The 57,671-nt window shown below is 38.9% G+C and carries 51 protein-coding genes and 1 pseudogene (1 of these 52 running past the window's edge); 37 read left to right on the plus strand and 15 right to left on the minus strand.

Annotation, left to right across the window (positions count from 1 at the left end; all coding sequences use genetic code 11):
- The 16 genes from O3633_RS09235 to dtd form a co-directional block, all read left to right on the plus strand.
- A partial coding sequence (locus O3633_RS09235) for a restriction endonuclease subunit S (protein ID WP_371621091.1) occupies window positions 1-637 on the plus strand: 637 nt, incomplete at its 5' end.
- Window positions 638-650: 13 nt separating this feature from the next.
- Entirely contained in the window at window positions 651-1,883 is a 1,233-nt protein-coding gene (locus tag O3633_RS09240; protein WP_371621092.1) for an ATP-binding protein, read from the plus strand.
- Window positions 1,876-4,920, plus strand: coding sequence for a type I restriction endonuclease subunit R (locus O3633_RS09245; protein WP_371621093.1), 3,045 nt, complete (start codon window positions 1,876-1,878; stop codon window positions 4,918-4,920). The genes O3633_RS09240 and O3633_RS09245 overlap by 8 nt, the downstream gene beginning before the upstream one ends.
- Window positions 4,921-5,020: 100 nt before the next feature.
- The gene (locus O3633_RS09250) at window positions 5,021-5,425 is read left to right on the plus strand and encodes a YbgA family protein (RefSeq protein WP_371621094.1); all 405 of its coding nucleotides are present in this window, start codon (window positions 5,021-5,023) and stop codon (window positions 5,423-5,425) included.
- Window positions 5,409-5,771 (plus strand): TIGR02328 family protein, encoded by a 363-nt coding sequence (locus O3633_RS09255; RefSeq protein WP_371621095.1) that lies wholly within the window; start codon window positions 5,409-5,411, stop codon window positions 5,769-5,771. Before O3633_RS09250 ends, O3633_RS09255 begins: the two co-directional genes overlap by 17 nt.
- Before the next feature lie 243 nt (window positions 5,772-6,014).
- Complete coding sequence (metE, locus tag O3633_RS09260) at window positions 6,015-8,264, plus strand: 5-methyltetrahydropteroyltriglutamate--homocysteine S-methyltransferase (RefSeq protein WP_371621096.1); 2,250 nt, start codon at window positions 6,015-6,017, stop codon at window positions 8,262-8,264.
- Between the two features lie 63 nt (window positions 8,265-8,327).
- Window positions 8,328-9,188 carry a methylenetetrahydrofolate reductase [NAD(P)H] gene (metF, locus tag O3633_RS09265; protein WP_371621097.1) on the plus strand — a complete coding sequence of 287 codons (861 nt, stop codon included), beginning with the start codon at window positions 8,328-8,330 and terminating at the stop codon, window positions 9,186-9,188.
- A gap of 339 nt (window positions 9,189-9,527) precedes the next feature.
- Window positions 9,528-11,750 (plus strand): polyribonucleotide nucleotidyltransferase, encoded by a 2,223-nt coding sequence (gene pnp / locus O3633_RS09270; RefSeq protein ID WP_371621098.1) that lies wholly within the window; start codon window positions 9,528-9,530, stop codon window positions 11,748-11,750.
- Window positions 11,751-11,764: 14 nt separating this feature from the next.
- Window positions 11,765-12,382 carry a serine O-acetyltransferase gene (cysE, locus tag O3633_RS09275; RefSeq protein WP_371621099.1) on the plus strand — a complete coding sequence of 206 codons (618 nt, stop codon included), beginning with the start codon at window positions 11,765-11,767 and terminating at the stop codon, window positions 12,380-12,382.
- Between the two features lie 12 nt (window positions 12,383-12,394).
- Window positions 12,395-13,261 (plus strand): GNAT family N-acetyltransferase, encoded by an 867-nt coding sequence (locus O3633_RS09280; protein WP_371621100.1) that lies wholly within the window; start codon window positions 12,395-12,397, stop codon window positions 13,259-13,261.
- Between the two features lie 20 nt (window positions 13,262-13,281).
- A complete protein-coding gene (gene cysS / locus O3633_RS09285; RefSeq protein WP_371621101.1) occupies window positions 13,282-14,625 on the plus strand; it encodes a cysteine--tRNA ligase in 1,344 nt (447 codons plus the stop codon).
- A complete protein-coding gene (locus O3633_RS09290) occupies window positions 14,618-15,004 on the plus strand; it encodes a Mini-ribonuclease 3 (protein WP_049530972.1) in 387 nt (128 codons plus the stop codon). The genes cysS and O3633_RS09290 overlap by 8 nt, the downstream gene beginning before the upstream one ends.
- A 2-nt stretch (window positions 15,005-15,006) precedes the next feature.
- On the plus strand, window positions 15,007-15,876 hold the full coding sequence (locus tag O3633_RS09295) for a PucR family transcriptional regulator (protein ID WP_371621102.1): 870 nt from the start codon (window positions 15,007-15,009) through the stop codon (window positions 15,874-15,876).
- Between the two features lie 113 nt (window positions 15,877-15,989).
- Entirely contained in the window at window positions 15,990-17,120 is a 1,131-nt protein-coding gene (locus O3633_RS09300) for an ABC transporter ATP-binding protein (protein ID WP_371621103.1), read from the plus strand.
- Between the two features lie 144 nt (window positions 17,121-17,264).
- Window positions 17,265-19,481 (plus strand): RelA/SpoT family protein, encoded by a 2,217-nt coding sequence (locus O3633_RS09305; protein WP_371621104.1) that lies wholly within the window; start codon window positions 17,265-17,267, stop codon window positions 19,479-19,481.
- Between the two features lie 30 nt (window positions 19,482-19,511).
- On the plus strand, window positions 19,512-19,955 hold the full coding sequence (gene dtd / locus O3633_RS09310) for a D-aminoacyl-tRNA deacylase (RefSeq protein ID WP_049530966.1): 444 nt from the start codon (window positions 19,512-19,514) through the stop codon (window positions 19,953-19,955).
- A gap of 43 nt (window positions 19,956-19,998) precedes the next feature.
- Here the strand turns inward: dtd and O3633_RS09315 are convergent, their stop codons facing one another.
- From O3633_RS09315 to O3633_RS09335, 5 genes are all read right to left on the minus strand, one after another.
- Window positions 19,999-20,649 (minus strand): metal-dependent transcriptional regulator, encoded by a 651-nt coding sequence (locus O3633_RS09315; protein WP_049530965.1) that lies wholly within the window; start codon window positions 20,647-20,649, stop codon window positions 19,999-20,001.
- Between the two features lie 89 nt (window positions 20,650-20,738).
- Window positions 20,739-21,233, minus strand: a complete 495-nt coding sequence (gene tpx / locus O3633_RS09320; RefSeq protein WP_371621105.1) for a thiol peroxidase — start codon at window positions 21,231-21,233, stop codon at window positions 20,739-20,741.
- A gap of 120 nt (window positions 21,234-21,353) precedes the next feature.
- The gene (locus tag O3633_RS09325) at window positions 21,354-22,283 is read right to left on the minus strand and encodes a metal ABC transporter substrate-binding lipoprotein (RefSeq protein ID WP_371621106.1); all 930 of its coding nucleotides are present in this window, start codon (window positions 22,281-22,283) and stop codon (window positions 21,354-21,356) included.
- A 27-nt stretch (window positions 22,284-22,310) separates the two neighbouring features.
- Entirely contained in the window at window positions 22,311-23,159 is an 849-nt protein-coding gene (locus O3633_RS09330; RefSeq protein ID WP_371621107.1) for a metal ABC transporter permease subunit, read from the minus strand.
- Entirely contained in the window at window positions 23,156-23,878 is a 723-nt protein-coding gene (locus O3633_RS09335; protein ID WP_371621108.1) for a metal ABC transporter ATP-binding protein, read from the minus strand. The genes O3633_RS09330 and O3633_RS09335 overlap by 4 nt, the downstream gene beginning before the upstream one ends.
- A 178-nt stretch (window positions 23,879-24,056) precedes the next feature.
- On the opposite strand from O3633_RS09335, the gene O3633_RS09340 reads away from it, so the two are divergent.
- A complete protein-coding gene (locus O3633_RS09340; RefSeq protein ID WP_371621109.1) occupies window positions 24,057-25,949 on the plus strand; it encodes a M13 family metallopeptidase in 1,893 nt (630 codons plus the stop codon).
- 40 nt (window positions 25,950-25,989) lie between these two features.
- Here the strand turns inward: O3633_RS09340 and O3633_RS09345 are convergent, their stop codons facing one another.
- Both O3633_RS09345 and O3633_RS09350 read right to left on the minus strand, forming a co-directional pair.
- On the minus strand, window positions 25,990-26,619 hold the full coding sequence (locus tag O3633_RS09345; protein ID WP_371621110.1) for an MBL fold metallo-hydrolase: 630 nt from the start codon (window positions 26,617-26,619) through the stop codon (window positions 25,990-25,992).
- A gap of 103 nt (window positions 26,620-26,722) precedes the next feature.
- Window positions 26,723-27,799, minus strand: a complete 1,077-nt coding sequence (locus O3633_RS09350) for a DUF2974 domain-containing protein (protein WP_371621127.1) — start codon at window positions 27,797-27,799, stop codon at window positions 26,723-26,725.
- A 95-nt stretch (window positions 27,800-27,894) separates the two neighbouring features.
- Between O3633_RS09350 and O3633_RS09355 the strand changes: the two genes are divergently transcribed.
- The 5 genes from O3633_RS09355 to O3633_RS09375 all read left to right on the plus strand — a co-directional run bounded on the left by O3633_RS09355 (window position 27,895) and on the right by O3633_RS09375 (window position 34,244).
- Window positions 27,895-28,572: a response regulator transcription factor gene (locus tag O3633_RS09355; RefSeq protein ID WP_049530959.1), complete on the plus strand. Its 678-nt coding sequence runs from the start codon at window positions 27,895-27,897 to the stop codon at window positions 28,570-28,572.
- A complete protein-coding gene (locus tag O3633_RS09360; RefSeq protein WP_049530957.1) occupies window positions 28,565-29,539 on the plus strand; it encodes a sensor histidine kinase in 975 nt (324 codons plus the stop codon). The genes O3633_RS09355 and O3633_RS09360 overlap by 8 nt, the downstream gene beginning before the upstream one ends.
- Before the next feature lie 326 nt (window positions 29,540-29,865).
- Window positions 29,866-30,624 (plus strand): ABC transporter ATP-binding protein, encoded by a 759-nt coding sequence (locus tag O3633_RS09365; RefSeq protein ID WP_371621111.1) that lies wholly within the window; start codon window positions 29,866-29,868, stop codon window positions 30,622-30,624.
- Window position 30,625: 1 nt separating this feature from the next.
- The gene (locus tag O3633_RS09370; RefSeq protein WP_371621112.1) at window positions 30,626-32,617 is read left to right on the plus strand and encodes an ABC transporter permease; all 1,992 of its coding nucleotides are present in this window, start codon (window positions 30,626-30,628) and stop codon (window positions 32,615-32,617) included.
- 577 nt (window positions 32,618-33,194) lie between these two features.
- Window positions 33,195-34,244, plus strand: a complete 1,050-nt coding sequence (locus tag O3633_RS09375) for a TIGR00341 family protein (RefSeq protein WP_049530954.1) — start codon at window positions 33,195-33,197, stop codon at window positions 34,242-34,244.
- Between the two features lie 260 nt (window positions 34,245-34,504).
- Here the strand turns inward: O3633_RS09375 and thrS are convergent, their stop codons facing one another.
- Together thrS and O3633_RS09385 are read right to left on the minus strand one after the other, a co-directional pair.
- Window positions 34,505-36,466 carry a threonine--tRNA ligase gene (thrS, locus tag O3633_RS09380; protein WP_049530953.1) on the minus strand — a complete coding sequence of 654 codons (1,962 nt, stop codon included), beginning with the start codon at window positions 36,464-36,466 and terminating at the stop codon, window positions 34,505-34,507.
- Window positions 36,467-36,784: 318 nt separating this feature from the next.
- The gene (locus O3633_RS09385) at window positions 36,785-37,159 is read right to left on the minus strand and encodes a hypothetical protein (RefSeq protein WP_371621113.1); all 375 of its coding nucleotides are present in this window, start codon (window positions 37,157-37,159) and stop codon (window positions 36,785-36,787) included.
- Between the two features lie 205 nt (window positions 37,160-37,364).
- Between O3633_RS09385 and rpsO the strand changes: the two genes are divergently transcribed.
- The 7 genes and pseudogenes from rpsO to O3633_RS09420 form a co-directional block, all read left to right on the plus strand.
- The gene (gene rpsO, locus O3633_RS09390) at window positions 37,365-37,634 is read left to right on the plus strand and encodes a 30S ribosomal protein S15 (RefSeq protein WP_001018251.1); all 270 of its coding nucleotides are present in this window, start codon (window positions 37,365-37,367) and stop codon (window positions 37,632-37,634) included.
- 669 nt (window positions 37,635-38,303) lie between these two features.
- Entirely contained in the window at window positions 38,304-39,350 is a 1,047-nt protein-coding gene (locus tag O3633_RS09395) for a FecCD family ABC transporter permease (protein ID WP_371621114.1), read from the plus strand.
- Window position 39,351: 1 nt separating this feature from the next.
- Window positions 39,352-40,107 carry an ABC transporter ATP-binding protein gene (locus tag O3633_RS09400; RefSeq protein ID WP_371621115.1) on the plus strand — a complete coding sequence of 252 codons (756 nt, stop codon included), beginning with the start codon at window positions 39,352-39,354 and terminating at the stop codon, window positions 40,105-40,107.
- Between the two features lie 23 nt (window positions 40,108-40,130).
- Complete coding sequence (locus tag O3633_RS09405) at window positions 40,131-41,141, plus strand: ABC transporter substrate-binding protein (protein WP_371621116.1); 1,011 nt, start codon at window positions 40,131-40,133, stop codon at window positions 41,139-41,141.
- Window positions 41,122-41,817, plus strand: coding sequence for an alpha/beta hydrolase-fold protein (locus O3633_RS09410; protein ID WP_371621117.1), 696 nt, complete (start codon window positions 41,122-41,124; stop codon window positions 41,815-41,817). Before O3633_RS09405 ends, O3633_RS09410 begins: the two co-directional genes overlap by 20 nt.
- 156 nt (window positions 41,818-41,973) lie before the next feature.
- On the plus strand, window positions 41,974-43,317 hold the full coding sequence (locus tag O3633_RS09415; protein ID WP_049530947.1) for a DEAD/DEAH box helicase: 1,344 nt from the start codon (window positions 41,974-41,976) through the stop codon (window positions 43,315-43,317).
- A gap of 299 nt (window positions 43,318-43,616) precedes the next feature.
- Window positions 43,617-43,712, plus strand: a pseudogene (locus O3633_RS09420) (IS3 family transposase); the annotation flags it as partial.
- A gap of 92 nt (window positions 43,713-43,804) precedes the next feature.
- Here O3633_RS09420 and O3633_RS09425 read toward each other — a convergent pair.
- The 4 genes from O3633_RS09425 to O3633_RS09440 are packed head-to-tail and all read right to left on the minus strand — an operon-like array spanning window position 43,805 to window position 48,329.
- Window positions 43,805-44,806, minus strand: coding sequence for a sensor histidine kinase (locus O3633_RS09425; RefSeq protein WP_049530946.1), 1,002 nt, complete (start codon window positions 44,804-44,806; stop codon window positions 43,805-43,807).
- Window positions 44,796-45,479, minus strand: coding sequence for a response regulator transcription factor (locus tag O3633_RS09430; RefSeq protein ID WP_049530945.1), 684 nt, complete (start codon window positions 45,477-45,479; stop codon window positions 44,796-44,798). The genes O3633_RS09425 and O3633_RS09430 overlap by 11 nt, the downstream gene beginning before the upstream one ends.
- Before the next feature lie 32 nt (window positions 45,480-45,511).
- Complete coding sequence (locus O3633_RS09435) at window positions 45,512-47,566, minus strand: FtsX-like permease family protein (RefSeq protein ID WP_371621118.1); 2,055 nt, start codon at window positions 47,564-47,566, stop codon at window positions 45,512-45,514.
- Window positions 47,556-48,329: an ABC transporter ATP-binding protein gene (locus tag O3633_RS09440; protein WP_049530943.1), complete on the minus strand. Its 774-nt coding sequence runs from the start codon at window positions 48,327-48,329 to the stop codon at window positions 47,556-47,558. Before O3633_RS09440 ends, O3633_RS09435 begins: the two co-directional genes overlap by 11 nt.
- Before the next feature lie 425 nt (window positions 48,330-48,754).
- Here O3633_RS09440 and O3633_RS09445 point away from each other — a divergent pair, with 425 nt between their 5' ends.
- Both O3633_RS09445 and O3633_RS09450 read left to right on the plus strand, forming a co-directional pair.
- On the plus strand, window positions 48,755-50,320 hold the full coding sequence (locus O3633_RS09445) for a DUF4062 domain-containing protein (RefSeq protein WP_371621119.1): 1,566 nt from the start codon (window positions 48,755-48,757) through the stop codon (window positions 50,318-50,320).
- Between the two features lie 66 nt (window positions 50,321-50,386).
- The gene (locus tag O3633_RS09450) at window positions 50,387-50,566 is read left to right on the plus strand and encodes a hypothetical protein (RefSeq protein WP_369087607.1); all 180 of its coding nucleotides are present in this window, start codon (window positions 50,387-50,389) and stop codon (window positions 50,564-50,566) included.
- Between the two features lie 202 nt (window positions 50,567-50,768).
- Here the strand turns inward: O3633_RS09450 and O3633_RS09455 are convergent, their stop codons facing one another.
- Complete coding sequence (locus tag O3633_RS09455; protein WP_371621120.1) at window positions 50,769-51,269, minus strand: helix-turn-helix domain-containing protein; 501 nt, start codon at window positions 51,267-51,269, stop codon at window positions 50,769-50,771.
- A gap of 270 nt (window positions 51,270-51,539) precedes the next feature.
- Between O3633_RS09455 and O3633_RS09460 the strand changes: the two genes are divergently transcribed.
- From O3633_RS09460 to O3633_RS09485, 6 genes are all read left to right on the plus strand, one after another.
- Window positions 51,540-51,887 carry a hypothetical protein gene (locus O3633_RS09460; RefSeq protein WP_371621121.1) on the plus strand — a complete coding sequence of 116 codons (348 nt, stop codon included), beginning with the start codon at window positions 51,540-51,542 and terminating at the stop codon, window positions 51,885-51,887.
- A 537-nt stretch (window positions 51,888-52,424) separates the two neighbouring features.
- Window positions 52,425-53,741: a Rep family protein gene (locus O3633_RS09465; RefSeq protein ID WP_371621128.1), complete on the plus strand. Its 1,317-nt coding sequence runs from the start codon at window positions 52,425-52,427 to the stop codon at window positions 53,739-53,741.
- 126 nt (window positions 53,742-53,867) lie between these two features.
- Window positions 53,868-54,086 (plus strand): DUF3173 family protein, encoded by a 219-nt coding sequence (locus O3633_RS09470; protein WP_371621122.1) that lies wholly within the window; start codon window positions 53,868-53,870, stop codon window positions 54,084-54,086.
- On the plus strand, window positions 54,079-55,269 hold the full coding sequence (locus tag O3633_RS09475) for a site-specific integrase (protein ID WP_371621123.1): 1,191 nt from the start codon (window positions 54,079-54,081) through the stop codon (window positions 55,267-55,269). Before O3633_RS09470 ends, O3633_RS09475 begins: the two co-directional genes overlap by 8 nt.
- A 359-nt stretch (window positions 55,270-55,628) precedes the next feature.
- Entirely contained in the window at window positions 55,629-56,168 is a 540-nt protein-coding gene (locus O3633_RS09480) for a DUF6609 family protein (protein WP_371621124.1), read from the plus strand.
- A 54-nt stretch (window positions 56,169-56,222) separates the two neighbouring features.
- On the plus strand, window positions 56,223-56,432 hold the full coding sequence (locus tag O3633_RS09485) for a hypothetical protein (protein WP_371621125.1): 210 nt from the start codon (window positions 56,223-56,225) through the stop codon (window positions 56,430-56,432).
- Between the two features lie 88 nt (window positions 56,433-56,520).
- Here O3633_RS09485 and guaA read toward each other — a convergent pair whose 3' ends face one another.
- A protein-coding gene (gene guaA, locus O3633_RS09490; protein WP_004253965.1) for a glutamine-hydrolyzing GMP synthase crosses the window boundary here: on the minus strand, window positions 56,521-57,671 show its 3' portion. The gene runs 412 nt beyond the window's last position; only the last 1,151 of its 1,563 coding nucleotides appear in the window; its start codon lies beyond the right edge, outside the window; the stop codon is at window positions 56,521-56,523.

A 57,671-nucleotide genomic window follows, 5' to 3' on the forward strand; every position in this document is an offset into this window, starting at 1 on the left:
GTGGGACAACTCCGCTATTATCAAACTTTTACAGTGGGTATTTGGTCCAATTCGAGTGGAGTTTGGAGCGATGGCTAAAATTGTACGTGGTTCCTCTCCAAGACCAATTTCAAAATTTATTACTGAATCTGAGCAAGGTGTACCTTGGATAAAGATTGGTGATGTTGAAAAAAACTCAAAATATTTATCAAAAACAAAAGAGAGAATTACTCAAGCTGGAAGTGAGAAGTCTCGGTTGGTAAATAAAGGTGATTTTATAATGTCAAATTCTATGAGTTTTGGTCGGCCTTATATTTTAAATATTGATGGTTGTATTCATGATGGTTGGCTAGCAATAAATGGATTTGAGGATGTATGTTTACCTGATTTTCTGTATTACTATCTATTAACCGATACTATGCAATATATGATGAGGAAGAATGCATCTAATGGAACAGTTCAAAATTTAAACGTAGATATTGTTAGACAGTTAATTATTATTTTACCGCCTTTGTCTACACAGTCACAGATAGTGTCTGTCTTGGATAAGTTTGATACCTTAACCAACTCTCTTTCTGAAGGCCTTCCAAAGGAAATCGAACTAAGACAGAAACAGTATGAATACTGGAGGAATCAATTGATCAATTTTAATGAATAAGGAAAAGTAAATCATGGCATATGAAAAAAATTTTAATACATTAGAAGATGTTGCAGACGAACTAATTTCAAGTACTAAGAAGTTGCATTTAATTTATGCTTTTAATGCCACAGGGAAAACACGTCTTTCTATGATTTTAAAGGATAAATTAAATGTATTAGGAAATGATGAAGAGGTGGAGAAAAAGAAAATACTCTATTTCAATGCTTTCACAGAAGATCTTTTTACTTGGGAAAATGATTTAGAAAATGATGAAAATAGATATCTTAAATATGATAAACGTACCTATTTTGGTAAATTTTTGGAGAATCAGCAACAATTTGATCAGGTTATTGTAAATTTTCAGAAATATGTTAGTGATTTAATAGTTCCTATTTTTGAGGATATTGAAGAACAAGTTGTTGATAACTTTGGTAATCCAGTTATTGATATTATTGGGGGACAACGTTTACCAAGATTAAAAAGTAATTTCAAAAGCATTCATTTTACTGTAGATGGTGAAACGGTCAAAATTTCTAGGGGAGAGGAGAGGATATTTGTTTGGTCTATATTCATAACTCTTTTAGAACTTATCATTGAAGAATTGAGCGACCCAGAGATCAACTCTGATTTTCAAAATTTTGAATATGTTTATATTGATGATCCAATTTCTTCATTAGATGATAACAATATCATTAATTCCGCAATCTTTTTAAAAGAGGTCATTGCAAAATCTGAAAATACAGATTTAAAATTTATACTTTCTACTCACCAACCACTTTTCTACAATGTCTTATACAATGAAATTAGATTTGAAAAGAGAATAAAGAAGATCAGTTTCTATGTAATGAAAAAAGAGATTGATAATAATGGTGAGGTAAAATATATTTTGACTGATGTTGAGAAAGATTCTCCGTTTGGTTATCATCTAAAGGTAAGAGAAGAATTACGTAGGGCTGTAGACAGTGGACGAGTAGAAAAATTTCATTATGCCTTGTTTAGAAATCTGTTAGAAAAAACAGCTACATTTTTAGGTTATGGTAGATGGGAGGAGGTTTTATTAGGATTAGAGGTAGTTGGTGAGGAGATTACCAAAGAAAATATAGAACCATATACTCAAAGGATTGATTTATTCACCCATAATCGTCAATCGGACTTGGAGTTTAGAGAATTGCAAGAACGAGAAAAAAATACCTTAATAGAATTATTCAATAGTTTTGAGATAAAATATAAATTTAACCAAAAAGAGGAAAATGAAAATGGTTGATTATTCAAAAATACATGAAGTAATTGCGGAAACAAATGAAGGGATTCTCTTGGCTGAGTATCAACCAGAGTACCGCACGGATAGAGAATATCAGTCAGAGGCTGATTTAGAAAATCAGCTGATTTCTGATTTGGTGAATCATCTCAACTATGAACGCTTAAATATTCATACTCCCGCAGAAATTTTAGCAAATACCAAGGTTCAGATTGAAAAGCTAAATAAGGTGACTTTTACAGATGATGAGTGGAATCGCTTTGTAGTGGAATATCTGGATTGTCCCAATGAAGGGTTAGTTGAAAAAACACGAAAAATCCAAGAGAATCATATCTATGACTTTGTCTTTGATGATGGACGGATTAAAAATATTTTCATCATTGATAAGAAAAACATTCACAACAACAGTATGCAGGTCATCAACCAAGTGACCCAGGTGGGTAGTCATACTAATCGTTACGATGTCACTATCTTAGTAAATGGTCTACCTCTAGTTCAGATTGAATTAAAGAAGCGAGGGGGAAGTCTTAAAGAAGCTTTTGAACAAATCCATAGATATAGTAAGGAGAGTTTCAATAGCGAAAACTCTTTATACAAGTATATTCAAATATTTGTGATTTCTAATGGGACTTTTACACGCTATTTTGCAAATACAACAGCTCAGAATAAAAATCATTATGAGTTCACCTGTGAATGGGCAGACCGTAAAAATAAAACAATTCATGACCTTGAGGACTTTACCGTTACTTTCCTAAGTAAACGAGTTCTCTTGGAAGTATTGACTAAGTATTGTGTTTTTGATACTAATAATACCTTGCTCATCATGCGCCCTTATCAGATAGCGGCTACTGAGAGTATCATACGCAAGATTCATTCATCTAATGAGATGAGGAACTTTGGCACTATCAATGCCTGTGGCTATGTCTGGCATACAACGGGTTCAGGGAAAACTTTGACCAGCTTTAAGACAGCTCGTTTGGCGACAGAGTTGGACTATATTGATAAAGTGATTTTTGTGGTGGATAGAAAAGATTTAGATCACCAAACTATGAATGAATATCGAAAATTTCAACCAAATTCAGTCAATGGTAGTAACAATACAAAAGAACTCCAACGTAGTATTGAAGAAAATGATGATCGAATTGTTGTCACAACTATTCAGAAGTTAAATAAATTTATAACAGCAAATCCAAACCATGAAATATACAGTAAGAAATGTGTCTTGATTTTTGACGAGTGTCACCGCTCTCAGTTTGGGAAGGCTCAAAAGCGTATTAAAAAATCCTTTAAACAGTATGCTTTATTTGGATTTACAGGGACACCGATTTTCCCAGAAAATAGCTTGACGGGAGAGACTACACAAGAGGTTTTTGGAGAGCAACTTCATAACTACGTTATAACGGATGCTATTCGAGATAAAAAGGTGTTGAAGTTCAAGGTTGATTACAACTATATCAAGCCTGAAATCAATAAGTATAGAGAAGCAGAAAAGGCAGTTGGCCGAGAGCTCGATGAGAAGAAACTCAAAAAGATAGAGAAGGAACTTCTTCTCCATCCTGAACGGATTGCAACCATTACAGAGTATCTGTTAAGAGTTTATGATGATAAGACGCATCGAAATCAACACTATACTCATAAACAAAAACAATTGTTTGGATTTAATGCCATGCTGGCAGTACAAAGCATTGATGCTGCGAAATTATACTATGAAGAACTTCAGCGACAACAAGCAGCTTTACCAGAAGCTAAACGCTTAAAAGTTGCAACCATCTTTAGCTTTGCGCCTAACGAAGAACAGTCAGCTTATGGAGAAATTCAAGATGAAGAGTTAGAGCCTAAAGATACAGCCATGCCTCTTTCATCTAAAGAGTTCCTTTCTAAGGCAATCTTCGATTATAATCAAATGTTCAAGACCAACTTTTCTACTGATGGGAAAGAGTTTCAAAATTACTATCGTGACCTTTCCAAACGTGTCAAGTCCAAGGAAGTGGATTTGCTGATTGTAGTTGGTATGTTCTTGACTGGATTTGATGCTCCAACCATGAATACTCTCTTTGTCGATAAAAATTTGCGTTATCATGGCTTGATTCAGGCATTCTCGAGAACCAATCGAATTTTTAACAAGGTTAAACCTTTTGGTAATATTGTTTGTTTCCGTGATTTAGAGAAGGCTACGCAAGAAGCTATTAAGACTTTTGGGGACACCAATAAGCTTGATATTATCTTAGAAAAAAGCTTTAGTGAATACATGGATGGTTTCGTGGATCAGATAACTGGTATCAAAGTTAAAGGTTATAAAGAAGTCTGTCAGGAAATTCTGGAAAGATTCCCTAATCCACAAGAAATAGAAACAGAACATGATAAAAAAGAGTTTGTTAAGTTATTTGGTGAGTTTCTGAAACTTGATAACGTTCTTCGAAATTATGATGAGTTTCAGGAAATCGACAAGCCTATCTCGGAAGGTTATCTCCAAGATTTAAGAAGTTCTTATGTAGAAATTCGAGATGAATTCTTAAACCTTAAAAATTATGAAAGAACAAAAGACTTAGGTGTTGACCTTTCAGATATTGAATTTGAGATTGAGCTCTTAAAAACTGACGAGATTAATCTAGATTATATTCTTGCTTTGATTGTCGAAAAATCGAAGAACTCTGAGTCTAAAGAAGCAATGAAAGCAGAAGTTAGCCGTGTGATTCGTTCTAGTATTGATATTCGTGCTAAGGAAGAGCTGGTGATTGGCTTTATCAATGATACTGATTTAGCGAGTCTGAAAGACCATGATGAAATTATCAATGCATTCTATGCTTATGGTAAAGAACGTAAAGCAGTCGCTATTCGTGAGTTAGCAGAGTCTGAAAATCTTGTAAAAGATTATCAATTATTCATTGATCGTTCTATTCAACGTGGTTATGCTGAGAATAGTGGAGCTGATCTGGATTCGATTATTCCACCGACTTCTCGTAGACAAGGAGCTCGTGAACGTAAGAAACAAGAAGTTTTACATCAGATTCAATCATTAGTTGAAATTTACTCAGGAATTTAGCGAAGTGGACATTAGATTCATCTAAAAATCGATTCGCTCATTTTAAAAATACAACTTTGTTTCCGTATTTCCTGGGAACTAGTAGAAAGTTAGGAGAAATATGGAAAATAACAACCAACGTGCCCTTTGTCAGCAACTCTGGGCGGAAAATAAATACCTTGTTTTGAGTCATTCTAGCAATATTTACAAGGATATTCACCAGTATCTCAAGCAAGAAGTGGTGGAGCTGAATCAGGTTCAAGAGATGATTGACCGTGCCTGCCAGATTCCAGAACACAGGGGTCAGGTTTGCAATGCTTTTCAGCATATTTGGGGCTATTTTAAAAAGCAAGCCAGTATTGATGAGCGCAAAGACTATATGCTTTTGCTGGATCGCTATCGCTTTGGTCAGGCTTCCAAGGAAGACTTGATTGCTAGGACTAGAGACTTGCTTGAGCGTTACCCAAATGCTTATCTGCAACATTCTACCCTGCTGAAAGGAGACTCCCATGAGACTTTGGCATGAGACTTTGATTTCACAACTTCCCCGTCCTCAGCTCTTGGGGCAACATCGAGAGTGCTGCGCCCTGCGTGGCAATGGCTGGGGCAGAAAGCATGCGACGGTTGACTATGTCTTTACCCACTCGCCTTATCGTCTCTATGCCTATCATCGTTTGATCATGGAGGAGATGGCTGACCGTGGCTACAATGTCAGTCCAGAGTGGCTGGACAAGAACTACCGAGGTAAGACCTGTCCTTCCTATGAAGACTTAGCAGAGGAAAAGCTGAATAGTCCTATCTATAGCGAGCATGACTCTGCCTACTATGAGGAATGTCTGGCTAATCTCCGTGAGAAGGGGATAGACCTATAGTCTTTTCTAATAGCAAGCCATAGTCAACTATCTGTTTACTCAAGTTTGACTATGAACAGGACTATCTTGAAATACTGTTAACCATTGTCTACCAAAGGATTTGGAGAATCTTCTCCAAATCTTTTTTTGTCTTCTAAACCGAGGTATAGTTTCAGACTATATCAAAGCCTAATTTTTTACAATTATACAGATGATTTCTTTTCTGTTAAGATAGTTTCAACAACAATTTTTGGAGGACAAAACATGTCAACTACAATTATCGGTTTCCCTCGTTTGGGTGAATTCCGCGAATTAAAATTTACAACTGAAAAATACTTTAGAAAAGAAATCTCAGAAGAAGAACTTTTGGCTGCTGCGAAAGAATTACGTGCAAAACACTGGAACATCGTTAAAGAAAAAGGCATCACTGAAATCCCATCAAATGACTTTTCTCACTACGACAACTTCCTTGATGCTGCCTTCCTTTTCAACGTAGTTCCTGCATCTGTTCAAAACTTGGACTTGTCAGACCTTGAACGCTACTTTGCTTTGGGACGTGGATACCAAGGAGAAAAAGGGGATGTTCGTGCCCTTCCGATGAAGAAATGGTTCAACACCAACTACCACTACATCGTTCCTAAATTTGAAAAAGACACTCAAGTAAAATTGGCTGGTCACAAGATCTTTGATGAGTTCCAAGAAGCTAAAGAGCTTGGACTTAACACTCGTCCTGTCCTTGTAGGTCCATTCACTTTCCTTCAATTGTCAGACTTTGAAGAAGGTGTGAAAGCAGAAGACTTCGTAGATAGCTTAGTAGCTGCTTATCAAGATGTTTTTGCGAAATTGGCTGAACTTGGTGCAACTCGTATCCAACTCGACGAAGCTGCTCTTGTCAAAGACTTGACAGAAGAAGAAAAAGCACTCTTCTTGAACATCTACAACAAACTCTTGGCTGACAAAAAAGGTCTTGAAGTCTTGCTTCAAACTTACTTCGGTGACGTTCGTGACGTTTACGCTGACCTTGTGAAATTGCCAGTAGATGCCATCGGTCTTGACTTCGTTGAAGGTAAGAAAACTCTTGAACTCGTTAAAGGTGGATTCCCAGCTGACAAGACTCTTTATGCAGGTATTGTCAATGGTAAGAACATCTGGCGCAACAACTACGAAAAGAGTTTGGCTGTTCTTGAGCAAATCCCAGCTGAAAACATTGTTTTGACAAGCTCATGCTCACTTCTTCATGTGCCATTTACAACAGCTAATGAAGAATTTGAACCAGCTATCTTGAACCACTTTGCATTTGCAGTTGAAAAATTGGATGAAATCCGTGACTTGGATGCTATCCGCAACGGTCAAGGTGCAGAAGCACTTGCAGCTAACAAAGAACTCTTTGCGACTGAACGTGTTGGCGAAAATGCGGAACTTCGTGCTCGTATCGCTGGATTGACAGATGCAGACTACACTCGTTTGCCAGCCTTTGCTGAACGTGAAGCAATCCAAGAAGATGCCTTCAAACTTCCAGCTCTTCCAACAACAACCATCGGTTCATTCCCTCAAACAAAAGAAGTTCGTGCTAAACGTTTGGCCTTCCGTAAGGGTGAATTGTCACAAGAAGAATACGATGCCTTCCTTGCTGAGACTATCGACGAATGGATCAAATGGCAAGAAGAAGTTGGATTTGACGTGCTTGTACACGGTGAATTCGAGCGTAATGACATGGTTGAGTACTTCGGTCAAAACTTGTCAGGTTACCTCTTCTCTAAGAATGGTTGGGTACAATCATACGGTATGCGTGGGGTTAAACCACCAATCATCTGGGGTGATGTGACTCGTCTCAACCCAATCACTGTGAAATGGTCTAGCTACGCACAAAGCCGTACTGACAAACCTGTTAAAGGTATGTTGACTGGACCTGTTACTATCCTTAACTGGTCATTCCCACGTGAAGACATCTCTATTAAGGATTCTACTCTTCAAATCGCTCTTGCAATCAAGGATGAAGTTCTTGACCTTGAAGCTGCAGGCGTGAAAATCATCCAAATCGACGAGGCTGCTCTTCGTGAGAAATTGCCACTCCGTCGTAGCGACTGGTACGAAGACTACCTTGACTGGGCTATTCCAGCCTTCCGCTTGGTACACTCAACAGTAGCACCAGACACACAAATCCACACTCACATGTGTTACTCAGAATTTACAGATATCATCCCAGCTATCGACAACATGGATGCAGACGTTATCTCATTTGAAGCTAGCCGTTCAAACCTTGAAATCTTGGACGAACTCAAAGCGAAAAACTTCCAAACAGAAGTTGGACCTGGGGTTTACGATATCCACTCACCTCGTGTACCTAATGAAGGTGAAATCGACCACACAATCGAAGCAATCCTTGCGAAAGTACCAAGCAAGAAAGTTTGGATCAACCCTGACTGTGGTTTGAAAACACGTGGTATTCCAGAAACGAAAGAAAGCTTGATTCGCCTTGTAGAAGCTGCCAAAGCTGCGCGTGAGAAATTGTAAGAAAAGACAGTTCTCTCTACACGGTTGATCAGTAAGAAATCAACTAGAAAAAGGTTATTACATATGTCGCGTCAAACACCGTCACTCTCATTTGAAGTTTTCCCTCCCAACCCATCAGTAGGCAATGACAAAATTATTGCAGCTCTGAAAGACATGCAGGGCTTGGCACCACACTTCATCAGTGTAACTGCCAGCAATAATAAATTTAATATCAAAGAGACGACGGTTCGTTTGGCAGACTATATCCAAAATGACTTGGAGATTCCGACCATTGCTCACTTGCCAGCTATCTACCTGACCAAGGATAAGGTGGCTGAGACTATTGCAGATTTGGATAAGGTTGGGGTTCAGAAAATTTTGGCTCTTCGTGGAGATATCATTCCTGATGTTGAGCCACAAAAGGATTTTCGTTACGCCACAGACTTGATTGAGTTTATCAATGAACAGGCACCGCACTTTGAAATTATTGGTGCTTGTTATCCAGAAGGACACCCTGATTCGCCAAACCAAATCTCAGATATTCAAAATCTCAAGAAAAAAGTAGATGCAGGCTGTTCAAGCCTTGTCACTCAGCTTTTCTTTGACAACGAGCGTTTCTACGATTTCCAAGACAAATGTACCTTGGCTGGGATTGATGTTCCCATTCATGCGGGTATCATGCCAATCCTCAATCGTAACCAAGCGCTTCGTCTCTTGAAGACTTGTGAGAATATCCATCTCCCACGTAAGTTTAAGGCTATCTTGGACAAGTATGAGAATGATCCTGAGTCACTCAGAGCAGCAGGACTTGCCTATGCTGTAGACCAAATCGTGGACTTGGTAACGCAAGACGTAGCAGGCGTGCATCTCTACACCATGAACAACGCAGACACTGCTCAGTACATCCACCAAGCAACCCATGCCTTGTTCAATCATCAACCTTAAAATAATTAAAAGCAAACCATTCTTCTTTTCATAGCAGAATGGTTCCTTTTTTATAGAAAAGACCGTACTTTTTAAGAAAAATATGATAAAATAGACTCTGTACGTACTTGATACAAAGATGAGGGTATTTAGGTTGTAAAGGTTGCGAAAACGAAACTCAAAAAGTCCAAAATATCTTGATTAATTGAACTCGGCCAAAAAGCTGTGTAAAAAAGATAAACTGTCTTGTCTTCATCGAAGACTTCGTCAGTTTCCTATTTTTACTTTGCTTTTGACGGCCTTAGTATCTTGATCTTTGTAGGCAAGGCGTATAATTTTATCAATCCAAAGGGGATTACAATGACAAAACAAGTGTTTCAAACGACTTTCGCGGGTCGTGAGTTGATCGTAGAGACTGGTCAGGTTGCTAAGCAAGCAAATGGCTCTGTTGTGGTACGTTACGGTGAGTCAACTGTCTTGACTGCTGCCGTTATGTCTAAGAAGATGGCAACTGGGGATTTCTTCCCGCTTCAAGTCAACTACGAAGAAAAAATGTATGCGGCTGGGAAATTTCCTGGTGGTTTTATGAAACGTGAAGGGCGTCCTTCAACAGATGCGACCTTGACAGCGCGTTTGATCGACCGTCCAATCCGTCCAATGTTTGCGGAAGGTTTCCGTAATGAAGTGCAAGTCATCAACACTGTGCTTTCTTACGACGAAAATGCATCTGCACCAATGGCAGCTATGTTTGGTTCATCATTGGCACTTTCTATCTCAGATATTCCATTTGATGGACCAATCGCTGGGGTACAAGTAGGCTATGTTGATGGAGAAATCGTCATCAACCCAACTCAAGAACAAGCAGAGCAATCGCTTCTTGAATTGACAGTAGCTGGTACTAAGCACGCTATCAACATGGTAGAGTCTGGTGCTAAAGAATTGTCAGAAGAAATCATGTTGGAAGCTCTTCTTAAAGGACATGAAGCTGTTAAAGAATTGATTGCCTTCCAAGAAGAAATCGTTGCGGCAGTCGGTAAAGAAAAAGCAGAAGTAGAATTGCTTCATGTGGATGCTGACTTGCAAGCTGAAATCATCGCAGCCTACAACAGCGATCTTCAAAAAGCGGTTCAAGTTGAAGAAAAATTGGCGCGTGAAGCCGCAACTCAAGCAGTGAAAGATCAAGTCACAGCAGTTTACGAAGAAAAATATGCAGACCACGAAGAATTTGACCGTATCATGCGTGATGTGGCTGAAATCTTGGAACAAATGGAACACGCAGAAGTACGCCGTTTGATCACAGAAGACAAGGTTCGTCCTGACGGCCGTAAGGTCGATGAAATCCGTCCTTTGGATGCGGTTGTCGACTTCCTTCCTCGTGTACACGGTTCAGGTCTCTTCACTCGTGGACAAACTCAGGCTCTTTCTATCTTGACTTTGGCACCAATGGGTGAAACGCAAATCATCGATGGTTTGGATCCAGAGTACAAGAAACGCTTTATGCACCACTATAACTTCCCACAATACTCTGTTGGTGAAACTGGACGTTACGGTGCGCCTGGTCGTCGTGAAATTGGTCACGGTGCTCTCGGTGAGCGTGCACTTGCTCAAGTGTTGCCAAGCTTAGAAGAATTCCCATATGCGATCCGTTTGGTAGCAGAAGTCTTGGAATCAAACGGTTCTTCATCTCAAGCATCTATCTGTGCGGGAACACTTGCCCTTATGGCTGGTGGTGTACCAATCAAGGCGCCGGTAGCAGGGATTGCCATGGGTCTCATCTCAGATGGAAACAACTACACAGTATTGACAGATATCCAAGGTTTGGAAGACCACTTTGGAGACATGGACTTCAAGGTTGCGGGTACTCGTGACGGGATTACAGCTCTTCAAATGGATATCAAGATCCAAGGGATTACTGCAGAAATCTTGACGGAAGCTCTTGCCCAAGCCAAGAAAGCTCGTTTTGAAATCCTTGATGTGATTGAAGCTACTATTCCAGAAGTTCGTCCAGAATTGGCTCCAACAGCTCCGAAAATTGATACTATCAAGATTGATGTGGACAAGATCAAGATTGTTATCGGTAAGGGTGGAGAAACCATCGATAAGATCATCGCTGAAACAGGCGTTAAGATTGATATCGACGAAGAAGGAAACGTGTCTATCTACTCTAGCGACCAAGCTGCCATTAACCGCGCTAAAGAAATCATTGCTGGTTTGGTTCGTGAAGCAAAAGTGGACGAAGTTTACCATGCCAAAGTTGTGCGTATCGAGAAATTCGGTGCCTTTGTCAACCTCTTTGACAAGACTGATGCCCTCGTTCATATCTCTGAAATGGCTTGGACTCGTACTAATAATGTAGAAGATTTAGTTCAAATTGGTGATTTTGTGGATGTTAAGATTATCAAGATCGATGAAAAAGGTCGTGTAGATGCTTCTATGAAGGCACTCTTGCCACGTCCACCAAAACCTGAACGTTCAGAAGAAAAAGGGGATAAAGGTCATCGCCATGACGATCGTCCTCGTCACCATCACAAGGACCACAAACCAAAGAAAGAATTTACTGAAACACCAAAAGACTCAGAATAAGAAAGGAGAAATGTATGGGATGGTGGCGTGAAACCATTGATATCGTAAAAGAAAATGATCCAGCGGCTCGCACCACTTTGGAGGTTCTTTTGACCTATCCTGGTGTGAAAGCCTTGGCTGCTCACCGTCTCTCTCATTTTCTCTGGAACCATGGCTTTAAGCTTTTAGCTCGTATGCACAGCCAGTTTTGGCGTTTTTGGACTCAGATTGAGATTCACCCTGGAGCTCAAATCGAATCAGGTGTCTTCATTGACCATGGAGCAGGACTTGTGATTGGGGAGACAGCTATCGTTGAAAAAGGTGTTCTCCTTTATCATGGGGTAACCCTTGGTGGGACAGGTAAGGATAGTGGCAAACGCCATCCGACTGTTCGTAAAGGAGCGCTCATTTCTGCTCATGCCCAAGTCATCGGTCCTGTAGAGATTGGTGAAAATGCCAAGGTCGGTGCTGCAGCGGTCGTTGTAGCAGATGTTCCTAGTGATGTGACGGTTGTCGGTATTCCAGCCAAGATTGTCAGAGTGCATGGGCAAAAGGATGAACCAACTATTCACGAAGTCGAAGAAAAACGAGAATACTACGTGAATAAGATGGAGCATGCTAAGGAAGCTAGCCATCGGTCTTCGAGCTTGTAAGGAGATCGCTACATGATTCAATCAACCAATACATTGAATGACCACCAACTACTGGAAGCAAAAGCCCTTATTGCCACCTGTCGGAACTATGACGGAACTTTTCGGGATCCTTATCTTTCCAATATGCTCAATTTTGACCCCAACATGCCCGCCTTTTTCCTTTGTTATGAAAAAGGTGAACTTGTTGGTCTATTAACCGTCTATGCAGATGACCAAGATGTTGATGTGGCGATCCTGGTCCACCCTAATCATCGTCGTCAGGGAATTGCACGAGCTTTGTATAGAAGTTTTGAGAAAGAAACGGCATCTTATCCAATTGAGTCTGTGACTTTTCAGACAGAGCGTGTTTTTCTAGAGAATCATCCTGATTTTGCCAGCAATTGGGGATTGGTCGAGGATGAAGAGACAGAAACCTGGTTAGGACGTGATCGAACCGCTTATGCATTAGATTCCCGTTCAGATGTCAATGTGCTCTTAGCAGAACCTTCTTATCTTGAAGCCATTGCCCAGCTCCACCACCAAACCTTTTCAGATGAAGTGGAAGCACCAGAAGTGAGCCACAGATACATTTCGGAGGCCTTGAAGGATCCTGATAGTCTGCTTTACATATTACTCAAAGAAGGTCAAGTGATTGGCGTTTGTACGGTCGATGTGTCTGGAAAATGCAATTACCTTTATGGACTAGCGATTGCTGAAGTTTATCGTGGGCAAGGTTACGGAAGCTATCTAGCAAAATCAATCGTCAACCAACTCATGGAGCAAAATGATAAGGCATTTCAGATTGCCGTGGAAGATAGCAATGTTGGTGCCAAACGCTTGTATGAAAAGATTGACTTTGTCAAACAGACTCAGGCGGTTTACTTGAAGCCAAAAGAGTAGAAACAGAAAGGAGTCAGTGAGTGATTAAAATCTATGACACCATGTCTCGTGATTTGCGAGAATTTGTCCCAATCGAGGACGGTAAGGTCAAGATGTATGTCTGTGGGCCAACTGTATATAACTACATCCACGTGGGGAATGCCCGCTCGACAGTAGCCTTTGATACTATTCGTCGCTATTTTGAATACCGTGGCTACGAAGTAGCCTACATTTCCAACTTTACGGATGTGGATGACAAGATTATCAACCGTGCCAAGGAAGAAGGTATCACACCTCAGGAAGTAGCGGACAAGTATATCGCTGCCTTTCGTGAGGATGTGACAGCCTTGGGTGTGAAGCCTGCGACTCGTCATCCACGTGTAGTCGAGTTTATGGCTGACATCATCCGCTTTGTAGAAGACTTGATTGAAAAGCGCTATGCCTATGAGAGTCAAGGGGATGTCTATTTCCGTGTAGAAAAATCCCACAACTATGCTAAGTTAGCTAATAAAACCCTAGAAGACTTGGAGTTAGGTGCTTCAGGTCGGACAGACGAAGAAACAGCCCGCAAGGAAAACCCTGTAGACTTTGCTCTTTGGAAATCTGCTAAACCAGGTGAGATTTCTTGGGACAGTCCTTGGGGACCTGGACGTCCAGGCTGGCATATCGAATGTTCGGTCATGTCAACGGAGATTTTGGGTGATACCATCGATATTCACGGTGGTGGAGCTGACCTTGAGTTTCCTCACCATACCAACGAAATTGCCCAGTCTGAAGCTAAAACAGGCAAGACCTTTGCCAACTACTGGATGCACAATGGTTTTGTCAATATCGACAATGTCAAGATGTCTAAGTCTTTGGGTAACTTTATTACCGTTCATGATGCTCTCAAAACCATTGATGGTCAAGTATTACGATTCTTCTTTGCGACCCAGCACTACCGTAAGCCAATCAACTTTACAGAAAAAGCTGTGCGTGATGCCGAGACCAATCTCAAATATCTGAAACATACCTATGAGCAGCCATTTACTGGAACTGTAGATGCGGAGGAGTTGCAAACTTTTAAAGATAAGTTTGTAGCGGCTATGGATGAAGATTTCAATACAGCAAATGGTATCACAGTCGTCTTTGAAATGGCCAAGTGGATCAACTCAGGAAACTATGATGCAGTGGTTAAGGAAACTCTTGCAGCTATGTTAGAAGTCTTTGGAGTGGTCTTTGTTGAGGAAGTTTTGGATGAAGAGATTGAAGCCTTGATCCAAAAACGTCAAGAAGCACGTGCAAATAAAGACTTTGCAACAGCTGACCAAATCCGTGACCAACTAGCTGCACAAGGAATTAAGCTATTTGACACCAAGGATGGAGTGAGGTGGACACGTGATTGATGTCAATCTCATTAACGGGATTGCTCTAGCTTTTGAAGGAGATGCGGTTTATTCTATGTATATCCGTCGCCATCTCATTCTCAAAGGCATGACCAAGCCCAATAAACTCCACCAAGAGGCAACCAAGTATGTGTCGGCCAAGGCTCAGGCACACTTGATTTCCCTCATGCTGGAAGAAGAAGTCCTAACGGAAAAAGAGGAAGAAATCTATAAACGGGGTCGTAACACCAATAGTCACACAAAGGCTAAAAATGCGGATGTGGTGACCTATCGTATGTCTACGGGTTTTGAAGCGGTCATGGGCTATCTTCATATGACAGGAAATGTGGAGCGCCTCGAAACCTTGATTTCTTGGTGCATCCAAAAAGTGGAGGGCTAGAGATGATTGCAAAAGAACTACTGGATTGGTTTCCTGATGGTAAAATCTTAGATCAGCCAGTTGATAAAGAGGGTTATCTAAGTCTACCTCTGTCAAATTATCAGTGGCTTTTGCTTGAGGAAACTAGTCTTAGCGAGCGTGAAAAACAGCTGGTAGCTCTCTTAACCAAACAGGAGCAAACCATTTCCCTTAATCCTTGGTATACTTATCTGATCGAAGGTAAGGGACAGGCACCGCAAAACTTTAAAAAGTTGCAGCTTGTTTATTGCCACCTCTCCTATTTCCAACAGGAGAATTTGACGTCTTGGTTAGAGATGATGGGAACCCTCTTTCCAAATTGTCAAACAGTGCTTCAGGTGGGAGCGCAGGATTACATTTTTGTTCTCCAACAGGATAAGTACACATCTGTTCGTTCTATCTTGATGGATACCTTGGAAGCAGTAGAATATGACTTTGGAGTACGTTTATCCATCATGTTAGGTCAGGTCTGGTCACAGACAGGACATCAGGCTCTGTCAGATCTCATCAAAGCAGAACGTGACTTGTTCAAAAACTGGTGGCGACAAGGGCATCAAGGTTTCCATACTTTTTCTCAACTCTATCTGTGGAGTATGGGTGAAAGAATTGTGGATCTTCGAGTGATCAAGGAATATCTGCATCGGATGATTGTGGACCAGGATCAGATTCAGGAAATCATCCTTTCACTGTGGGAAAACAGTGCAGTCCTGACCAAAACAGCTCAACAACTGTATCTGCATCGCAATTCTCTCCAGTACAAGATTGATAAATGGGAAGAATTGACAGGGCTTCAGTTGAAAGAATTGACTGACCTCACCTTGTGTTATCAGTTGATTTTACCAGGTATAATCTAAAGTTTTGTGCAAGTTGCACAGAACTTTTTTATTTTTTTGGTCACCTTGCCATAGAAAAGTAAAACGTTTTCATCTATAATAAAACTATCAAATGACAAAAGGAGTTCTCCACAATGGTAGAATTAAATCTTAAAAATATTTACAAAAAATATCCAAACAGCGAACACTATTCAGTTGAAGATTTCAACTTGAACATCAAAGACAAAGAGTTTATCGTTTTCGTAGGACCTTCAGGATGTGGTAAATCAACTACTCTTCGTATGATTGCTGGTCTTGAAGACATCACAGAAGGTACTGCATCTATCGATGGAGTGGTTGTCAACGACGTAGCTCCAAAAGATCGTGACATCGCCATGGTATTCCAAAACTACGCTCTTTACCCACACATGACTGTATACGATAACATGGCTTTCGGTTTGAAATTGCGTAAATACAGCAAGGAAGACATCGACAAACGTGTACAAGAAGCAGCAGAAATTCTTGGTTTGAAAGAATTCTTGGATCGTAAACCAGCTGACCTTTCAGGTGGTCAACGTCAACGTGTTGCCATGGGTCGTGCAATCGTCCGTGATGCCAAAGTATTCTTGATGGACGAACCTTTGTCAAACTTGGATGCTAAACTTCGTGTATCAATGCGTGCTGAAATCGCTAAAATCCACCGTCGTATCGGAGCTACAACTATCTACGTAACTCACGACCAAACAGAAGCGATGACACTTGCAGACCGTATCGTTATCATGTCAGCAACTAAGAACCCTGCTGGTACAGGTACTATCGGACGTGTTGAACAAATCGGTACTCCTCAAGAAGTTTACAAAAACCCAGTTAACAAATTCGTAGCAGGATTTATCGGAAGTCCAGCTATGAACTTTATCAACGTTAAATTGAACGGTGACCGCATCGTTGCTGACGGCTTTAACTTGAAAGTTCCAGAAGGTGCTTTGAAAGTTCTTCGTGAAAAAGGCTACGAAGGTAAAGAATTGATCTTCGGTATCCGTCCAGAAGATGTGAATGCAGAACCTGCTTTCCTTGAAACATTCCCAGAATCAGTTGTGAAAGCAACTATCTCTGTATCAGAATTGCTTGGTTCAGAATCTCACCTATACTGCCAAGTTGGTAAAGATGAATTCGTTGCTAAGGTTGACGCACGTGACTACTTGCAAGCTGGTGCAACTGTGGAACTTGGATTTGACTTGAACAAAGCTCACTTCTTCGATGTAGAAACTGAAAAAACAGTTTACTAAGATAGATTTGAATAAATCAACACTACTAGAGTTTTTCTGGTAGTGTTTTTTTATTAAGTTTAGCAAACTCTTACAGAAGAGGCTTTTCTAGTTTTCATATCCTCAAAAAAGTGTTAAAATGGTAGGAAGAATTGGAGAGTATGCATGCCGAAAGAAGTAATTTATTCAGGTGATGAAGTCGTCGCTTTAACGCAAAAATATTTATCGAAAGAAGATGTGGCTTTTGTACACAAGGCCTTGGTTTACGCTGTAGAATGCCATAGTGGCCAATATCGTAAATCAGGCGAGCCTTATATTATCCACCCTATTCAGGTAGCAGGAATCTTGGCTAAACTCAAGCTAGATGCTGTTACAGTTGCCTGTGGTTTTTTGCATGACGTGGTAGAAGACACAGAAGCTACCTTGGATGACTTAGAGCGTGAGTTTGGTCATGATGTTCGAGTGATTGTGGACGGTGTTACCAAACTTGGTAAGGTTGAGTACAGGTCTATCGAAGAGCAGCTGGCTGAAAACCACCGCAAGATGCTTATGGCCATGTCAGAGGATATCCGTGTTATCTTGGTCAAACTTTCTGACCGTCTGCACAATATGCGCACCCTCAAACATCTTCGTAAGGACAAGCAGGAGCGTATTTCTAGAGAAACCATGGAAATCTATGCACCTCTTGCTCACCGTTTGGGGATTTCAAGTGTTAAGTGGGAACTAGAAGACCTCTCTTTCCGCTATTTGAATCCAACTGAATTTTACAAGATTAGTCACATGATGAAGGAAAAACGTCAAGAACGCGAAGCCTTGGTCGATGAAGTTGTGACGAAACTTGAGGAATACTCATCTGAGCGCCACCTTACAGGGAAAATCTATGGCCGTCCAAAGCATATCTACTCTATTTATCGCAAGATGCAGGATAAGAAAAAACGCTTTGAGGAGATCTATGACCTAATTGCCATTCGCTGTATCCTAGACACTCAGAGTGATGTCTATGCGATGCTAGGTTACGTTCATGAGCTTTGGAAACCAATGCCAGGTCGTTTCAAGGACTATATTGCCAACCGTAAGGCCAATGGTTACCAGTCTATCCATACGACTGTTTACGGACCAAAAGGACCGATTGAGTTCCAGATTCGTACCAAGGAAATGCATGAGGTTGCTGAGTACGGTGTTGCGGCTCACTGGGCCTACAAAAAAGGAATGAAAGGTCAAGTTAATAGCAGGGAATCTGCCATTGGGATGAACTGGATCAAGGAGATGATGGAGCTCCAAGACCAGGCGGATGATGCCAAGGAATTTGTAGATACGGTCAAAGAAAACTATCTGGCTGAGGAGATTTATGTCTTTACTCCAGATGGCGCGGTTCGTTCACTTCCAAAAGATTCTGGCCCGATTGACTTTGCTTATGAGATTCATACTAAAATTGGGGAAAAAGCAACAGGTGCCAAGGTTAATGGCCGCATGGTACCATTGACTACCAAGCTAAAAACAGGTGACCAGGTTGAAATCATCACCAATCCAAATTCATTTGGACCAAGCCGTGACTGGCTCAACATGGTTAAGACCAGCAAGGCTCGAAATAAAATTCGTCAGTTCTTTAAAAACCAAGACAAAGAATTGTCCATCAATAAAGGTCGAGAATTGCTAATTAGTCAGCTCCAAGAAAATGGCTATGTGGCTAATAAATTTATGGATAAACGTCACATGGATGAAGTCCTTCAAAAAACCAGCTACAAGACAGAAGAAGCTCTCTTTGCTGCCATTGGTTTTGGAGAAATCGGAGCCATCACTGTCTTTAACCGTTTGACGGAGAAAGAACGTCGTGAAGAAGAGCGTGCCAAGGCCAAGGCAGAGGCTGAAGAATTGGTTAAGGGTGGCGAAGTCAAGGTGGAGAACAAGGACACGCTTAAGGTTAAGCATGAGGGTGGAGTAGTCATCCAAGGTGCTTCTGGGCTCTTGATCCGGATTGCCAAATGTTGTAACCCTGTTCCAGGTGATGATATCGTCGGCTATATTACCAAAGGACGCGGAGTAGCCATCCACCGTGTAGACTGTATGAACCTTCGTTCACAGGAAAACTATGAGCAACGTCTACTCGATGTTGAATGGGAAGACCAATTCTCAAGCAAGGAATATATGGCTCACATCGATATCTACGGACTCAACCGTTCTGGTCTATTGAATGATATCTTGCAAGTCTTATCAAATACGACTAAGAATATCTCAACAGTTAATGCCCAACCAACCAAGGATATGAAATTTGCTAATATCCATGTTTCCTTTGGAATTTCAAACCTTTCAATGCTGACCACTGTAGTTGATAAGATTAAGAGTGTACCAGAAGTTTACTCAGTCAAACGGACCAATGGTTAAGTTTGTTTGATATAATCAGAAAGGATTGCTATGAGAATTATCGTTCAGCGTGTCAAGAAAGCTCAAGTCTCTATTGAAGGTCAAGTATATGGGAAAATCCAGCAGGGGCTCTTACTCTTAGTAGGTGTTGGACCTGAGGATCAAAAAGAAGATATGGATTATGCAGTCAGAAAGCTTGTCAATATGCGGATTTTCTCAGATGCTGAAGGCAAGATGAACCTTTCTGTTAAAGATATCCAAGGAGAAATCCTCTCCATCTCTCAGTTTACTTTGTTTGCTGATACCAAAAAAGGCAATCGTCCAGCCTTTACAGGCGCCGCTAAACCGGATATGGCGGAAGCTTTCTATCAAGAATTTAACCAAGAACTAGCCAAGGAAGTTCCTGTTGAGACAGGAGTCTTTGGAGCAGATATGCAGGTAGAACTGGTCAATGATGGCCCAGTAACCATCATCCTTGACACCAAAAATAGATAAGAAAAACCAAGCTCGCGGGCTTGGTTTTTTGCTGATAGAGATTTTAGTTCATTTTTTCAACATAGAGTTGCTTAGCAATTTCGAAGCTGACTTGAAGTTCTTCATGGTTGTGAATCAAAGTAAAGGTATTAGAAAAGTCTTCAAACTGTTGAACTTGGAGTATGTCTCCAATATTGATAGCGTGTTTTTCCAGATATTTGAGGAGATCAAAGCTATCGTGAACTCGAGTCAGGAGATAGGTTCCAGCTTCTTTAGTTTCTGAAAGTGGTAAGTTGTTGATTTCAACCAAAAGCTCTCCTTTAGCAGGAATTGTACCACCGTGAGGGCAAGTTTTTGGGAAACCTAGCATACTTTCTAATCTCTCTACAAAAAAGTCTGAAACAGTATGTTCTAATACTTCAGCTTCTTCATGAATTTGGTCACTGGTATAGTCTAGATGGTGGACCAGGAAAACCTCAATCAGACGATGTTTACGATAAAGCTCTGATACAAGTGTTAGACCAATATCGGTTAGCAAGTATCCTTTTTTCTTGTCTTTTAAGATGAGATTTTCAGACTGCATGCGCTTGATCATTTCGGTTACAGCTGGAGGAGATACCTGCATTCGAGCAGCAATTTCCTTATTGGTAATCTTAGGAACATCCATGCCAATCTCATAAATACATTTTAAGTAGTCTTCTTTATTTGGTGTCATTCGCATTTCCTTGTTTATGTTCTCCATCTAGTATACCAAAAAAAGCTAGATTTCTCTAGCTTTCTGCCTTGTCACAAGTGGGCTTTCTTTTAGTCAAGTGACTTTGCTGCTTCAATGGCTGCTTCAAAGTTTGGCTCAGAATTGATATTGTCCACATACTCAACATAACGGATAATATTGTCAGCATCAAGGACAAAGACCGCGCGAGCAAGCAGATGCCATTCATTGATTAAGAGGGCATAATCGCGTCCAAAGGAGTGGTCGAAGTAGTCTGAAAGCATGATGGCATTCTCAATTCCTTCAGCACCACACCAGCGTTTTTGAGCGAAGGGGAGGTCCATAGACACCGTTAAGACAACAGTGTTGTCTAAGCTAGCTAATTCTTGGTTAAAGCGACGAGTCTGTAGCGAGCAGATACCTGTATCGATAGAAGGGATGACGCTCAAAATCTTTTTCTTGCCTTCAAAATCAGCTAGTGTTTTTTTAGAGAGGTCAGTCGTTGTGAGAGAGAAATCAACTGCCTTGTCGCCCACTTGTAGTTGTTTTCCTGTAAACGTAACAGGGTTTCCGAGGAATGTAGTCATAAGCTACTCCAATCTTTTTTCTTTCATTCTACATTAAATGTTCAGAGTTTTCCAATAATTTGACCGGATTTTGAATCAAAAAAAAACGCCAATTCAAGGTGACTGACGTTTTTAAAATGATTATTTAGCTAAACCTTCAGCAATCTTGTCAAGGTTGTATTTCATCATGTTGTAATAGCTATCGCCTTCTTTACCTTCTTCAGCGATTGAGTCCGTAAAGATTTGAGCATAGATTGGGATGTTTGTATCTTTTGAAACAGTCTTCATTGGACGATCATCGACACTGGACTCAACAAATAGTGATGGGACTTTCATTTGGCGAAGTTTTTCAACCAAAGTCTTGATTTGGTCAGGTGTTCCTTCTTCTTCAGTGTTGATTTCCCAAATGTAAGCACTTGGTACCCCGTAAGCTTTAGAGAAGTATTTGAAGCATCCTTCGCTGGTTACGATGAGTTTTTTCTCAGCAGGAATATTGTCGAATTTAGCTTTAGCTTCCTTGTCAAGTTTGTCTAGCTTATCAGTATATTCTTTGAGATTTTTTTCGTAAAATTCTTTGTTGCTAGGGTCTTTAGCGCTCAATTGTTTTGCGATGTTTTTAGCAAAGATGATCCCATTTTCAAGGTTGAGCCAAGCGTGTGGGTCTTCTTTTCCTTTTTCGTTTTGACCTTCAAGGTAGATAACATCAACGCCTTCGCTGACTGCAAAGTAGTCTTTGTTTTCAGTTTTCTTAGCATTTTCTACCAATTTTGTAAACCAGGCATTCCCACCTGTTTCAAGGTTGATGCCGTTGTAGAAGATTAAGTCGGCTTGTGAAGTTTTCTTGACGTCTTCAGGGAGTGGTTCGTACTCGTGTGGGTCTTGTCCAACAGGCACGATACTATGAAGATCAATCTTGTCTCCAGCGATATTTTTAGTGATATCAGCGATAATTGAGTTTGTGGTTACGACCTTTAATTTTTGGCCAGAAGCTGCATCTTTCTTTCCAGTAGAACATGCTACAAGAGCAATGACGGAAAGAAAGAGAACCAGCAATGCACCTAATTTTTTCATTAGATTCCTCCAGAGGGAATTCCCTCATTATGATTTGATTTTTTTATTTTTCAGTTTCAGATAGCGTTGTTTTGGGGCGATAAAGAAACTGATAAGAAAGAAACTGGCAGATGTCAGGACGATACTTGAACCAGCAGCCAGGTTAAAGCTATAGCCGATAAAAAGTCCCAAGACAGAAGCTAGAGCTCCCAAGCCTGATGAAAGAAAAATCATGGTCTTTAGACTATTGGCGTAAAGATAAGCTGTCGCAGCTGGAGTAATCAGCATGGCTACGATAAGGATGGTTCCGACACTTTGCATAGCAGTCACTGACACCAAAGTCAAGAGTACCATGAGTAGATAGTGGTAGAAATTAACTGGCATGCCCATAGCTTTGGCTAGGAGTTCATCAAAGGATGTAATCAAGAGTTGCTTGAAGAAAATCCCGATAATCAAGAGAATGAGAGCTCCCATACCGATGGTAATATACATGTCGATGTCTTGCACAGCCAAGATATTCCCAAAGAGAATATGGAAGAGGTCAGTCGAGCTTTTAGCCACACTAATCAAGATAATGCCAAGAGCCAATAAAGATGAAAAGGTAATCCCAATGGCAGTGTCACTCTTGATAATAGAGTTCCCCTTGATGTAGGTGATGATGACAGAGGCAAGCAGTCCAAAGATGATAGCTCCGATAAAGAAGTCAATTCCTAAAATAAAGGAAAGAGCCACACCAGGTAAGACAGCGTGCGAAATAGCATCACCCATAAGGGACATCCCACGGAGAATGATAAAGCATCCGACCGCTCCAGCAACAATCCCAATCACAACAGCTGTAATCAAGGCATTTTGGAGAAAGTGGAAATTCTGCAATCCATCTATAAATTCTGCAATCATAGGTCACCTCCATTGAAAAAGAGTCGGTCACCATAAGCTTGTTTGAGATTGGCTTGGGTAAAGGTCTCCTTAGTTGGACCAAAGGCTATTAGCTCCTTGTTGAGAAGGAGTACCTGGTCAAAATAATGGGCAACCTTGCCCAGGTCATGGTGGACGATAAGGACCGTCTTGCCAGCTTTTTTAAGATCTCTCAGAGTGTTCATGATAATCTCTTCACTGACCGAGTCAATCCCCACAAAAGGCTCGTCCAAGAGAATATAATCAGCCTCTTGAACCAAACAGCGCGCAATCAAGACTCGCTGGAATTGTCCTCCAGAGAGTTGACTAATCTGGCGCTCTGCATAGTCGGAAAGTCCGACAATTTCAAGTGCCTCAGCTACCTTTTGCCAGTGGTTTGCTTTTAAAGTGTGAAAGAGTGGAATGGATGGATAGAGTCCCAGAGAGACACATTCTTTTACCTTGATAGGAAAGTTGTAGTCGATATGAATTTTTTGCTCGACATAGGCAACTTTCTTGAGAGATTTTTTCATTTCTTTATCATCGATAAAAGCATGTCCTTCATGCGGGATAATGCCCAGCATACTTTTAATTAAGGTTGATTTTCCAGCACCGTTTGGACCAATAATTCCGGTAATCGTTGGTCCTTGGAGCACTAGTGAAATATCCTTTAGTGCCAACGTTTCTTTGTAGGAGACACTGAGGTTTTCGATACGTATCATACAGTTATATTCCTCCTTTCTTTTAATATACATTAAAATAAAAATTAAGTCAAGTTAATTTTGTAAATATTTAAAATATTAATAATGAAAACAATCAGGAGAAGATGGTATTTTTAATTGCATTCCCCAGGGATTTTTGCTAAGCTAAGAATAAGTGAAAAATGAAAGCGAGAACAAGATGACACGTTATCAAGATGATTTTTATGATGCTATAAATGGTGAGTGGGAAAAGACTGCAGTCATTCCAGCCGATAAATCACGAACAGGTGGTTTTATCGACCTTGACGAAGAAATCGAAGAGTTGATGCTAACGACGACGGACAAGTGGTTGGCTGGAGAAGATGTTCCAGAAGATCCTATCCTAACAAACTTTGTCAAATACCACGCTATGGTCAGAGATTTCGACAAGCGTGAAGCAGATGGAATTGAGCCAGTCCTTCCAATGCTTAAGGAATATCAAGATTTGGAAAGTTTTGCGGATTTCGCAAGTAAACTAGCTGCATTTGAATTAGCTGGTAAACCAAACTTCCTTCCATTTGGAGTATCACCTGACTTTATGGATGCTAGAACCAATGTTCTCTGGGCTAGTGCTCCAGGAACAATCTTGCCTGATACGACCTACTATGCGGAAGACCATCCACAGCGTGAGGAATTATTGAACCTTTGGAAAGAAAGTACTCGTAATCTCCTCAAAGCCTATAATTTCTCAGATGAAGAAATCGCAGATTTGCTAGAGAAACGATTGGAATTGGACCGTCGTATCGCAGCAGTCGTACTTTCAAACGAAGAAAGTTCAGAATACGCCAAACTCTACCATCCATACTCTTATGAAGATTTCAAAAAGTTTGCACCAGCCTTGCCTCTCGATGACTTCTTCCAAGCAGTGACTGGTCAAACTCCAGATAAGGTTATCGTAGATGAGGAACGCTTCTGGCAAGCAGCAGAGCAATTCTATAGTGAAGAAGCTTGGCCTTTGCTCAAAGCAACCTTGATCTTAGGTGTAGTCAATCTTTCAACAAGCTATTTGACAGATGAGATTCGTGTCTTGTCAGGTGCTTATGGCCGTGCTCTCTCAGGTGTTCCAGAAGCCCAAGACAAACGCAAGGCGGCTTATCATTTAGCGCAAGGACCATTCAAACAAGCTCTCGGACTTTGGTATGCCCATGAAAAATTCTCTCCAGAAGCAAAGGCGGATGTAGAGAAAAAAGTAGCAACTATGATTGACGTTTATAAGGAACGCTTGGCTAAGAACGACTGGCTGACTCCTGAAACACGAGAAAAAGCTATTGTCAAACTCAACGTCATCAAGCCTTATATCGGATACCCAGAAGAACTGCCAGCTCGCTACAAGGATAAGATAGTGGATGAATCTGCTAGCCTATTTGAGAATGCCCTAGCCTTTGCGCGTGTAGAAATCAAACACAGCTGGAGCAAGTGGAACCAGCCAGTTGACTACAAAGAGTGGGGCATGCCTGCTCATATGGTCAATGCCTACTACAATCCACAAAAGAACTTGATTGTCTTTCCAGCTGCTATTTTACAGGCGCCATTCTATGACTTGCATCAGTCATCTTCTGCCAACTACGGTGGGATAGGTGCGGTTATTGCCCATGAAATTTCTCACGCCTTTGATACCAATGGAGCTTCCTTTGATGAAAATGGAAGCCTCAAGGATTGGTGGACAGAAAGCGACTATGCAGCCTTCAAAGAGAAAACACAGAAGGTTATCGACCAGTTTGATGGTCAAGAATCTTACGGTGCAAAAATCAATGGGAAATTGACTGTATCCGAAAACGTTGCGGACCTTGGAGGAATTGCTGCTGCCCTTGAAGCTGCCAAGAGAGAACCTGACTTCTCAGCTGAAGAGTTCTTCAACAACTTTGCTCGTATCTGGCGTATGAAAGGTCGTCCAGAGTTGATGAAACTCATGGCCAGCGTTGATGTACACGCTCCAGCTAAACTCCGTGTCAATGTCCAAGTGCCAAACTTTGATGACTTCTTTACGACCTATGATGTCAAAGAAGGCGACGGCATGTGGCGCTCACCAGAAGACCGCGTGATTATTTGGTAATACAAAAACCAAGGATGTTTGATCCTTGGTTTTTAGCTTGCTAAAAAAATGGGTTAAAGGTTTTTTCGTGAGCGATAGTCGTAGCTGGACCATGTCCTGGATAGACATCGTAGTTTGGGAGAGTGAAGAGCTGGGTTTGAATACTATGAAGGAGTTGTTCCATGCTACCAGTTGGCAAATCTGTCCGACCAATGGTTTCTCGGAAAAGGGCATCTCCCGTTAAGACCAAGTGCCCATCTGGAAAAACAAATGAAACTCCTCCGATAGAGTGGCCTGGAGTTGGTAATACAGTGAAGCGGAACTCCTCAATCTGGTATTCTTCATGAAAGACAAAGGTATGTTCAGCTGGTTTACATACGACGTCTGCCATATCGTCGTGTCGAGGAAGGCCAGAAAGATTGTCGACAGGAGTAAAGAGCCAAGCAGCTTCGCTTTCTGCCACATATACGGGAGGATTTCCGAAAGTATCTCTGACCAAGTCTAGACTCATAATATGGTCGTAGTGGGTATGGGTCAAGAGGATAGCGCAGACTGGTTTATTGATGGTCTCGATAGTCTTGCGAATGGCTTCCCAATGGCTACCCGGATCAACAACAATCAGGTGCTGGTCCCCTTCAAGATAATAAGTGTTTTCATAGGCAACAGGATTCACAGTTTTGTGGATTTTCATAGGATTTCCTCTTTCAAAGAATATACTCCTATTAGTATAACATAGAAGCATAAAATAAGGAATCAAGAAGAAAGTCCCTTGAGCGAAGAGACCTTGTTTTTGATTAAAAATGATTTTTCCAGGCATGGAAACGAGCATCCAGCAGGAGTTGTGTCAGATTTTTTAAGATTTCAACTTGCTCAGGCTCCAGAGTCTGAGCTTGAGAAACAAGTTGTCGAACATGGTCAATAGCATTTTTAGAAGACAGTTCATTAATGGAGCTGATTCCAGATTCTAGGATGGTTCCGAAAAAGAGATCAAAGTAGAGTTCCAGTTCTTTATCGGGCACACTGTCCACCCATTCTTTAAGAGTGTCTTTGATTTGGAGACTTTCGCTACTGATGGCCTCTAGTTGGACAAAGTGGTGTCCCTCTGTCAGCCAACTAAAGGTACTGTGTTGGGCGATACCGCCGAGAGCTGTAGACTTGACGACGATAGGTGTATCAGGGACTTCTAGCATCATGCCAATGACAGATCCCTGTGGGACATAGCGGCGAATTTTTGGAATAACATCTTGATAACCAGTGGTTTCAGTCAGATGAGCCTGCAAACCAGGGGCATCGTAGGTATAAATCGCAGATATCTTTTCCTGCAATTCAGGTTGGATTTGACTAGCAGCATAGATGGCTAGATTCCCACCTTTAGAATGTCCAGCAAGCATGACGTTTTGTTTTGGATGTTGGGTAAAGAAATCTTCCAAGTATTCAAGAGCATCCTTTTGGGCAGGGATTTCCTTCATGTAGGTCATATGGAAATCTTCCTTCCAGCCAATAATACTGTCGTCTGTGCCACGAAAGACAATCAGATAAGTATCTAGGTTCAGACGATAGGTCATAGCAGCGAACTGCTTTTGAAGTTCTGTGTCGACCTCGTTGACAAAATTAGAAAGTTTGCTATTTTTAAAACGTTTGTGTTGGGATAACTGATTGAGGAGCTGAAGTCGTTCTTTATTGGTCAACATGGTACTTTCTCGAGGGACACGTGTTGCAACATCGCTTAAACGATTGACAGGCTGGTCCAATAGGTTATCAAAAGAAAGATAGGTCAACTCAGTCAGAGCAAGTATATCCAGTTCATTTAAGGGAAGATCATAAAAAGAATCGTATTGAACGTCAGTTAGGTAGTCAAAAATATTGGCCATGAGAATTCCTTTCTTAACTTTTATCATATCAGATTTACATCAATTTCGCTAGTAGTCAGAAGAATTTTGCTATAATATAAAAAAAGGAGGAGCAGATGCATAAGATTTTACTAGTAGAAGATGATCCAGTAATCCGTCAGCAAGTTGGGAAAATGCTCTCTGAATGGGGTTTTGAAGTAGTTATGGTAGAAGACTTTATGGAAGTTCTGACACTATTTGTTCAATCTCAACCTCATCTGGTTCTCATGGATATCGGCTTGCCTCTCTTTAATGGTTATCACTGGTGCCAGGAGATTCGCAAGATTTCCAAAGTTCCTATTATGTTTCTGTCATCAAGAGACCAGGCTATGGATATCGTGATGGCTATTAATATGGGAGCTGACGATTTTGTGACCAAGCCTTTTGACCAGCAGGTCCTTTTAGCTAAGGTACAGGGATTATTGCGCCGCTCTTATGAGTTTGGACGGGATGAGAGTCTCCTAGAGTATGCTGGAGTTATTCTCAATACCAAGTCGATGGATGTGCATGTCAATGGCAAAGCTATCAGTTTAACAAAGAATGAATTTCAGATTTTGCGGGTTTTATTTGAACATGCGGGAAATATCGTAGCGCGTGATGATTTGATGCGGGAACTCTGGAACAGTGACTTTTTTATTGACGACAATACCTTGTCCGTTAATGTCGCTCGTTTGCGTAAGAAATTGGAGGAAGAAGGTTTGATTGGTTTTATTGAAACCAAGAAAGGAATAGGGTACGGATTGAAACATGCTTGAACTTAAAAGTTTTTTTCTAGCTTATATCCGTTCGCGTAGCCGTTTTTTTACTTTTATTCTGTTATTGACGGGTCTCATCTTTCTTTTTGATGTCCTATTTGTTAGTCAAGTGCCCTACTTTAACTATTTCTTCTTTCTATCTACATTTTTGACATTTTTGTTTTTGGTATTTGATTTCTTGATAGAATTGCAACGTTATCGTAAGGAATTGCTCTATGGCGAAAGAAAAGCTAAGTCACCAATGGAAGTCCTTCTAACTGAAAAATTAGAGAAAAGTGAATCTGAACTCTATCAAAAGAAATCAGATGCTGAAAACCGCTACAATGATTTGGTGGACTACTATACACTCTGGGTTCATCAGATAAAAACACCAATTGCAGCCAGTAAACTCCTTGTAAGTGAGGTGGCAGATCGCCAACTGAAACAACAGTTGGAGCAGGAAATTTTTAAGATTGATTCCTATACCAATCTCGTACTCCAATATCTACGCTTAGAAAGCTTCCATGATGATTTGGTTTTGAAGAAAGAAAATATAGAAGATTTGGTCAAGGAAGTCATTCGCAAATATGCCCTTTTCTTTATTCAGAAAGGTCTTAGCATCAATCTGCATGACTTGGATAGAAGCATTGTGACGGATAAGAAGTGGCTGTTGGTAGTCATTGAACAAATCCTGTCAAATAGCCTCAAGTACACAAATGTAGGTGGAATTGAAGTCTATATGGATGGTCAAGAACTTTGCATCAAGGATACTGGGATTGGCATCAAAAACAGTGATCAATTGCGAGTCTTTGAACGCGGATTTTCAGGCTATAATGGTCGAATGACCCAGCAGTCATCTGGACTTGGACTCTATCTAACCCAGAAAATCAGCCAAGAATTAGGACATCAAATCCGTATCGAATCAGAGCTTGGGCAAGGAACAACTGTGAGGATTAAGTTCTCTGAAGTGAATTTACTGATTGAATGAAAAGAATTGTGAAGAGCTTGGAAGAAACCTTTCAAGCTCTTCTTTAGACCTTGATATAGTGAGAAAAAAGGCTTCAATTAGATAAAAATGTAATCTTACAAAAATGTAAGATTAAAGGCCTCTTTTGTAAGGTTATGTTATGGCAAGCCATCTTTTTTTGGAGTAAACTTAGAGCATAAAGAAAAAGGAGAGAAACCATGAAAACAATTTTACAAAAGAAACATACAAGTAAGCCGAGTCCAAAGGATATCGAGCGAGTTCAAATCGGCATCGAAATGATGCAAGCTCAGTTTCAATTAATGGGATATTAAAAAGGAGAAGTTAAAATGACACTATTAGATGTAAAACACGTTCAAAAGATTTATAAAACTCGCTTTCAAGGCAACCAAGTAGAAGCCCTGAAAGATATTCACTTTACCGTTGAAAAAGGCGACTACGTTGCTATCATGGGTGAATCTGGTTCTGGTAAATCGACCCTACTCAATATTCTTGCTATGCTTGACAAGCCAACTCGTGGTCAGGTCTATCTGAATGGAACTGATACAGCTACCATTAAAAATTCTGAAGCATCAAGCTTCCGTCGGGAAAAGTTAGGCTTTGTCTTCCAAGACTTCAATTTGTTAGATACGCTTTCTGTTAAAGACAATATCTTACTCCCTTTGGTCTTGTCTAGAAAGCCTATTACAGAAATGATGAAAAAATTGGTCGTGACGGCCGAAAATCTTGGCATCAATCAATTGCAGGAGAAGTACCCTTATGAAATCTCTGGAGGGCAAAAACAAAGGGTAGCAGTTGCAAGGGCTATCATCACAGAGCCAGAAATTCTCCTCGCTGATGAGCCAACAGGAGCCCTAGACTCTAAGTCATCTACAGCACTGCTAGATGTCTTCGATGAGATTAACGAGCGAGGTCAAACCATTCTCATGGTAACCCACTCAACAGCTGCAGCCAGCCGTGCTAAACGTGTCATTTTCATCAAGGACGGTATTCTCTATAATCAAATCTACCGTGGTGAAAAGACAGATCGTCAGATGTTCCAAGAAATCTCTGACACCTTGACTGTTATGGCAAGTGAGGTGAACTAGTATGTTTCGATTAACCAATAAGTTGGCCATCTCCAACTTAATCAAAAACCGCAAACTCTATTACCCTTTTGCACTAGCAGTTCTCCTTGCAGTTACTATCAGCTATCTATTTTATTCATTAACTTTTAATCCTAAAATGGTAGAAATGCGGGGTGGATCTTCTATTCAATTTACCCTTCAACTAGGTCTGATCGTAGTGACACTTGCATCTGCCATTATCGTACTTTATGCCAATAGTTTTGTCATGAAAAATCGTTCCAAAGAACTGGGCATATATGGCATGTTGGGCTTAGAAAAACGCCATTTGATTGGTATGACCTTTAAGGAACTCTTGATATTTGGGCTAGTAACAGTCACTGCTGGGATTGGAATTGGTGCCCTCTTTGATAATCTGATTTTCGCTTTATTGCTCAAACTTTCAAAGATGAAAGTGGAGTTAGTAGCCACATTCCAATGGTCCGTAGTCCTTTCCATCCTTCTGGTATTTGGTTTTATCTTCTTAGTCATTGTCTTCCTAAATGCTATCCGCATTATCCGTATGGATGCTCTCCAACTATCTCGTGAGAAAGCAAAAGGTGAGAAGAAGGGCCGTTTCCTAGTGTTTCAGACAATCTTGGGACTACTCTCTTTAGGTAGTGGCTATTATCTAGCTCAAAGCGTAACAAATGCTCTATTAGCTATTTCTACCTTCTTTTTAGCTGTAATACTGGTCATTTTAGGAACCTATCTCTTGTTCAATGCTGGGATTACAGTTTTCTTGAAAATGCTCAAGAAAAACAAGAAATATTACTACAAACCTAATAATCTCATCTCTGTTTCTAACCTCATTTTCCGTATGAAGAAAAATGCGGTTGGTTTAGCGACTATTGCCATCCTTTCCACCATGGTTTTGGTCACCATGTCAGCAGCAACCAGTATCTACAATGGTTCTGAAAATATTAAAAAACTCCTGTATCCTCACGATATGTCAATTTCAGGACAAAATGTAGAAGTTGAGGATTTAGACAAGCTTTTGACTCAATACGCTAGCGAAAAGAACCTAACAATCAGCACTAAGGATGTTCTTAGCTATGCAAGTTTCGGCCTTTCTAGTCAAGATGGTACCAAATTAACCACCTTTGAAAAAGGTCAAAATAGTGTTATGCCCAAGACAGTTTTCCTAGTCTTTGATCAAAAGGATTATGAAAAAATGACTGGACAAAAGCTGAACCTTACGAATAATGAGGTGGGACTATTCGCTAAGAACGATGGCCTTAAAGGTCAAAAAGCATTCAGTCTTAACAATCAGAACTATACGATCAAGCAAGAAATTCAGCAAGATTTCCTCAGAGACCATGTTGCTAACCAGTATGTACTTTTGATCTCAGATTATAACTACCTTGTTGTCTCAAATTTGCAGGACTTTTTAGATAAATACCAGGATTCTGCTATATACACTCAGTTATATGGTGGAATGGATGTGACGGCAAGTAAAGAGGAACAACTCAAACTTGCAGATGATTTTGAAAACTACTCTGATAATTTCAGTCACAATCTCAAGAACGAGAATGGTATGGTTTACGGTGCAAACATTGCGAGTGAGTCAACTGTCGAAATGAACGCTCTCTTTGGAGGAGTTCTCTTTATTGGAATTTTCCTCTCTATCATCTTTATGGTAGGTACAGTTCTCGTTATCTACTATAAACAAATCTCAGAAGGTTATGAAGACCGTGAACGCTTTGTCATCCTGCAAAAAGTTGGCTTAGACCAAAAACAAATCAAGCAAACCATTAATAAACAAGTCTTGACTGTTTTCTTCCTACCTCTGGCCTTTGCCTTTCTTCATCTGGCTTTTGCTTATCACATGTTGAGCCTGATTCTCAAGGTCGTTGGTGTTGTTGATTCAGCCATGATGTTAAGTGTAACACTTTCTATTTGTGGTATCTTTGCCCTCATCTACGTACTTATCTTTATGATTACTTCAAGAAGCTATCGTAGAATTGTTCAAATGTAAAAACAGAAACATCAAAAAAGAGAGTGGGACAGAAATCGTTAATTCGTTAGAATTCGATTTCGTCGTTCCACCTCCGCACAGTTGAGTAGGGCTGTAAAAGCTGATGAAATCAGCGTAGTAGAGCCCACTCAACCACTGCGTCTTGCTCGACAATCCAAATACAATTGAGAGGCTAGGATTTTTGTCCTAGCCTCTTTTTTAGTAGCTGGGATTTTGTACCAGGTTTTAACTTTTATTTCTCAACAGGTGATTTATTGGCGATATCAGCTAGGATTGCTGCTACAAACTCATCATGTTTAAACATTAAAAAGGTATCTACTTTCAGAGGAGATATCGTTTTTCTTCTTCGGATAAGGATACAAAAATTTCTTCCCTTCTCTATCTTTTAAATTAATTGATTTCTTCAGGGAAAGACTGTAAAATTTTTGATATAATATGTAGGATGGACTGACGGATATTTAAAAGATAATGTTCAAAAGAATTACAGATGAGAATTAAAAATATGTAAGATTGGACAGAAGTCTCTCTACCATCATCCATGCAGAAACAAGATTATATGAAATAAAAGGAGTAACCAATGTCCGGAAACTATTCAACACGTGAATTCCGCGAGAAACTATATGATGACCTTCATGTTCGATTAAGAGATACAGTGATTTTGATGTGTGCGATTTTTATTGCCTCTATAGGTCTAAATATGAACTCAACAGCAGTCGTTATTGGAGCCATGCTGATTTCCCCTCTTATGACACCGATTGTTGGACTGGGGTTTGGTTTAGCTATTTTTGATACGCGTTTAATCAAGCAATCTCTAGAGGTTTTATTTACTCAAGTATTGGTCAGCTTGCTTGTCTCGACTCTGTATTTCTGGATTTCTCCCTTATCTTATGCAAGTAGTGAGTTGATTGCACGAACCTCTCCAACCATTTGGGATGTTCTCATTGCTATTGCTGGTGGGATAGCAGGCGTAATTGGTTCAAGGAAAAAAGAAGCAAACAATATCGTGCCAGGAGTAGCCATTGCAACAGCTCTGATGCCACCTATCTGTACTGCAGGCTATGGTTTAGCTAATGGAAATGTACGATTTTTATTTGGGGCCCTCTATCTTTTCTTGATTAACTGTGTCTTTATCATGCTAGCCAACATTGTTGGAACAAGAATTATGATGAGAAAATCTCCTTTAAGTTCATTTAAAGAGCTAAACATTAAAATGAGAATTGGGTTGATCTCCTTGATTGTATTATTGGTTCTTCCAGCTAGCTATTCAGCAGTCACTCTGACGATGGATCAAGCACGAAAAGAAGGGATCAAACAATTTGTAGGAAAAGAGTTCGCCAATCATACGGTCATTAATCAAGTCTACAAGTCAAGGAACAATGAATTGGTCTTGACGGTTGTTGGAGATCCGATTTCAGAAGAAGAATTAGAAACCATTCGCCAAAAGCAGGCCTCTTACGGTATTCAATCTGTTCAATTGAAAGTCAATCAAGTCCATAATTCGACAAAATTAGATAGTGAGACGACCAAGGAATTTTACGAAACCATTAACCAGTATATCGATCAAAAACTCTCTGAAAAAGATTCACAAAACGATCTCGTAAAAGAAAATGAGGCAGACAAGGATTGAGGATAGTCAACTTATCTAACTCATGGAAGCAAATCTTGGGAGGATATCCTATATCCAAAAGTTAATGGATAGAAAGGATTATTGATGAGGATACTATTTGTGGTGGTTTGACCAATCACTACTAGCTCAGACTAAATAAAGAAGCAACAACGTTTTCAGTTGTTGCTTCTTTATTTAGCTGGAATTTTTATCCCAGGTTTTATCTCTTATGACAAAATTCGAATAGGGATTGCTCAATTATTGGTCAGTAAAATCGAGAATTATATCATATCGTAATCGTATTTCTCAACACGAGATTTGTTAGCGATATCTGCAAGAATCAATTCTACAAATGCGTCTACCGGCATAGTTTCAGTTTCTTTTTGACCATAACGGCGAACGTTTACGGCTTGCTCTTCCATTTCCTTGTCTCCAACGATTAATTGGTAAGGAATCTTTTGAGTTTGAGACGCACGAATCTTGAACTGCATTTTTTCATTGCGCTCATCCACGTCTGCACGGACACCACGGTCACGGAGCTTCTTAGCCACTTCCCAAGCGTAGTCCACGTGTTTCTCGTTAGATACTGGGATAAGGGTTACTTGGTGTGGTGCCAGCCATGTTGGGAAGGCACCCTTGTAGTTCTCAATCAAGATCGCTGTGAAGCGTTCCATAGTTGAGATAACCCCACGGTGGATCATAACTGGGCGATGTTCTTCACCGTCTGCTCCAATGTAATGAAGATCAAAGCGTTCTGGAAGCAAGAAGTCCAGTTGGATAGTTGAAAGAGTTTCTTCTTTACCAAGAGCTGTTTTCACTTGGATATCCAATTTTGGTCCGTAGAAGGCTGCTTCCCCTTCAGCTTCATAGTACTCAACACCCATATCATCAACGGCAGCTTTCAACATGCGTTGAGCATTTTCCCACATTTCATCGTTATCAAAGTATTTGTGTTTGTCTTCAGGATCACGGTAAGACAAGCGGAAACGATAATCTGTCAAGTTAAAGTCTTCATACACATCGATGATCAATTGAAGGATCTTCTTGAATTCTTCCTCGATTTGTTCTGGAGCCACAAAGGTATGACCATCATTCAGAGACATTTCACGCACACGTTGAAGTCCTGTGAGAGCACCAGATTTTTCATAACGGTGCATCATACCGATTTCAGCGATACGGATTGGCAATTCGCGGTAAGAGTGCACATGGTGTTTGTAAACTTCGATGTGGTGAGGACAGTTCATTGGACGAAGAACGAATTCTTCCCCATCCCCCATATCCATTGGTGGGAACATGTCTTCACGGTAGTGATCCCAGTGACCTGAAGTCTTATAAAGTTCTACAGAAGCAATTGGTGGAGTGTAGACGTGTTGGTAACCTGCTGCGACTTCTTTATCAACGATATAGCGTTCCAACTCACGACGGATCGTCGCACCATTTGGCAACCAGAATGGAAGACCTTGACCCACTTCTTGAGAAATCATAAAGAGATCCAATTCTTTACCAAGTTTACGGTGGTCACGTTCTTTGGCTTCTTCACGCATTTGAAGGTAGTTCTTCAAGTCTTTCTTGTCAAACCAGGCAGTACCGTAGATCCGTTGCATCATCGCATTGTCGCTATTTCCACGCCAGTAAGCACCAGCTACGTTAAGAAGGTGGAAGATTTGGATACGACCAGTTGATGGGACGTGTGGGCCACGGCAAAGGTCTACATACTCACCTTGACGGTAGATGGTCAAGCCACCCTCGTCTTCTGAGTGTTCTTCGATCAATTCTAACTTGTATGGATCGTTTTTGAAAATTTCACGCGCTTCATCTTTAGTCACTTCCTCACGAATAGATGGGAAGTTTTCTTTAACGATTTTTTGCATTTCTTCTTCGATACGAGGAAGGTCTTCGTTAGAGATTTGACCAGCTTGGTTGTCTGTATCATAGTAGAAACCATCTTCGATAGCTGGACCGACACCCAAGTGAATGTCTGGGAAAAGGCGACGAGCAGCTTGGGCAAACAAGTGAGCAGCAGAGTGACGCAAGATGTCAAGGGCATTTTCGTGATCTGGTGTCACGATTTCGATGCTTCCATCTTCAGTGATAGCACGAGTAGTGTCGATGAGTTTGCCGTTGAATTTACCAGCAAGAGCTTTTTTAGCTAGAGAATTGCTGATGGATTGAGCAATTTCAAAAGTTGTAACGCCTGATTCGAATTCACGAACAGCGCCATCAGGGAAAGTAATCTTAATCATGATATTCTCCTTATATTAGTTATCAATTATTTCTAGAGCAGAGGTGTTTCCCTATTCTTGCAGTTTTAAATCAAGAAAAACAAAAAGCGACCTCCTAAAAGGACGTCGCAACGTGGTTCCACCTTCATTTATGTTCCTCAAAAAAGAGGGACACCTCTGATAGGCTCTAACGTGGCCACCGTTTTATGTTTGCATAAAAGTTAGTAGAGTAGTATCAGTTTAGACTTCCTATGCGTTCTCAGCAACCACGCACTCTCTAAAAGAAAGATTCTAAGTGACTTGTCTCTATGCATTATTATAGCATGATTGCGAGATTTTTCAAGGATTTTGTGAAAGTTTTTTGTTTTTCAGTTTTTGCACCAGATTCTTAATAGAGGCACCGATAGCCATACCTACTATGGCAAAGATTTCATAGGCTAAAAAGTAAGTCCAGATAAATTCACCAAAAGGTATGATAGTAAAGCAATAGAGCAGTCCGTTACCCAGTAACCACCAAAGTGAGAAACGGAAACGGTAGCTATAGAGTAGCGATACGATAAGGATTACTAAAGGTGTATAGAATAGAATATTATTAATGTAGAGACCCTTGAGCAAAAGGGGGTCAGAAACAACTAACAAGAACAACTCATAAAGTGGCCAATAAAAGAAAAATACGACCAGATAGTAGGGGAGATATTTGAGAAATTTACGCATGGTAATCACCTCACTTTTCAAGCTGTATACTTAGATATCCTTCCTATAACTATTATAGCATATTTGTGGTATGGATAGTAAATCAGTTGACAAAGAACTTAGTTATTGGTAGAATAGAAATTGTCGTAAAGACAAATAACTTCTTCTTGGTTACAGGCATGCCAACCTGTCACTCGGATGAAGCCAAATAAAAAGGAGAAACATCATGGCAATCTCAAAAGAGAAAAAAAATGAAATCATCGCACAATATGCACGTCACGAAGGTGATACAGGTTCAGTAGAGGTTCAAGTTGCTGTCCTTACTTGGGAAATCAACCACCTTAACGAACACATCAAACAACACAAAAAAGACCACGCTACTTACCGTGGATTGATGAAGAAAATCGGTCGCCGTCGTAACTTGCTTGCATACTTGCGTAAAAACGACGTTAACCGTTACCGTGAGTTAATCAACTCTCTAGGACTTCGTCGCTAATCTGCTTTATTTTCCACTCACATTGCGTTGTCACCTTACCTCGATATACTCAAGTATAATCTTCGGTTACGGTTCCTAGCACTGTAAGGTAAAATAAACCAGAATGATCTCCCTTCGGGGAGATTTTTTATTTCACTAACATTTTTGTACAATCTTCGGCTTGCCGTCTAGTCTATAAACGTTTTATCCAGTAAAAATCATGATGCTAAGGGCGTAAGAAATCCGTATGAAAATAGGGAAAGGACACAGTGTTCCATGAACACAAGGAGTTTCATCTTTTCACTAGGATTTTAGCCTGAGCTCAAATCAGCTCTCTGACTTCAGAGGGCTTTTTTGTTTTTGCTAAGTGCTAATGTCGTGTTCAATTGAGCATATCTTGAAAGTAAGGCTACTCGATTGAGTAGTCTTTTTATGTTTGTCACCTTACCTCGATATACTCAAGTATGATCTTCGGTTATGGTTCCTAGCACTGTAAGGTAAAATAAACCAGAAAGGTCTCTCTTCGGGGAGCTTTTTTTGTTCACTAGGATTTTAGCTTGAGCTCAATCAGCTATCTAGTTTTAATAGTCTTTTTAGCTGTATCTTTCTAGCCTTGTTCCTGCCTTGGAAATGTGGTATACTATTTATGAAAATTATCTAAATTTTTAATTTTTGTTAAAGGAGGGTTTCATGCTTTCCAAATCTTCTGGAAGCCATCAAAACCTGCGATATGTTTTTCTCCTATCTCTGTTGCTCGGAGCTTTGGGGATTTCTCTGTTTCTGGCAGTTTCTATGGGTTCAGTTCAAATTAGCTTGAGTGATACTTATCGGATTATTTTGAGTAAGATGGGGGCCCCTCTGGATATAGGAGACCTTTCGAAGTCTACACTTGCTATTGTTTGGAATATGAGATTGCCACGGGTTTTTCTTGGATTGATTGTGGGTGCAGGCCTTTCCATGTGTGGCAGTGTCATGCAGTCAACAGTCAATAATCCAATAGCAGAGCCCTATGTATTAGGGATTTCCGCCGGGGCAACCTTTGGAGCAACTTTGAGTATTATTCTTGGATTTAAAGTTTTGATTGGTCTAGGTTCTTTCCTTGGAGCGCTTGTGGCAACAGTTGCAGTCCTTCTGATTGCTTCTATGCAAGGCAGGATGACAACTTCCAGCCTGATTTTATCAGGAACGGTCGTGAATGCACTATTTTTGGCTTTTTCAAACTTTATTATCTCTATTGGGGCCAATGCTGATAGCGTTATGACCATCAAGTTTTGGACCATGGGTTCTTTAGCGGGGACCTCCTGGGCTCACTTAACTTTGCCAGCAGTAGTCGTGGGAATGGCCTTTTTATTTTTCTCTACCCAATATCGTGTTTTTAATGCCATGATGATGGGAGATGAAGCTGCCTTGACCTTGGGGATTCCTCTACGGTTTTACTGGTATCTTTATGTAACGATAGTTGCTGTGATGACAGCTATCTTGGTATCGACCTGTGGGATTATTGGTTTTGTTGGCCTCATCACACCTCATCTAGCCCGAAGTTTGATTGGGACAAATTACAGAAGGCTATTTCCGATAGCTACTTTACTAGGTGCCCTCTTTGTCGTTTGGGCAGATGTTCTTGCTCGTGTCTTGATTCAGAATGCTGAACTTCCGATTGGTATCTTCACAGCCTTAGTAGGTGCACCTTTCTTTATCTACATGGTTGGAAGTAGACGAAGGGAGGTGAGGGTCTGATATGGACTTAATGTGCCAGGATATTCACTTTGGAATCGGAGAGAAAAAAATTCTCAAAGGGGTCTCACTTATACTTGAGGGCAACCAATTTCATACCATTTTAGGACCAAATGGCAGTGGGAAGACTAGCTTGCTGAAACTCCTCTATCGACAGGAAAAGCCTGATCAGGGCTTGATTTCTCTAAATGGAAAGCCACTGGAACAATTGAGCGTCAAGGAAACGGCAAAGCAGATGGCAGTCGTCACGCAGTTTAATCAGTTACAATTTGATTGTACGGTTGAGGAAATTGTCATGCTGGGCAGAACACCCCATCTCTCTTTCTTACAAAAAGAAAAAGACAGAGATTTTGTTTTGGTTGAGAATGCTCTGGTCAAGGTAGATATGCTCGAAAAGAGAAATCGACTCTACTCTTCTTTGTCAGGAGGAGAGAAGCAGCGGGTTTTGTTGGCACGTGCCTTGGCACAAGAACCGACTCTCCTGCTCTTAGACGAACCGACCAATCATTTGGATATCAAGTACCAGCTAGACTTGTTAACCATTGTCAAACATCTCAATATCAATGTACTAGCAGTATTACATGATATTCAACTAGCTTGTCGCTATTCAGACTATCTCTACCTAATGAAAGAAGGGGAGATTGTTTACCAAGGTACTCCAAAAGAGACCATCACACCCGAGTCATTGCAGGCTGTCTATGGCGTTCAAAGTAAGGTAACTTGGACAGAAGATCAGCAAGCCATGATTCACTATTTATAAAAATTAAAAAGGAAAATAAAAACATGAAAAAAACACTTAGTATTTTACTTGTAACAGTAGCTACCTTATCTTTGGCAGCTTGTGGTAACGCATCTAAAGAAACAGCAACGGCACCGGCTACAACAGAAGCTAGTCAAAAAGCTAATACAGAAACCAGCTATCCTGTAACTATCAAAACTTATGATGCTAAAGGAAACGAAGTCGAACAAGTATTTGAAAAGGCACCTGAAAAGGTCATCACCAACAACCTCTCAACAACTGAAATCCTACTTGAACTCGGTTTGCAAGATAAAATTGCTGGCATGCTCAATCCTGATAATGCTGTAACTGGTAAATACAAGGATGCTATTGAAGCCATTCCTCACATTGGTGATAAAAAATCAGTCTCACAAGAAACTGTTCTTTCTTATGAACCAGATGCCTTGATGGGACGGAACATGATGTTCTCTGAAAAGTCAATGGGAACTATCAGTGCTTGGAATGAAAATAAAATCCCTGTTTATACGCAAAAAGCTTCACTTTCAACTATCCAACAGGATTTGGGAAATATCGTAGAGGATGTGAAGAATCTTGGTACCATTTTCAATGTCCAAGACAAGGCTAACCAATATGCAGAGCAATTGCAAGCTAAAATCGATGCGGTTAAAAAAGCTAACCCAGAAACACAAGGTGAAAAGAAAAAAGCTTTGATTATGGTTGCTTATAACGACGAAACCTTTGGTGCCTACAAGTCAGCCCTTCAAGAAAGCTTGCTCAATCAACTTGGTTACACAAATGTCGCAACAGGAACATCTGGCTTGACCTTGGAAAACTTAGTATCAATGGATCCAGAGTTGATTATCTATGTAACCAGTGACCGCAATCAAAAGTTGGATGAAAAAGCAGTGGATTTGATGAAAGCAAATGCTGTTTTGGAAAATGTCCCAGCAATCAAGAACCAAAAAATCATGACTATCTCTTACGATGAGTTGATGGATTACGGTCCTGCAGTGATTGATTCCCTTGAAAAAATCAATGACTTTATCAAGAAATAAGGAGTTTAACTGGGAAGGGATTCAGGTTAGGGTCAGCCTTCCTTCAACCTATGACTCTAAACAAGCCTACCCAGTTGTGCTCTTAAACGATGGGGAACTGGATTATTTATCAGACCTATCCCAATCTGTGATTTTGGTGGGCTTGATTCCAGAAAATCGTCTGGAAGACTTTACACCCTGGCAGTCTAAGGCTTTGAAAGAAGGGGCACCAGACTTTGGTGGAAGACTAGACCGATACCATCAAAAGCTCTTTCAAGGGATTCTAACAACTTTGCAAAAGGACTACTTGATTGATGAAAGTCGAATTGCCTATGGTGGCTATTCACTGGGTGGGCTTGCTGCTGTTTATAGTCTCTATAGTAGCTATCTTCCTTTGACCTGTATTTTCTCTATCTGTGGTTCCTTCTGGTATCCAGACTTTACAGATTTTTGCAGGGAACATGACTTGATGCAGAGCCAAAGCCTTATTTATCTGCAAAATGGTCAGACAGAAGGTGCCAATCATTCCAACCGTCTGTCTAAGGCTCCTATTTTTGCTAGAAATCTACATGATTTGATTTCAGAGAAAGTCCCTTCGACTTATTGCACATTTGATGCTTATGGGCATCATGAAGCTCTCGACCAACGCTATCAACATTTTTGTGATTGGCTGAGAGAAGAGTGGAATCTTACGTAAAAATCTAATACTCTTTGTTTAGGATGGACAGAGAGTATTTTTCTTGTCTTTATTCGTGTATATTTTGAAATTTCCACGTGATTATCCAAAACGAAAGTTTAACTGTAATGTATCAAAATGTGGTATAATGAGTAGATAGATAGAATCGAGGATATTATGTCATTTACGAAATTTAAGTTTAAAAAATATATAGAGGAAGCCTTGGAGGAGTTGAAGTTTACCACTCCAACAGAGGTGCAAGATAAGTTGATTCCTATTGTCCTGGCAGGTCGTGACTTGGTTGGTGAATCAAAAACAGGTTCAGGGAAAACTCATACCTTCTTGCTTCCAATTTTCCAACAGTTGGATGAAGAGAGCGATAGCGTGCAGGCAGTTATCACAGCTCCAAGTCGTGAATTAGCGACTCAGATTTACCAAGCTGCTCGTCAAATTGCAGGCCACTCGGATGTAGAAGTACGTGTCGTTAACTACGTTGGTGGAACAGACAAGGCGCGCCAAATTGACAAACTGGCAAGCAACCAGCCCCATATTGTTATCGGAACACCAGGTCGTATCTATGATTTGGTAAAATCAGGCGATTTGGCTATTCACAAGGCTAAGACCTTTGTTGTCGATGAAGCTGACATGACCTTGGATATGGGGTTCCTAGAGACGGTTGATAAGATTGCAGGAAGTCTTCCAAAAGACTTGCAGTTTATGGTCTTTTCAGCGACTATCCCACAAAAACTGCAACCATTCTTGAAAAAATACTTGTCAAATCCAGTTATGGAAAAGATTAAGACCAAAACAGTTATCTCAGATACCATTGATAACTGGTTGATTTCGACTAAAGGTCGTGATAAGAATGCCCAGATTTATGAATTGACTCAAGTCATGCAACCATATCTAGCCATGATTTTTGTCAATACTAAGACGCGGGCTGATGAATTGCATACATACTTAACAGCCCAAGGCTTGAAGGTTGCTAAGATTCATGGGGATATTGCTCCTCGTGAACGTAAACGGATCATGAATCAGGTCAAAAATCTTGATTTTGAGTATATCGTAGCAACTGACCTGGCTGCGCGTGGGATTGATATTGAGGGTGTCAGCCACGTTATCAATGATGCCATTCCACAAGACTTGTCTTTCTTTGTTCACCGTGTCGGACGAACTGGACGTAATGGTTTACCAGGAACAGCCATTACACTATATCAACCAAGTGATGATTCGGATATTCGTGAGTTGGAAAAACTAGGAATCAAGTTTACTCCTAAGATGGTCAAAGACGGAGAATTCCAAGATACTTATGACCGTGATCGCCGTGCTAATCGTGAGAAGAAACAGGAAAAACTGGACATCGAAATGATTGGCTTGGTTAAAAAGAAAAAGAAAAAAGTCAAACCAGGTTATAAGAAAAAAATCCAGTGGGCCGTCGATGAAAAACGCCGTAAAACCAAGCGAGCAGAAGGGCGTGCTCGCGGACGTGCAGAGCGAAAAGCCAAACGCCAAACATTTTAAGAATAAGACAGTAGAACCAAGTCGGTTTTACTGTTTTTTATAGATTTAAATCAGAATTGTCAGAATTCATAAGTAGATGATATTGGAAAACTTAAAGTTTAATCAGAACATTCTTTTAATTTTCTGAAGTTTATAGTATATTTAAATTAAAAGTTGATTTTAGGAGAAGGTAAATGAAAGATTTTATTGCTGGGATTGGTGAAATAAATGTTATTGCTTATTTGATATATATCTGTTATTGATCATCGGGTCAGAAGTGAATATCGGAAAAATAGTTTTAACCATCTTAGGTATACTTTATTGTGGACTACATTGATTACTACAACAACAAACGAATTAAAGTCAAACTAAAAGGACTTAGCCCTGTGCAATACAGAACTAAATCCTTTCAATAATTATTTGTCCAACTTTTTGGGGGCAGTACAGCTTTCCTTTTTGGTATAAAATATGTGCTTTCTATGACTAGGAGATTTTCTTAATCGAAAAATTACGAAATAGAAAGAGAGATTTCAAATCCATGCATCCATTCGGATTTTACTACGATGTCGATTTTTAAAGCATCTGCTAATTGTTTGACAAGATAGAGACCCATGCCTGTTGATTTTTTCCTTGTCTCTCCTGAATCACCTGTAAATCCTTTTTCAAAGATATGAGGGAGGTCGCAAGCTTTAACTCCACACCCATTATCCCTAATAATTAGGGTTTTGCGCCCCTTGTCACTTGACATAGAAATCTTGAGTTCTGGTTTGTCAGAGCTATATTTAAGGGCGTTGGCTAGTATTTGAGACAGGATAAATCCAAAACTGCGTTGATCGGTGTAGCAGATTCCTTGTATGTTTTCTAACTTAATCGTAAAATTCTTTTCTTTGAGCAAGGGATCAAAGTTCTCCAAAAGATCTTGGATACACTCTTCTAGGTCAAGGTCTTCAAATAGAAAATCATTTTTCTCACTTTTCACCCTGTAGTAGAATAGGATCTGTGATACATTTCCTTGGATTTGATTTTTCACATAGTCCAATTTAAAAGCAGTATCCTCAGGTAGTTGGTCACTTTGATTGTCTAAAAGGAGGGAAAGAAGCGATAAAGGAAGTTTAATCTCATGCGCCCATTTTTCAACATAGTCCTCGTACTCGGCTAGTAATGAGTTGAGTTTTCCTATTTGAGCCTGCTTTTGATAAAGTGTATCTGCTATTTTTTCAATGCTTTCTTTCTCTGAGGCACTTGATAAATTCAATAATTCAAGCTCAGTATCGATCTTAGGATTGGCTATGAAGGATTTATAGGCAGCGGCTTTTTTTCTTTCTGTTCTTATAAGTAAGAATGATAGGATGAAAAAAAGCAGGACGGTGGCTAAAATATAGAGAAGTATGAGAGCTTGAAACATTCTCACATCTGAAAGCCAAAGCAGGACAGCTGTAAATAGATCAAATGCTAAGAGAACAAGTAACCAAGGCAGATAACTAGCTAGATATTTTAGATTATGTTTCATCTGGACTTACCTCTTCTAGCTTGTAACCAATACCTCTGACGGACTTGACTTTAAGGGCAATGCCAGCCTGTTTCATCACCTTTTTCAGCCTTGCAATGTTTACTTGTAGGGCATTTTCATCGATGAACTCAGTTGTATTCCACAGTTTCATGCTTAGTTCTTCTTTTGTGACGACAGAATCAGTTGCCACTAACAAGGTTTCTAACAATTTCCCTTGATTTTGAGGGAGTAAAATCGAATGTCCGTTGATATAAAGAGTATAGGTATTTCTATCCAGCAGGAAATTATCTTTTTCAAGCAAATTTTGTCTACCTTCATAGCGTTTCAAGATGTTTTCTATACGAGCTAAGAATCTTTCTTTCTTGAAAGGTTTTGTTAAGTACTCGTCAGCTCCTAATTTTAGGGCGTAAATCTCATCTTTTAGTTGTTCACGGGAGGTGAGAACCAATATGGGCACAGAGCGTTTGGACTTGAGATTTTTACAAATTTGAAAACCTGTTTCTCCTGGTAAATTCAAATCCAGTATGATTAAATCTGTATCGTATTGCAATACTTGCTGGCTTGTATCTTTGAAGTCAGTCAACTTATCAACTTGATAACCCGCTTTCTCTAACAAAATAACAATTTCATCTCGAATCAAGGCTTCATCTTCAATAACCAGAATATGCTTCATATTGGCTCCTCCTTTTCCTATTTTATTCTACCTTATTCATCTCTTTTGGGTTCCATTAATGACAACAAGTACTTGTTGCTATTTTTCTTTACAATTCTTATATAGATGACTTCAAATCCAGCTAACAGCAGTATTATCAGCATGGCTGTGATAAATTTCTGCCCCATGGCCATTCTTGCACTGGCTGGTACTATTCCTGTGAGGAGGGAGCTAACTCCGAAGCTACTACTGATAAGTGCAAGAGCTATTGGCAGACCAAAATACCAATTGATTTGTTTTTCTGAAGATTTACAAAGAGTTTCGTAGTTTGCTCCAAGATGGATTAAGGTCTGGTATCGTCTGTAGGATTGTCTTTGTCCCATCAAAAATTGAACGCCGATAATTGTATTTGCGACAACAAGGAAGATGATAGCCAGATAGATGGTGATATAGCTGGCAGAGATGATGTAAAATAATTGTCTTCCCATATTTTGTATATAACTTTCATAGCCAAGAGGGCTTTGATTCAGCTTTTTATTGGTATCTGAGATAGCTTTCATCAGGCCTTTTTCCTTGACCAGCTCAGGAGCCAAGATACCACTAACATAATTTGAATACCGACCATCTGTATAGCTCATAAAGGTCTCATCTGGGACTATGAGGGCTACAGAAATGGTTATTTCACGATCCGTTACAATCGGTAAAGATTGAACCTCTCCAATCAATTTTACATCATTTCCCATGACTTTGATTTGAGGATTTGTTTTCAGAACAGAGTTAACTAGATTCTCATCCGGGAGAAAATCTTTTCCCATATACAAGTAGGCTTCCTTGTTTGTTAATTCTAGAGGAGGGAGACTGGCAGCCTTTCTAAGCTCATTGTATTCAGAGAGTGGCAAAAGGTGGCAACTTATATACTTCTGGAAATTATGGACTAAGACTTCCTTATTTTTACTTTCTTTTTGCTCTTTCAATATCTTGATAAACTGTTCAAAGGACACGGACTCGAGTTCTTTCGGTTTGCCCACTTTGATTTGTAGAATCTTTGAAAACTGTGATGACAGTCCAGCAGCTTCAAGCTCTTTTTTAACTGTATTCATATCAAGATTTTCATCTGTTTCCTGCTTGTTATCTCTAAATGTATAATCCAAAACGTGGGTATGATTGCCTGAATTGCCACTTGCAATGGCAACACCTGCTCCAAAGAGGCACAAGGCAGAGAAGATTAAGAGGGAGCAGATAGCCAGTATAGTTGAGCGCTGGATAACTAATTCCTGAATCTGTCTAAAATTATAGGTGTGGAGTTTTCGATTGCTTCCAAGCTTGACCAAAAAGTCTATAAACAAACGCATACCAAAGAAGAATAGTATAGTTCCTAGAGTCCCCAAGAGAACAGTGATGCCCATTGTTATGACATTTTCCCAAGCTCGTCCACTCATCCCCAAGTAATAGGCTGTTCCTAGAAGCAAAATTCCGAGGACAGAAGCAAGAAGGTACACACCCTTGGGGAGTAGTTTCTTCATGCCAGAAGGGGAATAGGATAGCAGATCTCCGATTTCCTTATTGGCTGTTTTTGCACTTAAAAGAATAAAGACAGCTAATTTTACGGCTAGGAAACCGATGATTGTATAGAATAGAGCTGTAGTAGATAGAGAAAATTGGTGTTCAATAATCCCTAGCCCAACAATTTTAGCGGTTATTAGGCTAATCAGTTCTGAAATCAAGATTGAAATTGGAAGACCTATTCCAAGAGCAAGGATACTGTTTCTCAAATCCTCGAGTAGGAGCAGCAAGAACAGTTTGCTTCTTCGCATCCCTAGCGTTAGATAGACACCAAATTCATGTTTTCTCCTTTCCATCTGCATACTGCTTGCGAAGTAGACTAGAAAAAAGAGAATAAAGAGGGTTGCTACATAAAGAATTGGAATCATGCTAAAGAGTTTATTTACAGCGTCACTCTCTATTTGTTTGAGAAAGATCATCACATCTTGATGGGACAAAGAAAGGATGATGTAAAAGGAGATAATAGAAAGAACCATGGAACTGAAATACAAGCCATTATTCTTTCGATCCCTCTTGCTATTTCTTGAGACTAATTTAGAAAACATTGCCATCACCTCCAGCCAGTGCAGACATGACCTTTAGTATTCTGTGGTAAAAATCTTCTTGACTTTCTCTTGGATAATCACGTCGAATTTCATGGAATAGTTTTCCGTCTTGGATAAACAAGATGCGGTTGCAAAAGCTGGCAGCGACTGAATCGTGGGTCACCATGAGAATGGTGGTTTCTTCCACTTGATTCATTTCGGATAATTTTTGCATCAAAATGGTCGCATTTTTTGAATCCAAAGCTCCTGTGGGCTCATCTGCAAATACAATCTTAGGGTCTAAAATCAAGGCACGCGCAGCAGCTACCCTTTGCCGTTGACCACCTGATAGTTGAGATGGGAACTTATCCAGAAGTTCAGAAATATCTAGATATTGGGAAAGCAATTCTAACCGAACCTTGCTTTCGTTGGCATCGACCTTGTGCAAAGACAAGGGGAGTAAAATATTTTCTTTGGCTGTCAGATTGTCCAAAAGCTCAAAATTTTGAAAGAGGTAACCAATTTCCTTGCCACGATAATCAGCTAACTGACTACCTTTTAACTGACCTAAATCTTTTTCTTGCATTTGAATGGAGCCGTCAGTTGGTTTGATGATAGTAGCGAGACAGTTAAGAAGGGTTGTTTTCCCAGAACCACTGCTCCCCATAATCCCTAAGAACTCACCTTTGACAACTTGAAAAGATATACCGTTTAAGGCTTTGGTGATATTCGGCTCTTTTCCATAATACTTTTTTAATGATTCTACTCGTAAAATTGTTTCCATGTGAAACACCTCCATCTTTTGTTACTTTCATTATAGTATGAATCAGAGGAGAATAACACTTACGTATGATGTAAGAAATCTTTATTGTTGACTTCTATGGTCAGTTTATTGAACTTATACTTACTATATTATAGCATGGTTTCAGGAATTTAAAAAGGTAGTCTCGGAAGATACTCCAATTTAAAAGCAAATGCTATGAGAGAAGAAGTAACCAGAATGGCTGGAAAAGTAGTGGTGAGTGATAATAATATCAGAAAGAGTAAATTTAATGGCAATCAGCATACAATTAAATTGAGATAATTAGACAAGTGAAATCAATGTTTATAACCAATAAAACAGTAAGAGAATTTGATTATATTGTTTTTTTGATTTATAATTATAATAGGTTAGATTTGTATAGTATTAAATTTTTGGAGGATACATGGATGCCAAGAGAAGGAGTGACTATTTACGATTTATTAATTTCGTGTCCCGGGGATGTTACTAGCTATCTTCAATTAATTAAGGAAGCTGTTGATAATTTTAATAAACTATATGGTAGTTTGAATAATATACAAGTATCAATCAAGCATTGGTCAACGGATAGCTTTCCTGAATCAGGTGATAAACCACAGGAATTATTGAATAAGCAAATTGTTAGGGAATGTGATGCAGCTGTTGCTATATTTTGGACAAGATTTGGTACAGTAACAGATAATTATGAATCAGGAACGGAAGAAGAAATTGAGGAGATGCTATCAGCTGATAAACAAGTTTTTATGTACTTTTTAGAAGCTCCGATAATTCCGTCTAATATAGACATTAAGCAATATGAAAAAGTGCAAGAATTTAAAGAAAGATATAAAGATAGAGGGATATTTTTTATAGTTAATGACGAGAGTGATTTTCAAAGGCTTTTTACAAATCATCTATCACTTTATTTTTTAAAATTAATTTCAGAAAAAGAAACTTTTCAAAATGAACAATTAAAACCTCTTTTAACGATAAGAGATAAGAATACATCTTCCGATGAATGTTCTGTTCCTATAAAATTTAATTTACTAGAGTCAAAGTTTTTAAATGAAAACTACAAGAAAATTATTGACCATATTGAAGAATTAAATAAAACTGTTATTTCTGAGGTTCCAACTAAAGTAGATAATAATACTAAAAAGTTAACTCTTTCTCTAAATGAAGAAGATAACGTTAATTTTCTGTCAAAAATAGCTGATGATGTGACTATTAGTGATGATTTTAAAAAACTCATAAACGACTTTGCTATCAAAGAGGAAATCAAACTACATGAGAAATTCTGGTGTTTAGGAAATTTGAAAAAAAATAAACTTCAAATGGCAACGCCTTTCGGAAAAAGTGCGACTTCGTATATTGGAACCGATGAAGAAAGGAACCGATTTTCTTTATTAAAAAAATTATACTGGGAAATAGTGTCGTTCAATGAATACACGGAATATTTTACATTCATGGATAACATTGAATATATAGAGTTAATGGTTTCTAATATAGGTAAGTCATATGATGAAGATATTGATATTAAACTAATTGTACCTAAAGGTTGTCTTTTAAAACATGATGACCTATTATATCCAGGGGAAAATATAATAGAGAAAGTACAGGAAATTAAAATAGAAGAAATACTATTTGAAATTAGTGAAACTGATTCGGTTTGTGCATATGATTATCCTCAGCAACCCTCTTTCCGGTCAGAAGAAATAAATGTTTCTCCACTTCTAACATATACTAGAACATTTAGTTATGAAGACCAAAAAGAATATTATAAAGATTCATTAAACGATATATTTATATACAGATATTTTGATAAACCAGAATCTGATATTTTAAGGTTTGATATTGAGTACTTAAAACATAACACTTCAATGGCATTTCCTTCTAAACTATTATTTAAAAATGTTCCTAGTACAATTGAATATGAAATAACATCGAAGTTTACACCAGATATGGTGAAAGGAAAAATAAATCTAAAATCCGAGTAATTTGCTAAAAAAGTAGGAAGTTTTATAATAAATATATAAATAAGAACATGATTTAATGAGGTTGATATGAATCAGAACAAAGAGTTAAGTTGTGAATTTGAGTATAAAAATGATTTATACCGAGTTTACGAATTAGATGAAGATGATAGTGATTATATCAGAATTGTTAGAGAATCAAAGAAGGGTATGTATAAAGAGAGTACTGAAACTGTTAAAAAGATTTTAGATTTAGATATTGAAAAATAGTTTTTGGTGCTAAATTGGTGCTATAAAGAAAATAAAAACGCTGAAACCATTGATTTCAAGCGTTTTTTTGAATGAATTACTCTACTCCCACTCACTAAAAGTCAGATATTGACTATTTAGGATAGTTGATTTAATAGCGATTGATAATACAATCAATGATTACTATTTGATGTTATTTGAGTCCTTTGTTGTTAAATTGTTGTTAATCTTTTTTCCACGGCCACTTAAAACTTTTTTGTGATTTTCTGAATTTATCAAATGCTATTATCTCATCTGCAAATGTTTTAGATTCAGTAAGCAAAGCATCTAAAATGCTTTCTTCATCTTTGTCAAGTTTGTTTTTGATAGTTAGTTTATTTTTGACTGCTTGTGTATTTGTGGACTCATCTAACAATTCAAGAACTATTGTAGCTTTTAAATCATAAATCTCTTGTTCACTAAAGTTCTTCAAATTGCTTAAGTCATATTTAGATATATCAAATATAATCCTGTCTCCAAAATTGACTTGTCTTCCCAATAGTTCATCAGTGGAAGTATCTAGTATTTTTGATAGTTTTACTATATTTTCGAGAGTGGGTTCAGTTCGACCGTTTTCCCACTTGGCATAGGCACTCTGCCCAATATCTAACAGTTTAGACATTTGTTCTTGGGTATATCCTTTATTTTTTCGTTTTTCTTTTAATCTGTTTGGAAAATCTAACATAAAAATACCTACTTTCAAAAAAATTCCAAATAAGACTATTTTTTTGTTGACAATTAGTCCTATTTGGACTAAAATATAATTAGTCCTATTTGGACTAAAATATAATTAGTCCTATTAAGACTAATTATATCAAACTATAAAACGTTTGGCAAGAATTGGGGGTAACTGCCTATGATTGTATAAAAAAAAGTCTTTGAAGAAAAATCCTCAAAGGCTAAATAAAGAATCTATATAAATTATAACATAATTCAAGAAAAAGAGGTATAAGTAATGGCAAAACCAAACTGGAATAGAAAATTAGGAGAAGTTCTCCAACAAGATACAAAAAAAGTCAATCTTATGGGGAATAAAGGTAAAGAATATCAAACAGAGGTAGTTCCTGTTTTAGAAGTTGTTTCTACTGGAAGTGTCGAGGAAGTATTCAAAGATGGTGTTAGTGATGGATTTAAGTATGCAATAGTAGATACTGTAAATCAGTTGGAATATGAAATTAAAGCACCTGTAAAATTAGAAGTGGTCTTTGGTACAGTACTTGAATTTTACAATGTAACTGGTGGACAACTTAATAATAGTTCTTTAGGTTGGTATAAGGCAGAAAATGTAAAAATTTTAAAATGACATAGAAATATAAGTAGCTGATAACTCGCACACACTAGCTAAAAATGTAGGTGCAAAGCAGGGGGCGAAGCCGTTGGCTAGCACCATGCACCGCACCGACCGCATTTTTAGCAGGAATATAGATTGTTAGTAGCTAGTAGCTGGTAGCTAGTAGCAGTCGCAAAAGCGAAGCCAGCGACTGCGTGTACTAGCGTGTACCAGCGGGCACTAGCGCTCACTAACAATCTATATACATCATTATGTTCTAATTATACACTTTTTTAGCTGATAAGAGTTTTTAGCGTTTTAATTTGCTCATTTGCTCAAAAGGTTTGTTTTCTATGCGCGGACCATTCTAGGGCTTGTCGACAGAATGGTCTAAAAACCCTTTTAAACCGTAGGTTTGGGGTGGTTAACCCCTTTAGGTTTTATTTTGAAAAAAGTCCGAAAAAACTTGAGCAAATTAATGAGCAAATTAGTGAGCAAATTAAGCAAAAATCTTTTAATTTGCTCAAGTTTAGAGTAAGTAAATTCAAAAAAATGATTAGAAAGGGAGAAATGACAAAGAGAAAACAAACAACGACTTATATTTTTGAACAGCAATTAAAGCCTGATTTTTGGGACTGGTCAGAGGACAGTAAAAAGTTGTTTTTAAATTGGGAAAAAAATAAAATTGAAATTTTTAAGGAAATCTACGAACGAGTAAGCCTGATGACTGAATCGGAAGACTTAAAAATTGCTTTGATTATTCATGATAAAGATATTTCTTATGGTACAAAATTAGTTGAACCCCATATTCATGGGTATATAGAATTTTCTAATAAAAAGGATTTAAATGTTTTGGCTTTAAACCTTGGTATCTTGCCACAATATATTGAGTCTAGTGGACGTGGTAAGTATGGGAAGGTAAATTCAAAAGCCTATCTTATTCATGCCAAGGATAAAGATAAATATCAGTATCCAGCTAGTGATGTAGAAACATTTGATTCATTCGATTATGAAGCATTTATCAATCAAAATCAAGAAGATTTTGAGAAGTATGCAGCCACAAAGAAACGTGAGAAATCAGATGAAAGTCTAGATTTGGTGTTGGCTAAAGTATATAAGGGGGAACTGACTTATTTTGATATTATGAAAGATGATAATTTGTATTATCTGATGGCAAACAATCGTCAGAAATTCCTTGAAGGACTTGATATTTTCGGTGAGCGTGAAAGTGTGCTAAGACTGGAAGCATTGCAAAATGGGGAGTATGATTTGACTGTTTTATATATTCAAGGTAAGCCTGGGATTGGTAAGTCTACACTTGCTAGAGATATTGCTTTAGAGGTTCAAGGAGCGCTTGAAAATGCAGGTTTAAGAGGTGGCTCATATTCTGCAAGCTCAAAAAATCCATTTGACAATTATTCAGGTGAGGAAATCCTTATTTTAGATGATTTGCGAGAGGATAGTCTTGCTCCTGCGGATTGGTTGAAGTTATTCGATCCAATCAACTCGGCTCGAATGTCAGCACGTTATAGAAATAAGTTAGTAGTTCCGAGATTGGTTATTATGTCCGCCTATATGTCACCAAAACAATTTTTTGGACAAATTCAAGAAGAGGATATAAATCAGTATTTAAGACGTGTCAATTATTCTTCTGAAATTGTTAGAAAACATGGAATGGAAGAAAGATTTTATAGTGTTTCAGAAGTTCGAGAAAATAGAGAAAATGGGCATTTTCAACGTTCTGATGGCTCTAGCGTCGTTTTGAACTTTGACTATGAAGATTTGTTTTGTTCGCAAGATAAGGGCGATTTTATTCGTAGATTGCTTGAAGATTGTATCTATCCTAGAATATTACCTAAAAAAGCAAAGGACATGACGAATGGCTAAAAAAAATGTGATGTTCCTGAATGATAGGAATTTATGGAATAGATGCAAAAAAAAGATGCGTGAAAATCAATCACACATCAAAATAAAAAACCAAAATAATTATAACATAAAGAAAGGGGAAAAAGTATGTTTGTTGTAAAAAAAGATTTAATGAAATTAGGATTTTCAAGTTGGCAAGCTATGATGTTAGTAAAACAGGCTAAAGCAAAATTAGCCAGTCAAGGTCTATCATGGTATGAAAGTAAAGGTTTAGGACGTGTACCACTTGAAACGGTAGAAGAAATCTTGGGTGTTAAAATAGATGAAGCCAGTCTAGTAGATTTGGAAGTAAAAGAAAATGCCTAAAATATCTAGTATTTATCCTATGAGTAATGGCACGTATAGAGCGACTGTTTCTCTAGGTTTTGATGTTCAGACTGGTAAAAGGATACAAAAGTTTAAGAATGGCTTTAAAACGCAAAAGGAAGCTCAAGAGTGGCGCTTACGTATGCTTGCTGACTTTGGTAAAGGTTCTATTATCGTTAATAGTACAATGACTTTTAAAAAGTTTCTTGATGATTATTTTATACCAGACTATAAAAGCCAAGTAAGAAAACGTACTTTTGATATGACACAATCAAAATTTAAAAGACTGTCATATTTTGAAAACATGAAGTTATCAGATATTCAAGCACCTCATGTAAAGAAGTGGCAAAATGCAATGTTTATAGAGGGATTATCTAATAATTATATTCGTTCTGTTCATCAAATATTACAACAAGTTTTTGATTTAGCAGTTAAACTAGGTATGTTATCAAGTAATGTTGCTAAAACAGTGGGAAACGTAAAGAAAGACCGTCCTAAAGTTGATTTTTGGACGGTGGAAGAATTTCAGCTATTCATTAGTACATTTGATAAATCTAATATTTATGAATTATTGTACTTTACTACATTTTGGTTTTTCTTTATGACTGGAGTTAGGACAAGTGAATTACAAGCTATTGAATGGTCGAAAATAGATTTTAAAAAAGGTACTGTTTTAATAGACTGCTCAATGTATTATAAAAGCCAAAAAGAGTGGTATCTTACTGATACAAAATCTATATCAGGTGTAAGGCTTTTGTATCTTGATGATGATACATTAGAACATTTGAAATATTGGAAGAAAGCACAATCTCAAATAGGAGAATGTAAATTTGTATTTTCCATAGCAGATAGTCCGTTGGTAAAATCAACTCTAAAACGTGTTTTGAAAACTCATAGTGATTACGCAAAAATAAAATCAATAAGGATCCACGATTTAAGGCATTCTCATGCCAGCTTTATGCTCTCTCTAGGAATGAACGATTTAGAAATGCAAAATCGTCTAGGACATGCTGATATTAAGACCACACTTGGAACGTACTCTCATTTAAGACCAAATGCTATGAAAGAAGTAGCTACTAGAATGACTGGGAAAGTAGTTGTGAGTGATAATAATATCAGAAAAAGCAAATTTAATGGCAATCAGCATACTAAAAAAATTCAATCTAAAGTTTTGTCTGACTAGCGAAGTCTGTTCGATTAAACTTTAGATTCCTACGGTAAACTATTAGTGTTTACCGTATTATTAGTTATAATTCATTTAATTCCGAGAATACATTTGAAATAAAAAAGAATGATGACAAAATCTCTAACCTTGTCCGACAAAAGGATGCTCAACTTCTAACTGAGAAGGTATCACTAACGGATATTGCCAGAAGACTTCGTATGAACCTCTGTTTCCTTTTATAGTAAATGTCAATACATTCTAATGGGGAGTAGTAGCGAGTGAGTATGAAATCTGGCAGTAGAAAAAATGCCTAAAACATACTATAATATTAAGTAACATAGACAAATAAATTAGAATTTAGAGAGGTTTTTCGGCGAATGTTAGGATATGAAAAAAAAGAAAAGTTAGAATTTAATAATAAAAAATCTTGCGGTTTGTGGTTAATTGCGGTTGCCGTAGTTATCGCAGTTGCTACCTTAATAGGTGGAAAACAAATTATAAATATGCAAGTGTTTAGTAGTGGTTATATAGTTTTCTTTTTTACGATTAATATGAATAAAGACTTACTAAAAAAACTATCCACTGGACCATCGACTAAATTTCAAAATAAGGTTTCTCAATACTCAATAATATTACTGTTTATATTAATGGTTCTTTTAGGCGGTTCATTTTTTGCTCCGGAAAATTTGAGATTGATATGGTTGGGGGCATTATTAGCCACAGCATTGCATTTTTTCCCACTCTATTTTGTACATGGGGAATCAATGATTTTATTAGGAATTATGTGCACTATTAATATTATCATGGGGTATATTTTTTCTGATGTCCCTTTGGTACTATTTGCCTATATTGATGCAATAATTAAATTTATATTTGGAGTTTATTTGTTATTTTTTTCTAAAGCAACGAAGCAATAAATCCCAAATGTTTGTTGAACTAGCAACTTAATAAAAATAAAAGGGGATTCTAGAATGAAAAATGTTCAAGTAAAAAAAGTTATTGATAAGTGTTCAAAGCCCGTTGGTGGATTAGAAGAAATGTTTGATGATGGAGAGTACACAACTGAAGAAGAATTCCTTAAAAGCTATGAGTATGTAGAAACAAATGATGAAGGTCATGAAATATGGCATTTAAAACCACATATTCAAAAACAGATTAAAGATAAGTATGGTTTATATTAAAAAAGTAGTTTTGTTGTTAAATTGTTGTTAAAATAAAGTAAAAAGCCTTAGAAAAATTGATTTCTAGGCTTTTTTTAAATCATTAACTCTATTCCCACTCAACAGTTGCAGGTGGTTTACTTGTGATATCGTAGACGATACGGTTAACGTGGTCAACTTCGTTTACGATGCGCACAGAGATTTTTTGGAGGACTTCCCAAGGGATCTTAGCGAAGTCAGCTGTCATACCATCGATAGAAGTGATAGCACGGATAGCAATGGTGTAGTCATAAGTACGACCGTCCCCCATAACACCTACTGAACGAACGCCAGTGTTAACAGTGAAATATTGCCAGATATCGCGGTCAAGACCTGCTTTGGCAATTTCTTCACGAAGGATAGCGTCTGATTCGCGAACTGTTTCAAGTTTCTCTTCAGTAATTTCCCCCATAACACGGATAGCAAGTCCTGGACCTGGGAATGGTTGGCGCCATACGATGTGGTCTGGCATACCAAGTTCTGTACCAAGGGCACGAACTTCATCCTTGTAAAGAGTGTTGAGTGGCTCGATCAGTTCAAACTGCATGTCTTCTGGAAGTCCACCTACGTTGTGGTGAGACTTGATGGTTTGAGCAGTATCGGTACCAGACTCAATCACGTCTGTATAAAGAGTTCCTTGAGCAAGGAATTTCACATCTGTTAGTTTGCTTGCTTCGTCATCAAAGACATAAACAAACTCGTTACCGATAATCTTCCGTTTTTGTTCAGGATCAGATACACCAGCCAATTTATCAAGGAAACGTTTGGCAGCATCTGCTTTGACAATGTTCAAACCAAACTTACCACCAAGCATATCCATAACTTGGTCAGCTTCACCTTTACGGAGAAGACCGTGGTCTACAAAGATACAGATCAATTGATCCCCGATGGCTTTTTGGAGAAGAACCCCAACAACAGAAGAGTCAACACCACCAGAAAGTCCGAGGAGAACACGTTTATCTCCAACTTTTTCACGGATTTGTTTGATTTGCATCTCGATGAAGTTATCCATAGTCCAGTCACCTTTGGCACCACAGATGTTTAAGGCAAAGTTACGGAGGATATCATAACCGTGAACTGAGTGGCGAACTTCTGGGTGGAATTGGATACCGTAAATTTTCTTATCAGGGTTTTCAATAGATGCGTAAGGACAGTCAGCAGAAGTTCCAGTACGGACAAAATCAGCAGGAATTTCTGTAACAGCATCCCCATGGCTCATCA

This window comes from Streptococcus sp. 27098_8_22 (assembly GCF_041432415.1).
GTDB lineage: Bacteria > Bacillota > Bacilli > Lactobacillales > Streptococcaceae > Streptococcus > Streptococcus pseudopneumoniae_M.

Bases quoted from the DNA above. Each gene is read 5' to 3' on its own strand.
- O3633_RS09240 (WP_371621092.1), top strand. From the start codon at position 651: ATGGCATATGAAAAAAATTTTAATACATTAGAAGATGTTGCAGACGAA.
- O3633_RS09245 (WP_371621093.1), top strand. From the start codon at position 1,876: ATGGTTGATTATTCAAAAATACATGAAGTAATTGCGGAAACAAATGAA.
- O3633_RS09250 (WP_371621094.1), top strand. From the start codon at position 5,021: ATGGAAAATAACAACCAACGTGCCCTTTGTCAGCAACTCTGGGCGGAA.
- O3633_RS09255 (WP_371621095.1), top strand. From the start codon at position 5,409: ATGAGACTTTGGCATGAGACTTTGATTTCACAACTTCCCCGTCCTCAG.
- metE (WP_371621096.1), top strand. From the start codon at position 6,015: ATGTCAACTACAATTATCGGTTTCCCTCGTTTGGGTGAATTCCGCGAA.
- metF (WP_371621097.1), top strand. From the start codon at position 8,328: ATGTCGCGTCAAACACCGTCACTCTCATTTGAAGTTTTCCCTCCCAAC.
- pnp (WP_371621098.1), top strand. From the start codon at position 9,528: ATGACAAAACAAGTGTTTCAAACGACTTTCGCGGGTCGTGAGTTGATC.
- cysE (WP_371621099.1), top strand. From the start codon at position 11,765: ATGGGATGGTGGCGTGAAACCATTGATATCGTAAAAGAAAATGATCCA.
- O3633_RS09280 (WP_371621100.1), top strand. From the start codon at position 12,395: ATGATTCAATCAACCAATACATTGAATGACCACCAACTACTGGAAGCA.
- O3633_RS09295 (WP_371621102.1), top strand. From the start codon at position 15,007: ATGATTGCAAAAGAACTACTGGATTGGTTTCCTGATGGTAAAATCTTA.
- O3633_RS09300 (WP_371621103.1), top strand. From the start codon at position 15,990: ATGGTAGAATTAAATCTTAAAAATATTTACAAAAAATATCCAAACAGC.
- O3633_RS09305 (WP_371621104.1), top strand. From the start codon at position 17,265: ATGCCGAAAGAAGTAATTTATTCAGGTGATGAAGTCGTCGCTTTAACG.
- dtd (WP_049530966.1), top strand. From the start codon at position 19,512: ATGAGAATTATCGTTCAGCGTGTCAAGAAAGCTCAAGTCTCTATTGAA.
- O3633_RS09315 (WP_049530965.1), bottom strand. From the start codon at position 20,649: ATGACACCAAATAAAGAAGACTACTTAAAATGTATTTATGAGATTGGC.
- tpx (WP_371621105.1), bottom strand. From the start codon at position 21,233: ATGACTACATTCCTCGGAAACCCTGTTACGTTTACAGGAAAACAACTA.
- O3633_RS09325 (WP_371621106.1), bottom strand. From the start codon at position 22,283: ATGAAAAAATTAGGTGCATTGCTGGTTCTCTTTCTTTCCGTCATTGCT.
- O3633_RS09330 (WP_371621107.1), bottom strand. From the start codon at position 23,159: ATGATTGCAGAATTTATAGATGGATTGCAGAATTTCCACTTTCTCCAA.
- O3633_RS09335 (WP_371621108.1), bottom strand. From the start codon at position 23,878: ATGATACGTATCGAAAACCTCAGTGTCTCCTACAAAGAAACGTTGGCA.
- O3633_RS09340 (WP_371621109.1), top strand. From the start codon at position 24,057: ATGACACGTTATCAAGATGATTTTTATGATGCTATAAATGGTGAGTGG.
- O3633_RS09345 (WP_371621110.1), bottom strand. From the start codon at position 26,619: ATGAAAATCCACAAAACTGTGAATCCTGTTGCCTATGAAAACACTTAT.
- O3633_RS09350 (WP_371621127.1), bottom strand. From the start codon at position 27,799: ATGGCCAATATTTTTGACTACCTAACTGACGTTCAATACGATTCTTTT.
- O3633_RS09355 (WP_049530959.1), top strand. From the start codon at position 27,895: ATGCATAAGATTTTACTAGTAGAAGATGATCCAGTAATCCGTCAGCAA.
- O3633_RS09360 (WP_049530957.1), top strand. From the start codon at position 28,565: ATGCTTGAACTTAAAAGTTTTTTTCTAGCTTATATCCGTTCGCGTAGC.
- O3633_RS09365 (WP_371621111.1), top strand. From the start codon at position 29,866: ATGACACTATTAGATGTAAAACACGTTCAAAAGATTTATAAAACTCGC.
- O3633_RS09370 (WP_371621112.1), top strand. From the start codon at position 30,626: ATGTTTCGATTAACCAATAAGTTGGCCATCTCCAACTTAATCAAAAAC.
- O3633_RS09375 (WP_049530954.1), top strand. From the start codon at position 33,195: ATGTCCGGAAACTATTCAACACGTGAATTCCGCGAGAAACTATATGAT.
- thrS (WP_049530953.1), bottom strand. From the start codon at position 36,466: ATGATTAAGATTACTTTCCCTGATGGCGCTGTTCGTGAATTCGAATCA.
- O3633_RS09385 (WP_371621113.1), bottom strand. From the start codon at position 37,159: ATGCGTAAATTTCTCAAATATCTCCCCTACTATCTGGTCGTATTTTTC.
- rpsO (WP_001018251.1), top strand. From the start codon at position 37,365: ATGGCAATCTCAAAAGAGAAAAAAAATGAAATCATCGCACAATATGCA.
- O3633_RS09395 (WP_371621114.1), top strand. From the start codon at position 38,304: ATGCTTTCCAAATCTTCTGGAAGCCATCAAAACCTGCGATATGTTTTT.
- O3633_RS09400 (WP_371621115.1), top strand. From the start codon at position 39,352: ATGGACTTAATGTGCCAGGATATTCACTTTGGAATCGGAGAGAAAAAA.
- O3633_RS09405 (WP_371621116.1), top strand. From the start codon at position 40,131: ATGAAAAAAACACTTAGTATTTTACTTGTAACAGTAGCTACCTTATCT.
- O3633_RS09410 (WP_371621117.1), top strand. From the start codon at position 41,122: ATGACTTTATCAAGAAATAAGGAGTTTAACTGGGAAGGGATTCAGGTT.
- O3633_RS09415 (WP_049530947.1), top strand. From the start codon at position 41,974: ATGTCATTTACGAAATTTAAGTTTAAAAAATATATAGAGGAAGCCTTG.
- O3633_RS09425 (WP_049530946.1), bottom strand. From the start codon at position 44,806: ATGAAACATAATCTAAAATATCTAGCTAGTTATCTGCCTTGGTTACTT.
- O3633_RS09430 (WP_049530945.1), bottom strand. From the start codon at position 45,479: ATGAAGCATATTCTGGTTATTGAAGATGAAGCCTTGATTCGAGATGAA.
- O3633_RS09435 (WP_371621118.1), bottom strand. From the start codon at position 47,566: ATGTTTTCTAAATTAGTCTCAAGAAATAGCAAGAGGGATCGAAAGAAT.
- O3633_RS09440 (WP_049530943.1), bottom strand. From the start codon at position 48,329: ATGGAAACAATTTTACGAGTAGAATCATTAAAAAAGTATTATGGAAAA.
- O3633_RS09445 (WP_371621119.1), top strand. From the start codon at position 48,755: ATGCCAAGAGAAGGAGTGACTATTTACGATTTATTAATTTCGTGTCCC.
- O3633_RS09450 (WP_369087607.1), top strand. From the start codon at position 50,387: ATGAATCAGAACAAAGAGTTAAGTTGTGAATTTGAGTATAAAAATGAT.
- O3633_RS09455 (WP_371621120.1), bottom strand. From the start codon at position 51,269: ATGTTAGATTTTCCAAACAGATTAAAAGAAAAACGAAAAAATAAAGGA.
- O3633_RS09460 (WP_371621121.1), top strand. From the start codon at position 51,540: ATGGCAAAACCAAACTGGAATAGAAAATTAGGAGAAGTTCTCCAACAA.
- O3633_RS09465 (WP_371621128.1), top strand. From the start codon at position 52,425: ATGACAAAGAGAAAACAAACAACGACTTATATTTTTGAACAGCAATTA.
- O3633_RS09470 (WP_371621122.1), top strand. From the start codon at position 53,868: ATGTTTGTTGTAAAAAAAGATTTAATGAAATTAGGATTTTCAAGTTGG.
- O3633_RS09475 (WP_371621123.1), top strand. From the start codon at position 54,079: ATGCCTAAAATATCTAGTATTTATCCTATGAGTAATGGCACGTATAGA.
- O3633_RS09480 (WP_371621124.1), top strand. From the start codon at position 55,629: ATGTTAGGATATGAAAAAAAAGAAAAGTTAGAATTTAATAATAAAAAA.
- O3633_RS09485 (WP_371621125.1), top strand. From the start codon at position 56,223: ATGAAAAATGTTCAAGTAAAAAAAGTTATTGATAAGTGTTCAAAGCCC.